We start from the raw sequence: 54,561 nt of genomic DNA on the forward strand, positions 1-54,561 counted from the left end.
GTGATGTAGACGAATGTCTTGCCGGTGCGGGCGTGCAGATCCTTCAATTCTTTCTCAAGGCTCTTGCGCAGGCGGTAATCCAGCGCCGAGAGCGGTTCGTCGAAGAAGAGGATCTCGGGATCGAAGGCCAGCGCGCGGGCCAGCGCCACGCGCTGCCGCTCACCGCCCGAGCATTCGGTGACGCGCTTGTCGTAATAGCTTGCCGGCAGGTGCAAGAGCTCCAGAAGCTCGATCGCGCGCGTCTTGCGCGCCGCCGGATCCACCTTGCGCAGTTTCAGCGGGAACTCGATATTCTGCCCCACAGTCATGTGCGGAAAGAGGGCCAGAGACTGAAAGACCATGCAGGTCGGGCGCAGATTGGCGGGAACCGCATCGATACGGTCATCGCGCAGCCAGATCTCGCCATCGGTGACTTCATCCATTCCGACAAGCAGGCGGATGATGGTCGACTTGCCGCTGCCCGACGGCCCGACGATGGTAAAGAACTCGCCTTCCTCGATCTCGAGGTCGATGCCATGCAAGGCCGTGAACCGTCCGAATTCCTTGCGGACGCCTCGGAGGCGCAGAATTGGATTGGGCGGCATCTAGGTCTCCGGATCGTTAGGGACAATCTTCGGGACGCCGGACGGACCGGCGCCCCGCCACGCGCACACTCAGCTGCGGCGCGCCTGCGTGTAGATGTCGATCAGCGCGTCGTAGGAGGTGATCACCTGGTAATCGAGCGATCGCGCCATCTCTTCCTCGAGGCTGTCCATCTGGATCGCGTCCAACTCGTCCTCGGAGAAGATTGCCATCACATCCTCACTGCCCATCTGGGCCACGGGGTTGTAAGTGCCTTCGGTGAAGGCGACCGAATGGGCAATTTCCGGAGTCTGCACGAATTCGAGGAAGTCCTGCGCGAGGTTTGAAGGATCGGGATTGTTGACCACCGATGTCAGCTCGACCCAAACGACACCGCCCTTCCCGTCCACTGGGCCGGAATTGGGCGTGATGGCCCTAACCTGCGTCTGCCCGTCATAGCGCGCGGGCGATGCGGTATAGGTGCCGCCGGTGAAATACGCGTCGATCTCGCCGTTGATAAGCGCGGTGTTCATCGCCACCAGATCGTCCGTCAGAAGACGCGCATTGCCAAAGATCTGCTGTGCCACGCCCCTGAACTTCTCGGCATCGTCGCCCTCGATCGGCTGGAACGGGTTCAGACCGGCGGTCAGGCACATATGCATGACGTTCCAGTTGTCATAGGTCAGAACGCCGTAGCGGCCCTTCATCTTCTCGTCGAGGAAGAGGTTCCAGCCCTGGTCCTCGGCCGTCTCACGACTGATCTTGTCGGTGTTGACGACAAAGGAGAACGGGCCGTAGCGCTGCGGCATGCCAATCAGCTCGCCGCTCTCGGCGAAGGCCAGCGGGTAAGGCTCGGCGAAGGCCGGCAGCATCTTGTCGAAATAGGGCATGAAGCGGTCCTTATCCATCGGCTTGATAAGGCCTTCGGGGAAAAGCTGCTCGCGCGCCCAGGGTTGGTTGACGTTAATCAGGTCCCAAACGCGCACCTCGCCCGCGCGCAGCTTGTTGATCATGTCGGGATCCGAGGTGCCGCTCTCGGCGCGCACTGTCGCGTCCGGGTGCATGTCGCGATAGGGTCCCAGCACCTGGTCCGAGTTGTAGCCCTCCCAGCACAGGATGTTCAGCTCGTTGTCGCGCGCGGCATGGGCCGCGCTTGCGCCCATCAGGCCACTGGCCCCCAGAAGCGCACCGGCACCGCCGGTAAACTGGCGTCGTGATAGTTTCATGATCAATGCTCCCTATTGTTGGATTTGGGTTCTACCGGCCCCGGTGTCGCGCTCTGGCGGCGCTTGTGCCCCGGTCCGGGCCTTGGTCGTTCTAGGATTTGCGCCCCTTTATGCCTTCGAGTTTCGCGGTGATCGTGTCGCGGGCGATCTTCATGTCGGCCACGCTACCGGACATGAAGATCCGGCCCGTCGCACCCATCATCTGCACGTCGTTGATCACGGCGTTCGGCGCGGCCTTTTCCGCCTCGTTCGCGGCAACGCAGGCGAAAAGCGCCGGCGCCATCTCGTAGATCAGCAGGGCCACGCCCGGCACCAGGATCGACCCGTCGCGCGAGCGGTTGAGGATAATGGCATGCTGGTCCGACAGATCCTCGATGATGTCATGGTAGAGAATCGTCGGTGCCAGCTGGTCAGTCGGTTTCGCGCCGATCCCTTTCAGGATCGCGCGGCCCGCCACCTCGACATCCTTCATGTCGTCTGCGTGCAGTTCCAGCAGGCCGAACTGGCGCTCGGTAAAGAGGATCCCCGGCTCCATGTCAGGCGCCTCCTTCAGCGCCAGATCGGTGATGCGGTGGATGCTCAGCGCCGGAGCCACTTCGATGATAAGCGAATTCTGCCCGGTAAAAGGCGGATATCCCCGCGCCCGCGTCGGCGACGAAAGATAGGCCGCAAACTGCGGTTGCAGATCCTCGATCGGCAGGTAGACGCGTAGTTCGGTCATCAAGATGCTCCGGTGCTGGTCGGGTTACTTGGCAGCGTCGAAATGCTTGCCCAGGTCCGCATGAGGGCGCGGAATGACATGCACGGCGGTCACTTCGCCCACCTGACTTGCGGCTTCCGCGCCGGCCTCGGTCGCGGCCTTGACCGCGCCCACATCGCCGCGCACGACAACCGAGACAAGGCCGCCGCCGACCTCATTGCGGGCCACGATTTCCACATTGGCCGCCTTGACCATCGCGTCGGCGGCGGACAGGGCGGGCACATAGCCCTTGGTTTCGATCATTCCGATAGCGAGATTAGCCATGAGTTCTCTCCTTTAGCTTTTCCGGGACTTGCCGGTTTTCTGGGATGTTTCTTCGTCGATGGAGCCGATGATCAGCGCATCGATGGGCGCCGTGTGCCCGGTAAAGTATGCAGCCGCGACAGAGCCTTGGGTGATCAGCACCGCTTCTCCGGGCGCGCAGCCCAGCGGGTCATACGCGATAAGGCGCGCGCCCGTCTCGGTCTCGACCTCCAGATAGGCGCCTATGGGCATCGTCTCTATCCGGCGCGAGGCCCAGATTTTTCCGCTGACGGTCGCGCGTATCATGATGCAAACCTTTCGATCCTGATGCCCCGGCGCCGCGCTTCATCATTGGCAAGCGGCGTGAGACGGCAATGTTTGGGCACGCGCAGAACGCGGGCATCCCGGTCCAGCGCTTCGATGTCGCGCTCGGTCACCAGCTTCTTTGACAGCTCGGTCGCCTTGGCGCGGGCCGGATTGGCCGGGCCGGTCACGATCCGGGGCGCGGGTATATTCGCGGGCGCGGGCATGGCGCCCAGCAGCTCGAACCGTTGTGCGCCGCTGGTTACGGCGGCGGCGAACGCCGGATCATTTTGCGCCCGCGTCACCAGATCGCGCGCGAAGCGGTCCAGATCGGAACTGCCATGCAACTGCACGCGCTCGGGCGCGCGGGCCTGGGGGATCTCGGCCCTGAGCGCCTCGATTTCCTCGCGCAATATGCTTCTGATCTCGTCGCGCAGGCTGGACATCATTCGGCCCCCGCTGCGCGCAGCGCAGCCTCGGCCGCGCTCCGCGCGTTGCGCACATCCGCCTCGGTCCCGGCAAGGTAAAGCCGCCCATTGGCGCCGATGGGGCGCATGTCTATCACCTTGATATCGGCCTCTTTCTCGGCCTCGTTGCAGGCGAGGACGGCATAGGCTGCGGATTGGCATTCCAGCAGGTAGATGCTCTCGCCGCCCAGCACCATCGAGCCCATCTTGTTACGGTTCATCAAAAACGCGTGCTGGTTCTCGATATTGGTCACGATTTTCGAGGCGAGGATTTTGGGCGGCGCGACATCCGCCGCCGTCTGGCCCAGCTGCTCCATCACTGCCGCCGCACCCGCCTGAACCTCGGCGGTCGAGCGCGAATGAAATTGCAATGTGCCGAACTGCCGCTCGACCACCAGAAGCCCGGCGCGCACATCGGCGGATTTCAGAACAGCGTCGGTCAGTGCCTCGACATCGAGGCCGGGTGCGATCTCGACGATCTGCGCGGCCATGCGCGCGCGCGGCAGCGATCCTCGCATCCAGGTGCTGAGGTATGCCAGCGTCTGCGGCTGCAACTGGTCGATGAAGATCGAAGCGCGCAGATCCGTCATTTGTCGCCTCCGGTCAGGCCGCGAAGCTCTTCGAGGATCAGCTGGCGCAGCATGTCGCGATCCGGCTCCGGCAGGGCCGAGGGCGCGCGCGGCGCGGCATGGGCCTTGGCCGCCGGGGGCGTCTTGTGGTCCAGCACCGACAGATCGAACTGGTCGAAGGGCACGGAGGCGTCACTGTTATAGGCGATGCGCGTCCAGTGAACCAAATGCTGCGGCCCCACATTCTCCCCCACCGAGGAGCGCCCGGCGAAACCGGTTCCAACCATGAAGGTCGGCGGCAGATGCGTGGCAAATCCCGACGCCCCCTGGCTGCAGGGCGCATTGACGACGACTCGGTAGACCGGCAGATGTTGCGAGAAGTGCAACAGGCGGTCCGGCGCCTCGCCGTGGAAGGCCGCCGAGTGGCCCCCGCCCCGCCGCGCGATCTGCGCGGCGATGGTCATGGCCTGCTGGAAATCCACCGCCGAGGCGAAGGTCAGCACCGGGCACAGCTTTTCACGGAAAAGCGCATCGTCCTGCCCCGGCGCGGTTATCACGGGGACCAGCACGCGCACCGAGGGGCTGACACGGATGCCCGCCTGATCGGCGATCCAGACCGCCGATTTTCCGATAGCGGCAATGTTGAAGCCCTTTTCGGTAAAAAGATAATCGCGCAGCCTGTCGGTGTCGGCCTCATTGCACAGATGCGCGCCGGCGCTGCGCAGGGCGCGCTCCATGTTGCCGCGATTGCTATCCAGCGTCAGGACAACACTCTCGTTCGTGCAAAGCACAGAGTTGTCGAAGCTTTTGCTGTCGACCAGCCGCCGGGCCGCCGCGTCCACCTTGGCCGACGGATCGACATAGGCCACCGCATTGCCCGGCCCCACACCCAGCGCCGGGTTGCCCGAGGAATAGGCCGCGCGCACCATCGGCCCGCCGCCCGTGGCCATAATGACAGCGACCTTGTCGGAGGCCATGACCTCCTGCACCAGCGGCACCGACGGATGCTCGACGCACTGGATGAGACCCGAGGGCGCGCCTGCCGCCTCGGCAGCTTCGGCCAGCGTTCTGGCGGCATCGACGCTGCATTCACGCGCGGCGGGATGCGGGCTGAAGACGATCGCATTGCGGCTGAGAACGGCCATCAAGGTCTTGTAATACAGCGTCGCCACCGGGTTGGTCGCGGGGGTCAGGGCAAAGATGACACCTGCGGGCTTGGGAAGCTCGACCATCTTTTCGTCGGGCAGTACGCGGGGGCTGCAGAGGTCCAGATCGCGGTAATGATCCAGAAGCGCGATGCTGCTCAACTCGTTCTTGATCTTCTTGTGCTCGACCACGCCAAAGCCGGTCTCGCGCACGGCCCAGTCTGCGTAATATCCGGCCTTGGCATGGGCCGCACGGGCGACCGCCTCGGCTACGTTCAGCACCGTCTCGCGACTGGCGCGGCCAAACTGGCGCACGGCCCAATGGGCGCGGCTGACCTTCATATGCGCCGTGGCGATATGCGGGTCGGGAATGTCGAGACGCGAGGCGTTCGGATCGGCGCTCATGCGGCTGTCCTCATCGTTTTCAGCAATTGCCTGGCGCGCGGCATGGCGGCGTCAAAGCGGTCCATGATTTCCTGGCAGACATCGACGCCCAGCATCACGCCCGGCTTGAACTGCAATACCCGCTTGTCGAGCGATGAGAAGATCGCCCAGACGCCGTTCTCGTAAAGCGCGCGGCTGACCGCGACGGCGCCCTCGGGGTGATCGAACTCGAGGCCCAGAACGACGCCGCGCTGGCGCACGCCCACGAAGATATCGCTGTGCCGCTCCATCATCTCGGCCATGGCGGAGGCAAAGAACTCGGACACAAAATGCACGTTCGAGATGATCTCGGGGCGTTCCAGCATCTCGATGACCTTGTGACCGACAAGGCAGCCCAGCTCGGCTCCACCCGCGGTCGAGATATGCGCCGCGCCATCCTCGGTCAGCCAGCCGCCGCATTCCTTGGTCACGAGGCAGGCCGAGATGGGATAGATACCACCGCCAAGGCCCTTGCCGCAAACCATGATGTCAGGCTGGATGCCGTAGCCCTGCCAGCCCCACATGACGCCGGTGCGCATGAGGCCGGTCTGCACCTCGTCCGCGATCAAAAGCGTGCCGTATTTGCGGCAGATGCGGTGGCACTCGCGCAGATAATCGTCGTCCGGCATCGGAAAGCCGTAGGTCGCCGGGATCGTTTCGATAATGAAAGCCGCGACATCACCCTTTTTCAGCACCTCTTCCAGCGCATCGGTATCGTTAAAGGGCACGTTCAGGAATTCGTCGGGCCGGTCGGCGAGGAATATCTTGGAAAACCGCTCATCCCCCGTGGCGACCGACAGGCCGGAATGGCCGTGATAGCCCTTGATGATCGACACGATCTTCTTGCGCTTGGTGGTGTAGCGCGCTGTTTTCAAAGCGATCTCAACCGCCTCGGCCCCGCCTGCGCCGAAGATGGCATACTGCATATGCGGCGCGGTCTTGATCAGCCGCTCGGCGAAAGCGGCGCGCGCGACGGACGGGAACCAGTGGTTGCCCATGTCGAAATAGTCGAGGCCGGATTTCAGTGTCTGCACCAGTTCGGGATTGCGATGGCCGAAATTGTATGTGCCGCCATTCAGGTGCAGGTCGATCAGGCGTTTGCCCGACATGTCATACAGGAAATACTCCTCGCGCCGGTCGATCACCATCGGCGTTCCGGCATCGCTCCAGAACTGCACCTTACCCGGATTCCAATATTCGGCGGCCTTTTTCAAAAGGTCGTCTTTGGAGTCGAAGCTGAAAAATCCGTAGTTGAACACGCGCGATTCCCCCTCAGTCATCCATCACTTTAGCGATTGAGTTGGGTCTGGCAATTATTTTTGTGGCAAGTCGGTCATTTTTGGGCGGTGACACGGTCAAACGCTCGGCTATAAAGAGACGCGCACAAGTAGAAGAGGCGGTGAATGGCACCTTCCAAAAAAAATCGGCGTCAGGGGCGAATCCTGGAAGCGCTTGATCGCAATCCGGCAATGCGTGTCAGCGAGTTGGCCGAGGTTCTTGACGTGTCTTCGGAAACCATCCGCCGGGATCTGAGCCATCTGGACGAGACCGGACGCATAAGCCGCACTTATGGCGGTGCCGTGCGCGGCCAGGTGTCCGAGCCGCATCTGGCCGAGCGTCTCACCCAGCATATCGAGGCACGTCAGGCCATCGCGCGGCTGGCGCTTGATCTGGTCGGTGACGCTGAGACAATCTTTATCGGCGGCGGGGCCACGACACTGCATTTCGCCCGCGCCCTGCGTAGCACGGGCCGGCGCCTGACGGTGCTGACGCCCGCGCACCGGGTCGCAGCCGAGCTGTCGGAGAATTCGAACATCGAGATCATGTGCCTTCCCGGCGTTTATGATGGCAAGGAAGGTCTGGTGACCGGCCCGGAAACGGTGGCCGCCATCCGTCACTACTATACCCCCGTGGCTTTCATGGGGGCATCAGGCGTGGATGTCGGCGGCGTGAGCGAGGCGATGCTGGGGCCGTCCGATGTGTACCGCACGATGATTGAATGCTCGCAAACGGCCTATATTCTGGCGGACCAGTCCAAGTTCGATCGCCGCTCGCTGCGATACATCACCGGCTGGACGGAGGGCATCCATCTGGTGGCCGATACCAGCCCCTCCGCCGATCTGCTGAAACGGATCGAGGACGGCGGTGCGGCGCTGCACCTCAGCGACCGGGCCTGACGCCCCCTGCGCAGCCTATTGGATGAACGCTTCGACCTCCGGCAGGCTGGCGACATGGCAATAGATCATGTTGATGATCCTCAGCTCGGCCTCGTGCAGCTCCATCGTGGCGGCGGCGCAGCAATCATGGGCGACGACGACGGCAAAGCTTTCATCCGCAAGGCTGCGCACGGTCGATGACACGCACTGATCGGTGAATATTCCCGCGACAATGACATCGGTGATGCCCATGTTGCGCAGGATCAGCCTCAGGTTTGTGCCCGTCAGGGCGCTGTCGGTGGTCTTCTCCACGGAGATCTCGTCGCCCTTGGGGGCCAGCGCATCGACAATCTGCGCGTCCCACTCGTTCTTGGGGAGCAGAAGGTAGTTGAAACCGGGTTTTTTCTGGCTGAGCGAACGGTCGCGCCCATCGTCCTTGTGACAGGAAATGCGGGCATGGATCACCTCGACGCCCCTGGCGCGGCATGTCTCGATCAGGCGCGCGCAATTGGGAATGACAGTGCCATTCATCCGCTCGTAAAACGGCTGCCAACGCGCGGTTTCCTCGGGCGTGTCCTTGTCTTCGAGATAGGTGTTCTGCACGTCGATCATCAAAAGCGCGGTGCGCGCGGGATCCAGCGTGATGTCCTCGGGCTCTTCCGCATTTGCGTAATAGAACGAGCGATATGCAGTCTTCCAAGACATTTCCAGACTCCTGTGGCGTGATTGCGGGACAGACTAGCTGCGCCATTCCCCGTTTATCAAGCCAGTTCATGTTTGGTTTTTTTTACGGGCAGATTCTAAAGGCATGGCGGCGGCCTTTTGAACAAAGGCCGCCGCCACAGTGCATCTATGAGAACTCCATCTGGGTCATGCTTGCCGCCTTGGGGCTATTGCATCACGTCGCCACACCTTGCTTAGCCACGGGACGCACCAATACCCCTGCCAACACCAGGACCCCCACCGCGATGGCGACCCAATAGGTCGAGATCAGCAACAGACCCGCGATGGTCAGCGCCACTTTTTCCCAAAGAGCCAGAGGGCGGCGGAACCATCCGATATAGGCCGCCGACAGCGCCAATATGCCCATCAGACCCGAGATGAGCGCCGTGATGAACTCGCCCCAGGTGAAGTCCACGAAGAGCAGGCTGGGTGCGTAGATGAACATGAACGGCACCAGCGCCTTGCCCATGGAAAGGCGGAAAGCCGTCGTGCCCGTCGTCATCGGCTCGGAGCGGGCCAGACCTGCCGCCGCATAGGCCGCAAGGGCCACGGGCGGCGTCACATCAGCCAGAACCCCGAAGTAGAAGACGAAAAAGTGGGTGGCGATCAATGGCACGTCGAATTCCATCAATGCCGGCGCCGCGATGGAGGCGAGGATGATGTAGGTCGGCGTGGTCGGGATGCCCGCACCCATTATGATGCAGGCAATCGCGACAAAGATCAGACCAAAAAACAGCGCCATCCCGTTTTCCGACAGCAGGCCCGTGAAATCGAGGCTGATGACGAAGCCCGCGACATCATGCGCCAGTTGCACCACGGCGGCCGAGAACTTGAAGCCGAGGCCGGTCAGCGTGGTCATCCCCAGAAGGAAGCCCACACAGGCACAGGCCGCGCCGATGGCCAGCGCGAATTTCGCGCCATCCTCGAAGCCCCGGACAAGGCGCGGCGGCGTGAGAACCGTCGAAGTATCCATGCTGGTATTGCCAAGGCCGCGCATCAGGAGAGGGATGTAACTGCAGACAATGGTGAGGATGATCCCCCAGAACGCCGCCAGAAACGGCGTGTATTGCATCAGCAGCATTGCCACCATGACGCTCAGCGGGATGAACAGATGCCAGGATTTCCTCAGCACCGCGCCAAACTGGGGAATCTTGTCCTTGGACAGGCCCTCCAGACCCAGCTTCTTGGCCTCGAGATGCACCATCAGCAGGATGGCGATATAGTGAAAACAGGCCGGCACGATGGCGATTAGGATCAGCTCGTTATAGGGCACGCCCAGCATCTCCGTCATCACAAAGGCCGAGGCCCCCATGATGGGCGGCGTCACCTGCCCCCCGCACGACGCCGACGCCTCGACCGCGCCAGCGAACCGCCCTGAAAAGCCTGACTTCTTCATCAGCGGAATGGTAAAGGCGCCCGTCGTGACCGTGTTGGCGATGGGCGATCCCGAGATCATCCCGAAGAAGCCGGAGGAGACCACCGACACCTTTGCCGACCCGCCCGAGGCGCGGCCCGCGATGATGGTCGCAAGGTCGATGAAGAGCTGGCCCAGCCCGCTCATTTGCGCAAGGATCCCGAAGAGCACAAAGTGGAAGACATAAGTGGCCACGACGCCGACGGCGACGCCGTAGATGCCTTCGGTTCCGACAAAAAGATGGTTGACGATGCGCGTGATCGAATAGCCGCGATGCGCAAGAATGCCCGGCAGATAGGGCCCCAGCAGCGCATAAAGCAGGCAGCCCACTCCGATCCACGCCAGCGTCGGCCCCATCGTGCGGCGCGTCGCCTCCAGCGTCATCACGATGGCAACAATGCCCATCATGTAGGCCGGGTCCGGCGGGCTGCCGACATTGTCGATGAAGATATGCTGGAAAAAGACCGTCAGATAGGCTGAGAACCCGGCGCCAAAGGCCGCAAAGACCCAATCGCGCAGCGCCACCTTGCCGGGTGCCGCGCCCGGTCGGTTGATGGGCAGGGTCAGCCCGATGAGAACCAGCATCACAGCAACAAAGACAACCTTCAGCGTGCTGGCCGGCAGCGACGCGGCGATATCGTAGAGAATGTAGAGGTAGAAGCCCGCAAAAAGCAGCGACTCGATCCATAATCTGCGGGTCGGCTCGGCGCGTTTGCGCGGGAAGACCAGAAAGATCAGGCCCATGACAAAGCTGAGGTGGATGGTGCGGTGCATCACCTCGTTCAGCAGGCCAAAGCCCGCCGTGTAGACGTGAAACAGCGACAGGGCGACCGATGCGATCGTCACCAGCATCGCGGTCGGGCCTAGCAGATTGCGGAAGTTCGATTCCGAATCGTATTCGCGAACCAGCGCCTCGACCTCATCGGGGGTGAAGTCGTGATCGCCATCGGCTGCGGTGTGGCCGTGATTGTCCTTGGACGCGTTTCCGGGGGTCAATGCGGTATCTCCTCATCGCATGGGGCAAGGGTGAGAGCCGAGTGCCCCAGATCTGCCAGTGGCAGCGCGCTGCCGCCGATGTGAAGGGTATTCTGAAACTCGGCTTGAATGCGGAGCGGTATGGGGCCTGTCTTGCGGCGCATGTCCAGGATGAACTGGCCGTTCTCATGGCGCCATCCGGTGGCATCCACATCATCCGCGATCGAGGGCAGCCCGGCCCCGTGCGCGACAAAGATTTCGGCAGTCTGCAAGATCTCGCCATTCTCGACGCGGTAGACATCGGTGACCGGCGTGCGCGAGACGGAATGAATGAAGCTCAGCTTGAAGACGCCCGCGTCCCCCATCGGCAGCCGGGCTACGATGCCCCCGCCGCCACGGGTTTCGGACAGGCACAACCAATCTTGCCCCGCCCCGGCGGATGCCGGATGCGAGGCCCATGATGCAAAAGGGATGGCAACCAAGGCCGCCATCCCCGCACAGCGCAGATACCTGCGCAGATGCATTACTCCGAGACGCCCTTCTCGGCGTAATACTTCTCGGCGCCGGGATGCACCGGGATCGAAATGCTTTCCAGCGCCTTGTCGATGGCGATCTGCTTGCCCATCGGGTGCACCTGGCCCAGCGTTTCGGTATTCTCGTAGAGCGCCTTGGTCACCGCGTAGATCAGATCCTGGGGAACGTCCGCATGAGTGGCCCAGATGGCACGCACAGCCAGCGTTTCGACATCCGCGTCTATGCCTTTGTAGCTGCCTGCGGCGATCACGGAATTGGCATAATAAGGCTGCGTTTCCTGCAACTTGGCAATCGCCGGGCCAGTCAGCGGCACGATGCGGATATCGTGGCCATTGGCCAGATCGGTGACCGACGATGTCGGCAGGCCCGCAGTGATCAGAGAAGCGTCGAGGTTGCCATCCTTGATCTTGTCGACCGACTGGGCGAAGGACGAATAATCTTCGGACACGTCCTCGCGCGCGATGCCATGCGCCTCGAGCAGATCACCCAGAAGCTGCCACTGGCCCGATCCCGGCGAGCCGGACGAGATGGACTTGCCCTTGAGATCCTCGAATGTCTCGATGCCGCTATCCGCGCGCACGACCAGCTGCACGGTTTCGGGATAAAGCGCGCCGATGGCCCGCAGATTTTCAAGTGCGCCATCCTCGAACTGGCCCACACCGCGATAGGCGGCGTCCAGGATATCGGCGGCGACAAAGGCCGACTCGATCTCACCGCGGCCCAGAAGCTGCGCATTGGCCACCGAGGCGTTGCCGGTCTCGGCGGTGGCCGAAATCTTGGTGTCAGGCATCTCGGCGGTGTTGGAGATCAGCTGCGCCAGCATGCCACCAAGCGGGTAATAGGTGCCGCCCGTGCCGCCGGTCGCTATGCCAAAGAACGTGCGGCTTGCCGCGAATGAGGGCGCCGCGATCGTGGCCAGCGTGGCCGCTGCAGTGGTGCCAAGGAAATGGCGACGGGAAATGGTCATGGGTGGATCCTCTATGTGCTGTTGCAAAGCCCCAATCCAAGCGGGCCAACAGAGGCTGCGCGGGTGATTGGGTGAGTGCGGCAAGTCTTGACGTCCACATTTTGTATGTCAATGTTCATTTTCAGATACAAAAGGAAATTCCATGAGCAGCGAGACTGATTCCGCCATCTATACCCAAATTCGCGGCTCCGGGCCGCTATTGCTGAGCGTGCCGCATGCAGGCACGCATCTGCCGGACGCGCTTCGCTCGGAGCTGCGGCCGGACGCGCTGGACTTGCGCGATACCGACTGGCACATGGACCGGATCGCTCGCGACATCATGCCGAAGGACGCCAGTCTGGTTGCCGCGCGCGTCTCGCGCTACGCGGCGGATTTGAACAGATCGGACGCGGACACGCCGCTTTATTCAGGGGCGACGACGGGGCTGATCTCGACCATCGATTTCGACGGCACGCCGCTCTACCGCGAGGGATGCGAGCCCAATGACGCCGCGCGTGCTGAGCGTATCGCGCAGTATTGGCAGCCCTATCACGACGCGCTCAGCGCCGAGATCGCACGGATTCGCGTCCAGCACGGCTACTGCCTGCTGCTGGACATGCATTCGATCCGCAGCCGGGTGCCGCGCCTGTTCGAGGGCAAGCTGCCGGATCTGAACCTCGGCACCGATTCCGGCGCGGCCTGCGCCCCTGCCCTGGCAGACGCCGCCTTCGACGCATTGCAGCGCAGCGGGTTCAGCGCGGTTCGCGATGCGCGGTTCAAGGGCGGGTACATCACCCGCCACTACGGGGATCCTGCCAACGATGTGCACGCGCTCCAGATCGAAATCGCGCAGGATTGCTACATGGTCGAGCAAAGCCCCTGGACCTACCTGCCGGACAAGGCGGACCGCCTCAAGGATGCGCTTGGCCAGCTTATTGACACCATGACAAAGTTCAGCCCGGAGCCTTCGCAGCCATGACCCAGACACAGATGACCGGCGCACATTTCCGCCTCGCCCTCACCGCAAATGGATGGCGACGCAACCTGTCGGCGCATTTCGCGCCCGATGGCACGATTGCCAAGCTGGGCGAGGACGACAATCTTGATGGTCTGCCCGTCTATGACGCGCCAGTGGTGCCCGGCATCACCGATCTTCACAGCCACGCCTTCCAATATGCGATGGCGGGCCTGTCGGAGGTGCGCCGCAGCCCGGTGGACAGCTTCTGGTCGTGGCGCGACATCATGTATTTCTTCGCGCTTACCCTCTCGCCCGAAGACACGCAGGCGATCGCCGCACGGCTCTATCTGGATCTGTTGAAGGGCGGCTATACCGGCATCGTGGAATTCCACTATCTGCACAATGATCTGGACGGCACGCCCTATGCCCGGCCCGAGGAGCTGTCGCTGGCGATTTTCGAGGCCGCGAAGACGACCGGCCTCGACTTGACGCATTTGCCGGTGTTTTACGCCCATTCCAATTTCGGCGGCCTGCCCCCCACCGATGGGCAGCGGCGGTTCATCAACGATTTGGACAGCTATGCGGTGATGATCGACGCACTGAAACGCCCGGCAGCCGAGGCGGGCCACACGCTGGGCATTGCGCCGCATTCCCTGCGCGCCGCCACCCTGGAGGAGATCGACAGGCTTCTGGCGCTGCGGGAGGATCTGCTGCCGGGCTGCCCCGTGCATATTCACGTCGCCGAACAGGTCAAGGAGGTGGAGGATGCGCTGGCGCATACAGGCCGCCGCCCGGTCGAGCAGTTGTTCGAGATCGCGCCGGTTGATCAGAGCTGGTGCCTGATCCATGCCACCCATCTGAATGACGAGGAAGTGCGCATGATCGCCCGCTCGGGCGCCACTGTCGGGCTCTGCCCGATGACCGAGGCCAATCTGGGCGATGGCATTTTCCGCGCGACGGACTTCCTGGACCAGGGCGGCGTTTTCGGCATCGGATCGGATTCGAACATCGCCACCTCTGCCGCGACCGAATTGCAGCAACTGGAATATAGCCAACGCCTGAGCAAAAGGCAGCGCAACGTGCTGGCCAGCAGCAATCAGCCGCATGTCGCCGCCAATCTCTGGTCGTGCGCCGCCCAAGGCGGGGCCCGCGCAGCCGGCCGCCCCGAGCAGGGCATCGCCGTGGGTGGCATGGCAAGCTTTGTCGAGCTGACCAGTCCCGAGCCCGCCGCGATGGCCCCAGTGGACGATACCGCCGCGCTGGATTTCCACGTCTTTGCCGGACGCGGATTTCACGTTGGCGATGTTGTCGTGCGCGGGCGCCGCGTTATCTGCGACGGACACCACCCGCAGGAAGATGCCATTCGCGCTCACTATGCGGCGGCCATGCAAAGGGTGTCGCAGCGGCTTGCTGCGCGGCAGGACACGGACCCTATGAAAGGCTGAAGATAAAGGCGCATGACGAAAGATCCCGACTATCGCTCGAACTCTCTGATGCGCGGCCTCAGCATTCTGGAATGCTTTGACCATCGCCACCCCGAGACGACCCTGACCGAGATCGCCGAGGCGATTTCGGTCACCAGTTCGGCCGCGTACCGTTTTGTCATCACGCTCGAGCGGGAGGGATACCTGACCCGCGAGGACAACCGCTACCGGCTGGCGCCGCGCGTGATGGATCTGGGCTATCGATTTCTGGCGTCGCTCGATGTGTATGACCTGGCCCGCCTGCCCGCGGACGAGTTGCGCAACGAGACCGGGTTTACCGTGCATGTCTCGGTGCTGGACGGCTGCGACATCGTCTATGTCTACCGCGCCCTGTCGAACCGCGCGATGGTGTCGAACGTACCGGTTGGCTCGCGCCTGCCCGCCTTCTCGACCACGATGGGGCGTGTTCTGCTCAGCGATCTGCCGGAGGCCGAGCTTGACCGCCGCTTTGACGGCTACGACTTCGCGCCGATCAGCCCCGAGGCGCCAAGCTCGCTCGCCGCGCTCAAGGCGCTTTTGCCCGAGGACCGCGCACGCGGCTATGTGGCGCAAAACTCGCATCTGGCCACCGGGACCGTGTCCATCGCCGCGCCCTTGATTTCGCACCATGGCCAATACCTGGCGGCGCTGAACCTTTCGGGGCATGAATCGCAAATGCAGCCGGACGCGGCATTGATCCAGCGTGTTCTGACGACGGCGCGGCGGATTTCGGAAATGCTCTGACGGGTAAGGCGCGCCGCCTGCCAAAAGCGCTGCGGCGGCCCCGCCAAGGGCCGTCGCATGAAAAAACCGGCATGCGCGTTCGCGCATTCCTTGTGGCTGTCCTCAGACGCAGGCCTTGAGCCGGTCCACCAGGTCCGTGCGCTCCCAGCTGAAGCCGCCATCGCTTTCGGGGGCGCGGCCGAAATGGCCGTAGGCGGCGGTGCGTTGGTAGATCGGCTGGTTCAGCGACAGGTGCTGGCGGATACCGCGGGGCGTCAGGTCCATGCAGTCGCGGATCGCCTTTTCTATCGCGGCAGGATCGACCTCGCCGGTGCCGTGCGTTTCGGCATAGATCGACAGCGGCTGGCTGACGCCGATCGCATAGCTCAGCTGGATCGTGCATTTCTCGGCCATGCCGGCGGCAACGACGTTCTTGGCCAGATAGCGCGCGGCATAGGCGGCCGAGCGGTCGACCTTGGTCGGATCCTTACCCGAGAACGCGCCACCGCCATGGGGCGCCGCACCGCCATAGGTGTCGACGATGATCTTGCGGCCCGTCAGGCCCGCATCGCCATCGGGGCCGCCGATGACGAAGACGCCCGTGGGGTTCACATGCCAGACCGTGTCATCGCGCAGCCACCCATCGGGCAGCACGTCGCGGATATAGGGCTCGACGATATCGCGCACGTCGCCGGGGGTCAGTTCCTTGCCGTTTGCGTCATGCCGCTCGTGCTGCGTGCTGAGCACGACCGAGCTGATATGCGACGGCTTGCCGTTCTCATAGACAACCGACAGCTGGCTCTTGGCATCGGGCAGCAGCAGCGGCTCGCTACCATCTTTCCGCACTTCCGCGAGCCGGCGCAGGATTGCATGGCTGAACTGGATGGGGGCCGGCATGAGGTCTTCGGTCTCGGTCGTGGCATAGCCGAACATGATGCCCTGATCGCCCGCGCCCTCGTCCTTGTTGCCCGAGGCATCGACGCCCTGCGCAATATCCTTGGATTGCGCGTGCAGAAGGTTGGTGACCTCCAGCGTCTTCCAGTGAAACTTGTCCTGCTCGTAGCCGATATCGCGAACGCACTCACGCACGATGCCCGCCATGCAGTCGCGCAGCTGGATCAGCTTGTCCTCGTCCAGCAGCCGTACCTCGCCGCCGATGACGACGCGGTTGGTGGTGGCGAATGTTTCGGCGGCGACGCGCGCCTCCGGCTCTTCGGCCAGGAAGGCGTCAAGGATCGCGTCCGAAATCCGGTCGCACACCTTGTCGGGATGCCCCTCCGAGACGGACTCGGAAGTCAGTGTATAGTTCTGTCGTGCCATGAGATCGCTCCATTATGTAATCCCGCCGCGCCAGGAAGCCGTTGCGACGGGTATCAGCAGTGGGTAGACCGCCGGGCGCGGCAAGGTCAACCGCTATACGTGTACCGCATCCCGGAATTTGCGGCGGCGCAGCGCGGCAGGTGCCATAACCCCAAGGATCAGCAAAATCAGCGCAGGCCAATCTCCGCTGCGGGCATAAAATGTCGCAGGTGCAGGCGGCGGCAGGGGCACGTCCAGATACCCCGCCTGTCCCAACGGGATCTGCGCGGTGATCCGCCCGGCCGCGTCGATCATCGCCGAGACGCCGGTGTTCGCGGCACGGATCATCGGCAACCCCTGCTCGGCGCTGCGCAAGCGCGCTTGCGCCAGATGCTGATAGGGACCGGACACCTCGCCGAACCACGCGTCATTGGTGATCAGCAGCAGGAAATCCGCCCGCCCCGGCGCTCCAGCCACATCACGCGGGAAAACACCCTCATAGCAGATCAGCGGCACGGCGCGGCCCAACGCGCCCAGCTCCAGCGTCTGCGGCCCCGGCCCGGCGGAATAGCCATTGCCACCCTGCTGCGCGAGGCCGCGAATGCCGAACGTCTCCATCAGATCGCCAAAGGGCACATATTCGCCGAAGGGCACGAGGTGATGCTTGTCATAAAGCGCGGACTGCCGCCCTTCGCCGTCGAGATAGATCAGCGAGTTGAAATATCGCGCGCCCTCGGCCCGCTGCACGCCCAGCACCATCGGCGCGCCGCGCGCCGCCATGGCCACGTCGCGCAGCACGGCATCGGCGCGGTTCAGCAGCACGGGCAGCGCCGTTTCGGGCCAGACGATCAGGTCCGGCACGGCGCCTGCGACGGTAAACCCCATCTGCCGGTTGAAATGGAAATCCATGTAGGCCGGATCCCATTTCTGCTCTTGCGGCACGTTGGGTTGAACAAGGCGAACGACCGGCGCGTCCGGCCCCGGTCTTGGCGCTTCGCTCAGCATCGGGGCCAGCGCATAGAGCGCGGCGATGACGGCCAGCGTGCCGGCGCCAAGCCAGCGGCGATTCAGCGCCAGATGCCACAGTGCCGCTCCCGCGCCAAGCGCAAGGAAGGTCAGCGGCAAGGCACCCCCGACCGAGGCCCATTGCAGCATCGGCGTGGTGATCCAGCCATGTCCCGGCTGCGCCCACGGAAAGCCGGTAAAGAGCCTGCCCCGCAGCGCCTCGGACAGGGTCAACGACGCGGCCCAGGCGAGTGCCGCCCCGGCCACATGTCTGCTACGGCCTGCGGCAGGCACCAAAGCCTTGGACGCCGCCTGCGCACCCGCCCAAAAGAGCGCGAATCCCACAGCGCAAAAAATCAGCGCGAACGGCGCCATCCAGCCGTGGCGTGCGATGTCGATCATGAAGGGCTCGACAATCCAGCTGAGCGCCAGCGCGAAATACCCCGCGCCTCCGGCCAGCCCAAGCCACGCCGCCGCGCGCCAGTTGCCTGCGCGCGCATAGAGGCCATAGAGCCCGGCAAAAGCGACCAGCGACAGAGGCCAGAGCGACCAAGGCGCCTGCCCCAGCGCGGCAATCACGCCCATGAGGAAGGCTAGCGCCCCCCACAGCAGCCTGCCGCGCAAGCCGCGCGATGTCCTGTCAGGCATGGGCGCCGGCATAGGGCACACGCACCCGCAGCCGCTTGATCCGGCGCGGATCGGCATCGACCACCTCGAATACGATGCCGCCGGGATGCTCGACCACCTCGCCGCGAACCGGGACCCGGCCCAGCAGCATGAATACAAGACCGCCCAGCGTGTCGATCTCTTCCTCATCGACATCGTCGTGATCGGTCAGAGACTGACCGATCTCTTCCTCGAACTCCTCCAGAGGCGTCTTGGCGAGGGCGATGTAGCAACCTGGCTTTTCCTGGGTCCAGTAGTCATCCTCGCCCATGTCATGCTCGTCCTCGATCTCGCCCAAGACCTGCTCGATAAGGTCCTCGATGGTGACAAGACCGTCGACACCGCCATACTCGTCGATCACCAGCGCCATGTGCCGCCGGTCCGTCTGCATCTTTTGCAACAGAACCCCGATCCGCATCGAGGGCGGGACATAGAGCAGCGGGCGCAGCATGTCGGCCAGCACGAAGGCATCCTCGGAATCGCCGTTGAAGCCGTGACGCAGCGCGAAATCCTTGAGGTGGACAAATCCGATTGGAGAATCCAGCGTCCCCTCGTAAACCGGCAGGCGCGTCATGCCGCTATCGCGAAAGACGTGCACCAGCTCGCCTTGGGTGATCGTGGACGGGATCGAAACGATATCGGCCTTCGGGATGGCCACATCCTCGACCACCTTGTCGCGCAGATTGATCAGGCCCTGCGCATTGCGCACATGGCCGGCGGTCGCCTCATCCTCTTCGCGATCCTCATTTTCCGAGGCCGAGAAAGCACCGAATATGCGGCGAAAAAAACCGCTATTCTCGTCATCGTCACTTTGCCTGTCGGGCAGCGCGCCTTGCGCTGCGCTAGAAGAATCGTCGGTGCTGTCGCCCATGCGTCTGGTATCCAAATTCATTTCGGGGCCGCAGTGCCGTCCCCCTCACGGTCAATATGGGTCAGATATGCCCAGTTTGCAAAGGATGGCAACCTCGCAAGCCTCCATCAACATGGCATCTTCGTCACGGATATGGTCATAGCCCAGCAGATGCAGCACCGCATGCACGATCAGATGCGTCGCATGATCGGCCAGCGGTTTCCCGCCAGCCTCGGCCTCGCGCGCGCAGGTCTCATAGGCGATTGCGATGTCCCCCAGCTCGGCATCGGCGGCGGGATCCGGCAGACCCGGCACATCCCCGGCGCGGGCCGCGCCGCGCTCGCCGCTGGGCCAGCTCAGCACGTTGGTCGGCTGCGGCTTGCCGCGAAAATCCTCGTTAAGGGCCGCGATGCGCGCGTCATTGCAGGCCAGGAGGCTGATCTCGAACGCCGCCGGATCCAGCCGCAGATGCTTCAGCGCCGCGCGCCCTGCGCGCTCGGCCAATGGCTCCAGATCCAGCGCCCGCCAGCGGCGATCCTCGATCATCACGTCCATCAGCATGAGAGGCACCCGCGCCGGGAAGATATGACGAGATCAGACATCGGCCTCATAGGCCTCGATGATGGCCGCAACCAGCGGGTGCCGCACGACGTCCTTGGCGGTGAAATAGTTGAACCCGATCTTGGGAATCGACGACAGCAACCGCTCGGCATCGTGCAGGCCGGAGGCCACCCCGCGCGGCAGGTCGATCTGGGTGCGGTCGCCGGTGATCACCATGCGGCTACCCTCGCCGAGGCGCGTGAGGAACATCTTCATCTGCATCGACGTGGCGTTCTGCGCCTCGTCCAATACCACGAAGGCCCGGCTGAGCGTGCGGCCCCGCATGAAGGCCAGGGGCGCAATCTCGATCTTCTTGTCCTCGATCAGCTTGGCCAGTTGCTTGCCCGGCAAAAAATCATTCAGCGCGTCGTAGAGGGGCTGCATGTAGGGATCGACCTTTTCCTTCATGTCGCCCGGCAGATAGCCCAGCTTCTCGCCCGCCTCGACGGCAGGGCGCGCCAGGATGATCTTGTCCACATGGCCCTCGATGAACATCGACACCCCCACCGCGACGGCCAGATAGGTCTTGCCCGTGCCCGCGGGGCCGATACCGAAGGCCAGTTCCTTCTCGAAGAGCGAGCGCACATAAGCCTTTTGCGCCTCGGTGCGCGGTTCGACCATCTTCTTGCGGGTCTTGATCTCGACCCGCCCGCCCTTGAACATCTCAAGCTGGTCGCCATCCTCGGGCTGCGCTTCGCTCTCGCCGCTGCCCATCCGCAATTCGCGGTCCACATCGCCGTGCACAACCTCCTTGCCAGTCTCGAGCCGCTGGTAGAGAGATTGCAGCACCTGAACCGCCTCCGCCACCTGCGCCGCTTCGCCATGCACCGCAAGCTGATTGCCGCGCCGCAGGATCTGAACATCAAGCTTGCGCTCGATCTCGGCCAGGTTGCGGTCATGTTCGCCGCACAGGTCGATCAGAAGGAAGTTATCGGGAAATTCGACGATCTGATGATGCAGATCGCCCGCTTCGGGGGCGCCGGGCGCGTAGGTGCTGGCCAATCAGGTCTCCGCTTTGCGTGCGTTGCGTGGGGTCCTTGAAACAACCGTGCCAAGTTGGTGGCCGGCGTGCAAGGCGAGATGCGCAGGATGCAGCGCGAATTCGCACAGGCAATCCGAAAGCGCCACAGAAAAAAACCGCGCGCCTTTGGGCACGCGGTCATGTCGTGTCGCGCCGGTGCGATGATGGCGGCGCATATGAGGCCCGGTCCCGATCAGATCGGATCGGTCACGGTCGAGCCGGCCCTGTAAGCGCCCGTTGCCGTGTTCGGCGGCGCAGTACCCGAGCAGACAGGCTTGCCATATTTGTCCAGACGCTGTGAAAGATAGCCCTCGGCGCCGTCGTCGATGATCCAGTGATCGCACCCATTTGGGTCGATCCAGACACCGGCCTTCAACTGGCTGAGATGCTTGGCATCCACTCCACGGTCGACGGTCTTGTCTTTCTTGGGCGCGTCACAGGCCGCGAGGGACACTGCAGCGCAGATAAGAAGGGCGAGTTTAACAGTTTTCATGGATCGGTCCCCTCAGCGGATACAGATGATTTCGACGCGGCGGTTTTGCTGCATGCCGGCGGCGGTATTGTTGGTCGCTTTCGGCATCCGCTCGCCATAGCCGCGCACATCGGCGATGCGCACGCCCGATTGCTGGGCCAGACGCGCGACGGCGTTGGCGCGGCGCAAGGACAGGTTCATGTTGTACTCGTCAGAGGCGCGGCTGTCGGTGTGACCGGTAATGATATAGGACACGGCCCCGGCCTCGCGGAAGAACTTGACCAGGTGCTGGCGACCGGCGCTGCTGATATGCGCGCTGTCGGTGCGGAAGAGCTGATCGCTGTTCATCACGCCACAGACATTGCCCCGGCGGCAGACCGGAATGCCCTGACGGTTCGTGTGAGGTGACATGTAGCCTTCCCACCCATCGTCCATGACCCAATGCTCGCACCCGTCGGGGTCGACCCAGATCGTCGGGACATAGCTCTCGCCGACCACCCTGGTCTGCTGCGCCTGAACGGCACTGCCGCTCATCACGCCCGTTACTGCGATGGCCCCGCCCAAGGCGATAGCCGCACATGCGCCCACTGCCTTGCGGACCGTATCTGCAAGTCTTCCCGTCACACCCAAAATCCTTCTACTGTTCCCCCGCTTGGGACATGCCCGAAATAATGCATCCCCCAAACACTTTATTATCAAAGAACCTTACCACCATTGCCCGACTTGTGAAGTATAAATGCGCATGAAACCTGCCCCGCATGACCAAGTCTCGTGGCCATGCGGGGCCGGGCCACCAGATGCTGCGGCTAAAAAAAGGTGAGGACGCCACCGGACCGGTGCGGCCCGTCCGTTCAGACGAGCCTGCCTGCCAGCGAATTGGGGCCGGAGCTGTCGATACACACCTGGACCATGTCCCCCGGCGCGGCGCCGGGCGCGGTGACATGCACGGCGTGCAGATGCTGGGACTTGCCGACCATTTGGCCCGGCTGACGTCCGACCCGCTCGAAGAGAACCTGCGCCTCGCGGCCGACCATCGCCTCCTGGATCTCACGCTGCTGACGCGTCAGAAGGGCCTGCAGACGCTGCAGGCGTTCGCTGGCCTCGGCGTCATCCACCTGCGCGCGCTCGGCGGCGGGTGTGCCGGGCCGGGTCGAGTATTTGAACGAATAGGCCTGCCCGTAGCGGACCTCTTCAATAAGATCGAGCGTGGCCTGAAAATCGGCCTCCGTCTCTTCGGGAAAGCCGACGATGAAATCACCGGACAGCAGCAGGTCGGGCCGCGCTGCGCGGATACGCTCGATCAGGCGGATGTAGCTTTCTGCGGTATGGCTGCGGTTCATCCGCTTGAGGATGCGGTCACTGCCCGACTGCACTGGCAGATGCAGATAGGGCATCAGCTTGGCACAGCTGCCATGCGCCTCGATCAGGTCCTCGCCCATGTCGTTGGGGTGGCTGGTGGTAAAGCGGATACGCTCCAGCCCGTCCACGTCGTTCAGCGCCCAGATTAGCTGCGCCAGCGTCCAGTCCTCGCCCTTGGGGCCTGCCCCGTGATAGGCGTTGACGTTCTGGCCCAGAAGGGTGATCTCGCGCACGCCCCGCTCGACCAGATCCTTGGCCTCGTCGATGATGCGGACCGCAGGGCGGCTGACCTCGGCGCCGCGCGTATAGGGCACCACGCAAAAGGCGCAGAACTTGTCGCAACCTTCCTGAACGGTCAGAAAGGCAGTCGGACCGCGCTTCGCCTTGGGGCGCGCCTTGAGTTTCTCGAACTTGTCCTCTTCGGGAAAATCGGTGTCGAGCGCCGTGCCGCCCTGCCGAACCTTCGCCTCCATCTCGGGCAGGCGGTGATAGCTTTGCGGGCCAACGACCAGATCGACCAGCGGCTGGCGGCGCATGATTTCGGCACCCTCGGCTTGCGCAACGCAGCCCGCGACGCCGATCTTGAGGTCAGGCTTGGCGTCCTTGAGATCGCGAAAGCGCCCAAGCTCCGAATAGACCTTCTCGGCAGCCTTTTCGCGGATGTGGCAGGTGTTCAGCAGGATCATGTCCGCCTCTTCCGCGCTCGCCACCTCGCTATAACCTGCGCCGCCCATGGCCTCGGCCATGCGCTCGCTGTCATAGACGTTCATCTGACATCCATATGTCTTGATATATAGCTTCTTGGGCTCGGCCATGACGGGCCTCCGATCTGTGCGTCTCAGCGTGTCGTGCGTGATGGGCGGGCTATATCACAGCCGCGGCGTCTTGCAATGCGCGGCGAATTGACCGAACCTGCGCCAAAAACGAAATGAGCAGCATGAAATACACCTCGGTTCAGGATCTTTGCGGGCGCGGCAAAGCGCATCTGGCCAAAGGGCCGATTGCCCTCGTTCTGGCCGAGGACGAGGTGGAGCTGAACACGACGCTGCGCCACCACGACTCGCTCGGCTTCAAATCCATCATCGCGTTGATGCCTGACAGCTTCACCATTGCCCCCGACGTTGCAGAAAAGGTGGTGCGCGTCGACCATGACAGCAGCCGCGACGGGCATCATATCGCAGCGGTCAACGCGGTCATCGCCGCAGCGCCCGCGGGCACCTGGATCTACTACTGTTTCAACGCCGAGTACCTGTTCTACCCGTTCTGCGAAACGCGCAGCGTGGGCGAGATGCTGGCCTTCCACGCGGAAGAGCGACGCAGCGCCATGCTGACCTACGTCATCGACATCTACGCGGGCGATCTTGACGCCTGCCCGGGCGCGGTGTCGCTGGACGATGCGTGGCTGGACAGATCCGGCTACTACGCCCTCGCCTGCACCGATCCAGCCAACCACGACCACCCGAAAGAGCGTCAACTCGATTTCTTCGGAGGCCTGCGTTGGCGTTACGAGGAACACATCCCGGCCCCGCGCCGCACGATAGACCGCATATCGCTTTTCCGGGCGGCCAAGGGGCTGACCTTGTTGGAGGGGCATGTCTTCTCGGACGAGGAATACAATACCTATGCCTGCCCGTGGCACAACAACCTGACCGCGGCAATCGCCTCGTTCAGAACGGCCAAGGCGCTCAAGCGCAATCCCGGCTCGACCTTCGACATTGAAACCTTCAAATGGCACAATTCCACCCGTTTCGAATGGCACTCGCGCCAGCTGCTCGATCTGGGCCTGATGGAGCCGGGCCAGTGGTTCTAGGCCCGGCGCGCCGTCCTCAACTCCAGTCGTCGGCCACAAGGTCCTTGGGATCGACCCCCAGCGCGTCCAGCTCGGACTGCACCGCATCCATCATCGGCGGCGGGCCACACAGATAGCAAAGGCTGCCCGGCTCAATGAACTGGCGCAGGTAGTCGCGGTTCAGCTTTCGGTTCGGCACCGTCTCGCCCTTTTCCTCGGTCACTGTATAGGCCACCGTCAGCCCTGGCATCGCCGACAGCTCGTCACGCCAGATGATGTCCTTTTCAGACTTGTTCGAAAATACCAGGGTCGAGCCCGCCAGATTTCCCTCGTCGCGCAGCCTTTTGCGCAAGAGCGCGATCATCGGCGTGATGCCCGCTCCGCCCGCGATAAAGACGCCCGGCCCCCTGTCGCGGATATCCCCGAAGGGCCCGTCGATTGTCACCTCGTCACCCGGCTGTAGCTTGGCGACCTGCTCGGTGACGCCATCATGTGAGGGATAGCTCTTGATGACGAAGTCCAGCGTCTCCTCACCCGGCAGGCTCACTGGCGTGAACGGGCGGCCTTCATCCTGCCAGCCCTCCTTCTGGAGCTTCATCTCGATTGCCTGGCCGGGCTCGAAATCGAACCCCTCCGGGCGCTCGAACACCAGATGGTGGGTGTCGTGGGTGACGGGTGCAATACTGCGCAGGGTCAGCGTATGGGTCATGGGAAAATCTCCTTTGATTTCCCAACGCCCCTCGCCACGCCCGCGTTCCCTCGCCGCAGCCCCGCTTCATCTTGGCAAAAATACTCAGATCCGCCGGGCCGGACAGCGCGGCCCGGCCCGGATCAGAGGTTGTCGGCCTGCGGCATGCCCAGCACATGAAAACCGCCATCGACGCGGATGATCTCGCCCGTGGTACAGGCGCCCGCATCCGAGGCGAGGTAAACCGCCGTTCCGCCCACCGCCTCCAGCGTCGCATTGGCACGCAGGGGCGCATTCATGTCCGTGTGTTTGAAGGTCCGCCGTGCACCGCCAATGGCAGCCCCCGCCAAGGTCCGCATGGGGCCGGGGCTGATCGCGTTCACGCGGATACCGTCCGGTCCAAGATCGTTGGCCAGATAGCGCGTCGCGCTTTCCAGCGCGGCCTTGGCGACGCCCATCACGTTGTAGCTGGGCACTACGCGGTTGCTGCCCTGATAGGTCAGGGTCAGCAGAGTGCCGCCATTTTCGACCATCATAGGATGCGCCCGGCGCGCCACGTCAATGAAGCTGTAGCAGGAGATATCCAGCGAATGCTTAAAATTGGCGCGGCTGGTGTTCAGAATCCGCCCTGTCAGCTCGGATTTATCCGAAAAAGCAATGGCATGCACGACGAAGTCAATCGTCGGCCACTGCTTGGCCAGCGCTTCGAATCCCGCATCCATGGATGCATCATCCGTCACGTCCATATCCACCATCAGCTCGGACCCGACGCTCTCCGCCAGCGGTTTCAGCCGCGCGCCGAACGCCTCGCCCTGGTAACTGAAGGCCAGCTCGGCGCCGGCCGCGTGCATCGCCTTGGCGATGCCCCAAGCGATCGAGCGGTCATTGGCCACGCCCATGATCAGCCCACGTTTGCCCTGCATCGGAAGGGGTGCGGTCGGCAATTCGGGGGGTGTCTGTGTCATGCGCGTTTATCCGTGAAATTTGCTGAGCAGCATCGAGCCGTTGGTGCCGCCGAAGCCGAAGGAATTGGTCATCACCGTATCGATCCCGGCATTGTCGACTCGGGCCGTCGCCACCTCGGCCGGGTTCAGCGCCGGATCGAGATTTTCGACGTTGATAGAGGGGATTATGAAGTCATGTTCAAGTGCCAGAAGACAATAGATCGCCTCCTGCGCGCCGGTCGCGCCCTGGCTGTGGCCGGTCATCGACTTGGTCGAGCTGATCGGCGGTGTAGAGCCTTGGCCGAAAACCCGACGCACCGCCTCGACCTCGCCCACATCGCCCACGGGGGTCGAAGTGCCATGCGCGTTGATATAGCTGACCTTGCGATCCTCGCTCAGCGTGCGCAGCGCGCCGCGCATCGCCCGCTCGCCGCCCTCGCCAGAGGGGGCGACCATATCGGCGCCGTCGGAAGTTGCGGCGAAACCAGTGACTTCCGCGTAGATCTTTGCGCCCCGCGCCTGCGCGTGCTCCAGGCTTTCCAGCACCAGCATCGCACCGCCACCCGAGATGACGAACCCGTCACGGCCCGCATCGAAGGCGCGCGAGGCTTTCTCGGGCGTGTCGTTATATTTGGACGACATCGCGCCCATCGCGTCGAAGAGGCAGCTGAGCGTCCAGTCCAGCTCTTCGCCGCCGCCGCCGAACATCACGTCCTGCTGGCCGAGGGCAATCTGCTGCGCCGCCATGCCGATGCAGTGCAGCGAGGTCGAGCAGGCCGAGGTGATCGAGAAATTCATGCCCTTGATCTGATGCGCGGTCGCAAGGTTCGCACTCACGGTCGAGGACATGCATTTCGGGACGGCAAAGGGCCCGATCCGCTTGGTCCCGCCGGTTTTCAGGACGGTCTGATGCGCGCTCAGCATGGCGCTGGTCGACGGCCCGCCCGATCCGGCGATAAGGCCGGTCATCGGGTTGATGACATCCTTTTCCTCAAGGCCGGCATCCTTGATCGCCTGCTCCATCGCGATATGCGCGTAGGCGGCGCCCGGCCCCATGAAGCGCAGCGTGCGCTTGTCGACATGGTCAGCGACATTCAGATCGATCGCCCCGGCGATGCGGCTGCGAAAGCCGTGCTCGGCCATCTCCTCGTTGGCGGTGATGCCGGATCGCCCTGCTTTCAGCGATGCCAGCACCTCATCCGCACTGTTGCCAATGGACGAGACGATTCCCAGCCCTGTAACGACGACGCGGCGCATGGCGCACTCCTTTGGGATAGTGACGGTTCTGTTTAGGCCAGTGGGCGCGCCCTGCGCAACCCAAACGCGCGGTGAGGGCGCTTGACAGGATCAGCTCTCGCTTAGCGCGACCTTCATGTCCTTGACCTGGTAGATCACCTCGCCATCCGCCTCGACGATGCCGTCCGCGACGCCCATTGTCAGGCGGCGCGTCTGAACGGCCTTGGTGAAGTCGATCTTGTAGGTCAGCATCTTGCGGTCGGGGCGCACCATGCCGGTCAGCTTGACCTCGCCCACGCCCAGCGCATAGCCGCGCCCCTGCCAGCCGCGCCACCCGAGGTTGAAGCCGGTCAGTTGCCACAGACCGTCAAGGCCAAGGCAGCCGGGCATGATCGGGTTGCCCGGGAAATGACATTCGAAGAACCACAGGTCCGGCGTGATGTCGAACTCGGCGGTGATATGCCCCTTGCCATGCGCGCCGCCATCCGCCGAGACATCGGTGATGCGGTCCATCATCAGCATGGGCGGCAACGGCAACTGGGCGTTGCCGGGGCCGAAGAGCTCGCCGCGGGCGCATTTCAGCAGGTCTTCTTTTGCGAATTGCGTCGGATAGTCGGCCATTCAGGCAGTCCCTTCGTACTGATGATCGCGGCGCGCTCTGGTTTACGCCGCCAATTGCGCCATATCCTCTAGCACCCGTGCCTGCGCAGGTGCAAGCCCGCTGGCCCGCCCTGGCCCAAGCGCGCTGCCCAGCCAATGCGCCGGCGCGCGAGGCAGGCCCGGTTTTTGTTTGAATTCCGGGCGTAACCGCGCATATAACACAGGAATGAGAGTAAGTCGCAGGTAGCACATGACACGCCCAGCATCCCTCCCCCCCGAAGAGCGTGGCAGCGAGTGGCTGGCCAGCGCAGGTTTGCGCCCGACGCGCCAGCGCGTGGCCCTTGCCAGCCTTCTGATCGGGGACGGCCAGCACCGTCACGTCACCGCCGAGAGCCTCTTTGCCGATGTGCAAAAGCGCGGCGAGCGCGTATCGTTGGCCACGGTCTATAACACGCTGCGCGCCTTTTGCGATGCCGGCCTGATGCAGGAGGTGCTGGTCGACGGCACCAAATCCTATTTCGACACCAATACCCATGATCATCCCCATTTTTACTGGGAGGATGAAAGCCGCCTTAGCGACGCCCCCGCCGAAGAACTGGAGATCACCCGCCTTCCCGGTGCCCCCGAGGGTGCCGAGATCGCCTCGGTCGATGTCGTCATCCGCCTGCGCCGCCGCAGCTGAGCCGCGGCGCTCTGCCAAAACTCAACTCTCCAAAGCTATTCCAAGACAAAACCGGAGGATTTTCCATGCGCGCCGCCTGGTACACCCGTTTCGGCCTTGCCGCCGATGTTATCGAACTCGGCGAGATGGACATGCCCGAGCCGGCCGCGGGCGAGGTGCGTGTGCGCATCCAGTATTCCGGTGTGAACCCCTCGGATGCCAAGGCGCGCGGCGGCACCCGCCCCGGCGTGACCAAGCCGCCATATGATCGCGTGATCCCGCATTCCGACGGCTCCGGTGTGATCGACGCCGTCGGGGATGGCATCAATGAGGCGCGCGTGGGCCAGCCTGTGTGGATCTGGAATGGCGCCTGGCAGCGCCCTTTCGGCACCGCGGCCGAGTACATCTGCCTGCCCGAAGCGCAGGCCGTGGCCATGCCCGACGGGCTGGACCCGCAGGTGGGCGCGGTGCTGGGCATTCCTGGCCTCACGGCGGCGCAGACCGTGTTTGGCGGCAGCGATGTCAGCGGCCAGACCCTGCTGGTCAGCGGCGGTGCGGGCGCGGTGGGCCATAACGCGGTGCAACTGGCCAAATGGGGCGGCGCGCGGGTCATCGCTACCTGCAGCGAGGACGCCATGGACCGGGTGCGCGCGGCTGGCGCGGATGCGGTGTTCGACTATCGCGATCCCGAGCTGGCCGCAAAGGTAACCGATGCGTCAGATGGCGGCATCGACCGCGCCATCGAAGTCGAATTCGGCGTCAACGCGCCCCTTTTGGGCGAAGTGATGAAGCCGCTGACCACCATTGCCGCCTATGGCTCGGGCAAGGACATGACGCCCACACTGCCCTTCGGCACCTTCCTCTTCAAAGCGCTCAAGCTGGATATCACGCTGATCTACCTGCTGCCCCAGCCCGAGCGCGAGGCGATCATCACCCGCCTGCACGCCGCACTGACTGCAGGCGCGCTCAGCCCCGCCATCGACAAGGTCTATCCGCTGGAGGATTGCGCCAAGGCGCATGACGCGGTGATGACGCCGGGCCGCGCCGGGGCCGTACTGCTTGAGTTGACCTGAGCTGAGGGCGCGGCGCCGGTGAAGCGCCCACAGAGACGCCACTGACGAAGCAAAACCATAGCGCCCGGAAGCGCGCTATCCGGACGGGTCGGTCATTCGATTTTCCTGGCGGTACAACCGGTCGCAGCAAGACCCAACCGAACGTGGGCGGCGCGTTATGACGACTGCTCGCGATGTCTGCCAGGCGGAAAAATCTTCCGGTCCACAACTGTCCAGTTTTGTGACGCCTTAGGTATTGAAAGAAGACACGCGCTGCACACACGTATGACGTTATCAATTGATATTTTTGCCTAAGCTGTCGGCAAACAGGATCAACAGTTCGAGTTGACGGAACAGAAGGACCAGCGCCACATTCGCGGCCCACGCAATCACCAGAAACCTGGCAAATACGCCCCAAACGGTTCCCGTGGCAAGCGAACAGCGCCAGATCGACACCAAAATCCAGACGGTATAGACCACAACAAAGACCAGCAGCAGCTGTTCTGCGACGAGCTGGTGCAGATAGATGGTCGTCGCGTAGAGCAAAATCAGAATGAAACTGGTCAGAACGCCATCGCGCCAGAATAGGGTGGAAAGCCGGGCGTTTCCGTACCAGATTTGGATTTCTCTTTCGAAAAAGCGTGCGAACAGAACTTGGACTGCGTTGGGTTGTTTTTGCTGATGCCCCATCTGCATATATCCTCTATCCGGAGGTATCCTCTCGGCCGCCGCCGCTCAACGACCACTGATGTCGATATGATTGCCGGCCCCTTCGAAATCAACGATGCTCAATTCTTTGTAATTCTGATAACAGGCGGCGGAGCTATGCCCAGAGCACGTGGCTAAAGCGTTTCGCGAAAAACCTGGATCACTGATTTTCGCGAAGCGCGTGCCACGCTTCAATGTTGCGCGCGTTTCGTCTTTATCTGATGTCTCAGGTTAAAGGCGAAACGCTTTAGGCAGCGTCTCTTGGACAGAACAGAGCCTTGAGGTATGCGATGAGTGTCAGGGTCCAGGCCAGCAACGCAATCCATGAAAAAGTTCTTGGAAGAAGGCCGAGGAAGTCGAAGCTCATCGCGCGGCTCATGTGAAATGTGCTGACCGCATACATTCCAAGCGGAAAGACCGCGCCCCAGTAGAGCGGATCATACTTCAACGGAAACCGCTTGTAGACATGCCGCCAGATACCAAGAATGACCAGCATCGGAATCCACCAAGTCCCCGTCGCCCAATAAAAGATCGTGAAGCCTTTCATGAAGGGTAAGATGGAGTGCAAGAACGGCGCATCCTGAGAGTTGATGATCAGTAAAGAGCCCGCAAGTGTCGAGATTGCCATCGCTCCCATGTTGATCCAATAGGGCGGCGAAAGATCGCCGGGCGAGAACGGGAAGAACGTATAGCGGAAGAAAATCAGCGACATCATCCAGATGTAAAGCATACCCCCCCAGAGCCACATCGACAGCGCCAGAAAATTCAAGTCAAGTCGGTAGGGTTGGTTGACCTGAACCGCCAAAAGCGACGACAGCACGGCTATGGACTGGCTCGCCACGACCGCGAGCAACCAAGCACCGCTGATGCCCTGATCCAGCGACGGCTTGTCTTCCTTGATCGTGAATGCGGTGAAGATCGTGTAAGTCAGGGCGAGCCAGAGAACTACAGCTATGATCCAGAGCGCGAAGCCGAAAAATAGGTTATGCGCAAGGATGAGGAACTGGCTGCCAAGCACGCTTGATGCGGCGACCATGGTGAAAAATCCGGGGCCGCGCAGATGGTCAATCATATCTAGGAAGAACCTGCGGCGGTGGCGCGATATGCGTAGGATCGTAAGCCACCACAGGACCAAATAGCTGATGATCGCAATTACAAAGAGGCTCCAGGCCACCATCGGCAGACCGGTCTGATGCGCCGCAAGCGAGACTATGCCGGTTGCCATCACCATCCCGAAATACGCCGGTGACAGCATCTTCAGTTCCGGATGCAGTATTCTGTCCAGAAAGGACAATAGGTAGCGTTTTTTGGAACTGATGGGCACGGGCTTGATCATCGTGCAGCCTCTCCCGTTTCTCTTAAGACTACATGATTTTCAAATCATGCAAACCCCGCAAGTGACGGTGCGACCATTAGGTTTCAGAGGAGATCACCGCAATGCAACCAGGGTCCGCAAAATGGGTCTTCAGATCCTGTCCCGACCTGCCTTGAGCAAGCATTGATCGGAGACAAACCAACTGCAGTGCGGCCCGTCATACCAGTCATGGGTACGAGGCGCAGAATCCGGCAATTCGGGCTCGAGCCCGCCGCCCCACGAAAAAGCCCCGGACATCCATCCGGGGCTTTTTCATTTCCTCGCTGTAGCCTCGCCTTACGCGATGGCGACCAGCTCGATATCGAACTTGAGGTCCTTGCCGGCCAGCGCGTGGTTGGCGTCCAGCGTAACCGACTCTTCGGTAACTTCCAGCACGGTCACGGGCAGGACCTGACCATTCTCGGTCTGCACCTGCAACTGCGTGCCGGGGTCCAGCGGGATGTCGGCGGGGATGCCTTCGCGCGGCACCTGCTGACGCGCGTTCGGGTCGACCTGACCATAGGCCTGATCGGCGGGCACTTCGACGACCTTCTTCTCGCCGACTTCCATGCCGGGCATGGCGGTGTCGAGACCGGGGATGATCTGGCCCGAGCCGACTTCGAACTTCAGCGGATCGCGGCCCTCGCTGCTGTCAAAGACGGTGCCGTCGGTCAGCGTGCCGGTGTAGTGAATGTGAACGGTATCGCCCGATTTTACTTCGGCCATGGATAAACTCCAATTCTGGTCAGTTGGGGGTGAATGAATTGCAAGGCCGCGCGGCGCGCGGGTGCTTGTGCGAATTGGCAAAGGATGTAGCGATGCCGGGACCGAATTGCAAACCGGTCATGCAGATTCGCCCTACAAGTATTTGAAATTAAATGCAGGTTTTCATCCAAGGCGCTCCAATCAGGGTCGCGATCGGCAACTGGCGCTTGCAAACATATCTCCAAAGCAATATCGGCCTTTCCCGCCCCTGCCTCCTGTGCCAGTCTGACCGCGCAACATGACAGCGGAGCGCAAATGCCGATCACCACATGCATCTTCGACGCTTATGGCACCTTGCTGGACGTAGCAGCCGCCGCGCGCACTGCCGCCGCCGAGCCGGGACAGGAACGGCTGGCCGAGTGCTGGCCCAGCATCGCGCAGAACTGGCGGCTGAGACAACTTCACTACACTTGGTTGCGCACGATCATGGAGGATCACGCCGATTTCTGGACTTTGACAGGCGATGCGCTGGACTGGGCATTGGAGGCCGAAGGCATTGTGGACACCGCCCTGCGCGAGCGCCTGATGGGCCTCTATCGCGAACTTGACGCCTTTCCGGAGGCGGCCGACATGCTGAGCCGTCTCAAGGCTGCGGGTCTCAACACCGCCATCCTGTCGAATGGCACACCCGACATGCTGGAGGCGGCAACAAGCTCGGCCGGGGTCCGCGGCGATCTGGACGATATCCTGTCGGTCGAGATGTGCGGCATCTACAAGCCCAGCCGCGCGGTCTATGACATGGTCGGTCGCCGCTTTGCCTGTGCGCCGGACGAGGTGCTGTTCGTGTCCTCGAATGGCTGGGACGCGGCGGCGGCGGCCGCCTACGGCTTTAACGTGGCATGGGTCAACCGCGCGGGCGAGCCGGTCGAGCGATTGCCGGGCAAGCCATCCCATGTGCTGCGCGATCTCACCGGCATCCCTGCGCTGGCGGGGGTCTGAGTGGCCCGTTTTAGAGCCGCAGACGGGCTGAGCCTGCATTACACCGACAGCAAGGATGCGCCCGAGGGTCATGACGGTCCCGCCATCCTCTGCCTTGCAGGCCTGACGCGCAATTCGGGCGATTTCCGCTTTGTTGCGCCCTTTCTGACCGGATACCGGGTGATTGGCATGGATTACCGCGGACGCGGCCAATCGGACTATGCCCAGGATATCAGCACCTATTCGGTCGCGCAGGAGGCCGCGGATGCCATCGCGCTGATGGATCATCTGCAGTTGGAGCGGGCCACCATCCTTGGCACCTCGCGCGGCGGGCTGATTGCCATGCTGCTGGCGGCGACGCACTCTCAACGACTAGCGGGCGCGATCCTTAACGATATCGGCCCCGAGATCGCCCCCGCCGGGCTGGACCGCATCCTCGAATATGTGGGCCAGCGTCCCGCCTATGCCGATTACGAGTCGGCCGCGGACGGGCTCAAGGCCGCGATGGAGCCGCGCTTTCCGGATGTCACCCGCGACCGCTGGCGCATCCATGCCGAACTGATCTGGAAGGAGGCGGCGGATGGCCTCGATCTGCGCTACGATGCGCGCCTGCGCGATGCGCTGATCGGCCAGGCGGGCGCAGGGCCGGCGCCGGATCTCTGGGCGCTCTGGGATGAATTGGCCAAGCTGCCCGTCACGGTGCTGCGTGGTGCGAATTCCGACCTCTTGAACACCGAAATCCTTGGCCGGATGCAGGCCCGCGCGCCCGGCATGCGCGCCGTCACGGTGCCTGATCGCGGGCATGTGCCCTTCCTTGACGAGGCCGCGTCGCTGCGCGGCATCCTCGACCATCTGAAAGATCATTCATGAGCGATATCGAGATGATCCGCGCCGCCGCCGCGCGGCTGCACGGGCACGCGCGGCGCACGCCGCTTCTGTCCTCACCGTTCCTGGACCGGATCGCCGGGCGCAGGGTGCTGGTCAAGCCGGAATGCCTGCAACATACCGGCAGCTTCAAGTTTCGCGGCGGGTATTCCGCCGTCTCGGCGCTGGACGATGCAACCCGCGCGCGCGGCGTGCTCGCCTTTTCCTCAGGCAATCACGCGCAGGGCGTTGCGCTGGCCGCCGCGCAGCACGGCGTGCCCGCCGTCATCATCATGCCCAGCGATGCGCCCGCGCTCAAGATCGCCAATACCCGCGCGCTGGGGGCCGAAGTGGTGCTTTATGACCGCGCAGGCGGCGAGAGCCGCGAGGCGATTGGCGAGGCGCTGGAATCCGAGCGGGGCCTCACCCTCATCCGCCCCTATGACGAGCCTCTGGTGATCGCGGGCCAGGGCACGACAGGCCTCGAGATTGCCGAGGACGCCGAGCAGCTGGGCATCCGGCGCGCCGATGTGCTGGTCTGCTGCGGCGGCGGCGGTCTGACCTCGGGCATCGCGCTGGCGCTGGAGGCGGATGCCCCCGGCCTGCGTGCGCGCCCTTGCGAGCCAGAAGAGTTCGACGATACCGCACGCTCGCTGGCCTCGGGCCGGATTGAACGCAATCAGCGCAGCTCGGGCGGACTCTGCGATGCCATCATCACCCCCCAGCCGGGCGAGATCACCTTTCCCATCATGCAGCGCCTCTGCGGACCTGGCCTGGTCGTCAGCGAGGATGAGGCGCTGCACGCCATGGCTCTGGCATGGGGGCGCCTGAAACTGGTGGCCGAGCCGGGTGGCGCCGTGGCGCTGGCCGCCGCGCTCTTTCGCAAAGACCAGATCGAGGGGGATGACGTGATCGTCACGATCTCGGGCGGCAATGTGGATGCGGATGTGTTCCAGCGCGCGCTGACCCTTTATGGGACCCTTGAATAATCCTCTGACAGGAGCCTGAAACATGCGCCTTTCAACTCTCGATATCATCGTCACCTCGCCCCCCGCCCCCGGCTGGGGCGGGCGCTACTGGATCCTCGTGAAGGTGACGACCGATACCGGCATCACCGGCTGGGGCGAATGCTATGCTGCATCCGTCGGCCCCGAGGCGATGCGCGGGGTGATCGAGGACGTGTTCGAGCGACACATGGCCGGCGAGAACCCCGAGAATATCGAGCTGATGTTTCGCCGCGTCTACTCCTCGGGCTTTACCCAGCGGCCTGACCTCACGGTCATCGGCGCGTTCTCGGGGCTTGAGATCGCCTGCTGGGACATCCTGGGCAAGGCGCGGAACCGTCCCGTCCACGCCCTGCTGGGCGGGCGCGTCAATGACTGCATTCGCGCCTACAGCTATCTCTATCCCCTGCCCCATCACGATGAGGAAGCCTTTTGGTCCTCAGCAGACATGGCCGCCGAAAGCGCGGCCGAGCTGGTGGATGAGGGCTATACCGCCGTCAAGTTCGATCCGGCCGGGCCTTACACGCTGCGCGGCGGCCATATGCCCAGCTTGATGGATATCGAGCAATCAGTAGCGTTCTGCGCCGCCATCCGCGAGGCAGTGGGCAATCGCGCCGATCTGCTTTTCGGCACGCATGGGCAGTTCACCACCGCAGGCGCGATCCGGCTGGGCCGCGCCATCGCGCCCTATGATCCGCTTTGGTACGAGGAGCCTTGTCCACCCGACAATGTCGGCGCGATGGCCAGGGTGGCGCAGGCCACCGGCCTGCCCATCGCCACGGGCGAGCGGCTTTGCACCAAGGCGGAATTCGCCCCAGTCCTGCGCGAGGGCGCGGCGTCAATTCTGCAGCCGGCCCTCGGGCGCGCGGGCGGCATCTGGGAGTGCAAGAAGATCGCCGCCATGGCGGAAGTCTATAACGCGCAAGTCGCGCCGCATCTCTATGCCGGCCCCATCGAATGGGCCGCCAATGTGCAACTGGCCGCCTCCATTCCCAACCTACTGATGGCCGAGACGATCGACACCGAATTCCACCGCGCCCTGATCCGCCACACGATCCGGATCGAGAACGGCTATATCACCGTGCCCGAGACGCCTGGCCTTGGCATCGAGGTGGACGAGGATCTGGCCCGCGCGCATCCGTGGCGCGGCGAGGGCCTGCATCTGGAGATGACCGAGGAGCCGGTGAATTACCACGGTCCGAACGCCTTTCGCGGCGGCGCCCCGAGGGATTAATTGGGGCGCGGCTCGCCGGGCACCGGAAAGACGATGTCGTAGACCCAGTTATAAACGAAGGCATAGACGAGGTAGAAGAGCGCGAAGGCGATATCCATCCAGAAAGCGGCAATCAGGCTGATACCCAGATACCACGCGATGAAGGGCATCAGCACGATCAGCAGTCCCAGCTCGAACAGCACCGAATGCCAGATCCGCAGCCACAGTCCCTTGCGCGTGTGGCCCACGCGGGCCATCATGATGCGGTCGAAGATCAGGTTGTAGAGATAGGTCCATAGCGTCGCCAGAGTGGCGCTGACCACCGCCACGATTCCCATGTCATGCACCGGCAAGTTGAAAACCCAGCCGCCGGCAGGCACCACGATGGCAAGGCCCAGCCCTTCGAAGAGAAGCGCGTGGCGGATACGGTCGGATGTGCTGCGCATGGGTGCGCTCCTCGGTCAGGGCTAGGGCCAGCCCTAGCGCCGCGCGCGCGGTGCTGCAACAGTCGCGCTACGGCAAGAGGCCCAGCCAGACCCAGGTCGACAGGATCGAAAGCCCCGTGCCGATCAGCACCGCCGAGGCCGCAACGCGCCGCGCAGCGCCATACATGTTGGCAAAGATGTAGGCGTTTATGCCCGGCGCCATCGCGCCCGTCACCACCGCGCTGCGGATCGCGTTCTCCGGCAAGCTGAACGCTGTGCCGAGGGCAAATGTGATCGCCGGATGCACGCAAAGCGCGATGAGGCAGACCATGGCGATGACCCGCAGATCACCCTCGGGTTTGTATTGCACCAGCACACCGCCAAGGCCGAAAAGCGCCGCAGGCAGTGCCGCGCGCGCGATCAGGTCCAGCCCGCTTTGAAGCGGCGCAGGGACCGTAAGGCCGCTAAGGTTGGCGATGACGCCCAGACCGATGCCAAGGATCAGCGCGTTCGAGAACATCGCCTTCAGCACCTTGCGCACCACCGCAATCCCGGCATCGCCGCGCGCGCGGGTGATCTCCATCGCCGTAATGCCCACGCCATAGCAAAAGGGCGAATGCAGCGCGATGATGGCAAAATTTGCCTCAAGCGAATCTGCGCCATACGCCCGCTCGGTGATGGGCAGGCCCAAAAGGACGGAGTTCGAGAAGAGACAGCAAAAGCCGATGACGATCGCTTCTTCCCAGGTGCGATTGAAGATCAGCAGCGCCCCTGCCGTGCCAAGGGCAAAGCCCGCCAGAGCGCCAGAGTAGAAGCTGAAGAGCAGCGGGAAGTTGAAATTGTCGCCCAGATCCAGCTGCGAGATGGCCGTGAAGAGCAGGCAGGGAATGGCGAAGTTCTGGGTGAAGCGGATCAGCCCCTCGACACCCGATTGCGCGAACCAACCCAGCCAGACGACAAGGTAACCTGCCCCGATCACCACAAAGACCGGCAAGACGACATCAAGCAGTACACTCAATGGATTATCCTGCGTTCTTGATGTCGAAGCTGAGTGTCATGCCGTCATGGGCCGGCGTGATCCCCTCGGGCAATTCGGCCAGCAGGGTGCGATAATCCAGATCGTTATGCATATTGGTGATGACGCCTCGGCGCGGCGCGGCGCGGGCCAGCCACTCAAGCGTCCGCTCCAGATGTAGATGCGTCGGATGCGGCTTGCGGCGCAGCGCATCGAGGATCCAGATATCGAGACCCTGCACCTTCTCCCAGCTCTCGGGGCCCATCTCGGCCACGTCGGGCAGATAGGCCACATCCCCGATGCGAAACCCCAGCGCGTCGATGGCGCCATGCTCGACTTCGAAAGGCGTCAGCGTCACGTCGCCTCCCGCCCCGCTGATCGTCACATCGCCGTCAATCGTGTTCATGTCCAGAATGGGCGGATAGGTTGAGCCGTGAGGCTTGCGGAACGCGTAGCCGAACCGCTCCATCAGCGCGGCCTGCGTCGGGATATCGGCCCAGACCGGCAGGCGACCCGGCATGTTGAAGACGACGATGCGCAGATCATCAAGGCCGTGGCAGTGATCGGCATGGCTGTGGGTAAAGACCACCGCATCCAGCGTGCCGATCCCGTGACGCAAAAGCTGTTGGCGCAGGTCCGGCGACGCGTCGATCAGAACGCGGGTCAGCCCGCCATCCGCGCCCTCCTGTTCGATCAGGACCGAACAGCGCGTGCGCCGGTTGCGCGGCTCTTCGGGGTCGCACGCGCCCCAGTCCCCTCCGGGCCGGTCGGCAAGGCGCGGCACCCCCCCCGACGAGCCGCAGCCAAGGATGATGAACCGCCGCGTTACCATCAGCCCCGCCCCTCATAGGCCGCCACCTTGGTAAACAAGCGATCGAAATTGGCTTGGGTCTGCGCCGCGAACTCGAGCCAGTCCATGCCCATCGTCTCGGCCCCCTTGCGGGCGGTATGCGCGGTATAGGCGGGCTCGTTCCGCCTGCCGCGATGGGGTGGCGGGGCCAGATAGGGCGCGTCGGTCTCGACCAGGATGCGCTCGGGCGGTGCGGCAGCAAAGATGTCGCGCAAATCGCCGGACTTGGGAAAGGCAGTGATGCCCGACATGCTGAGGTAGAACCCGAGATCCAACGCCTTTTCAGCCAGTTCCGCACCGGAGCTAAAGCAATGCATCACGCAGGAATAAGCACCCTTCGCATGTTCCTCGGACAGAATGCACGCCGTATCATCATCGGCGTCGCGCGCATGGATAATCAGGGGCAATCCCGTCTGCCGCGCTGCGGCGATATGGATGCGCAGGCTCTCTTGCTGCACCTTCGCGCTTTCGGCGGTGTAGTGATAATCCAGCCCGGTCTCTCCGATCCCGACAAATTTCGGATGCTGCGCCAGCGCGACCAGCTCGTCGACACTGGCCATGGGCTCTTCCGCCGCGCTCATCGGATGGGTGCCTGCGGCGTAGAAGACAGGCGCATGCGCCTCGGCGATGGCGCGCACTTGCGGCTCGTGGCGCAGGCGCGTGCAGATGGTGACCATCCGCGTGACGCCCGCTGCGACGGCGCGGTCGATCACTTGGGGCAATTCATCTGCGAAATCGGGAAAATCGAGGTGGCAATGGCTGTCGGTGACGGTGATGTCTGTGGGGGTGGTCTCGGTCATGCGCGCCTCTCAGGCGGGCTGGCCCGCCGCCGTCTTTTGTATTCTGAACACGGTATCTAGGACGAGCGCGGCAGGGTCAAGGTTGACCGCCCGCCCCTGGCGCATGCGGGCGCCGACATCCTGCGCGCAATCGGCCCAGGCTCGCGCCGCCGCCAGATCGGGCGCGGCGCGCATCAGCATCGCGCCCTCGCCCGGCGCGCCCTCGGGCTGGGGTGCGGCACCGGTTGCGCCGGTCTGGGCCATACGGCCAAGGATCAGCTCGATCAGCCAGATCAGCAGGGTCAGCCGCTCTTCCGCGCCGCGCTGCGCGGCGGCATTGGCCAGCGCGAGCGCGCTGGGGCGGTCGACATTGGGCAGGTCCGCGAAAAGCTTGACCAGCTGCGCATATAGGCCGAGCCCATCCAGATTGATCAGCCGCACCGCCTCGCCCACCGAGCCGCCGGAGAGCGCGGCCAGCGCGCCGGTATCGCTGCCTTGGGCGATGCCGGCCTGCTGCAGTGCCGCCGCCATATCGGGCGCGCTCAGCGGCGGCAGCCGCAGCTCGCGGCAGCGCGAGCGGATGGTCGGCAACAGCCCCGAAGGCTGGTGGCTGATCAGGAAGAAGGTGGTGCGCGCCGGTGGCTCCTCAAGCATCTTGAGCAAGCTGTTAGCTGCGGTCACGTTCATGTCGTCGGCGGCGTCGATGATGACGGCGCGGCGCCCGCCATCGGCGCTGGAGAGCGTCAGGAAATTGTGCAGGCTGCGCACATCCTCGGCCCGGATCACATCGCGCAGACGCTTGGTGTCCTCGTTGATCTGGCGGGTGATGTGGAACAGCTGCGGCTCGGACCGCGCAAGGATTCGGCGCGCGACCGGGTGCTGCGGGTCGATATCGAGGCTGCCCGGCGCCTCGGGCGCAAACATGCCGCCACCGTCATCCTGCGCCAGAAGGAACCGCGCCGCGCGCCAGGCAAAAGTCGCCTTGCCCACACCCTGCGCGCCGGTCAGCAGCCAGGCATGGTGCAGACGATCATCGTTATAGGCGGTCAGAAACGCGGCCTCGGCGGCGCCCTGCCCGATCAGGCGCGGCGTCTCGCGAGGGTGCGGCGCACCCTCGATGCGGTCAGGCTGGGGGGCATCCTCGCTCATGCGCTGCGCTCCGTCAGCCTTGTGGTAACGGCGGCGTACACATCGGCTGCCACGGCGTCGGCACCCCGCGCCCCGTCGATCACGACAAAGCGCGCGGCATGCTCCTTGGCCAGCGCAAGAAATCCCTCGCGCATCCGCGCCTGCATCTCGCCGCCGAAGGCCTCAAAGCGGCCCTCGCCGCCCCTCTCGATGGCGCGGGCCAGCCCGGTTTCAGCGTCGATATCGATCAGGATCGTCACATCAGGCTCCTGCGCGATCATCAGATCGTGCAGCGCATCCACCTGCGCGCGCAAGCCCGGGCCGCGAAGCCCCTGATACATGCGTGTAGAATCGGCGAAGCGATCGCAGATCACGGTGCGCCCGGCCTCCAGCGCCGGCCATACAGTCCGCTCCATATGATCCCGCCGCGCGGCAGTGAAAAGCAGCAACTCGGTCTCGGGCGACCAGCGATCCACCGCGCCGTTCAGCACCAACGCGCGGATTTCCTCGGCACCGGAACTGCCACCCGGCTCGCGGGTGAGCAGGCAATCATGACCCTCGGCCCTCAGTGCTTCGTGCAGCATCCGCGCCTGCGTGGATTTGCCCGACCCGTCGATGCCCTCGAAGCTGACGAAAAGGCCAGCGCTCACAGCGCGCCCTCGGGCCCCTGCTGCAGCCGCTTGATCAGGATGCCCGACACCGTCTTCAGCCGGGTGGCAAAGCCACCCCGCGCCACGTCGGTCGCCGCCAGAAGGGGCACGCGTGTCTCGGGCATGCCGTCGGGAGTGACCACCAGTTCAGCCACGCGGGTCCCTGCCGCGATGGGCGCCTGAAGCGGCCCGTCATAGATGACCTGGGCCTTGATCTGATCATCACCCAGCACGGGCAAGAGCATCGTAAGATCGGCCTCGGTCACAAGGCCCACCTGCGGCACATCGCCCATCCAGACATCCGCCTTGGCCACATCGCTACCTGCCGTGATCAGCGTATTCTCGGCAAACTGGCGAAAGGCCCAGTTGACGATCGCCTCGGCCTCTTCGGCGCGACCTTGGGCTGTTTCCAGACCCGAAACCACGAAGATCACCCGCCGGTCACCCTGTTTGGCCGACCCGACAAGGCCATAGCCCGCCGCCTGAGTATGGCCAGTTTTCAGTCCGTCCGCGCCGATGCCAAGGTTCAGCAGTGGATTGCGGTTCTGGGTATTCTGCGGCGCGCGCCCGTCGAAGGCAAATTCCATTTCGGCGAACATCGGATAGAATTCCGGAAAATCGGTGATGATATGCCGCGCGAGCAGCGCCAGATCGCGCATGCTCATCTTGTGGTTCGGCGCGGGCCAGCCGTTGGAATTGGCAAAGGTTGAGTTGGTCATGCCCATCTGCTGCGCGCGCTGCGTCATGAACCGAGCAAAGCCTGCCTCTGTGCCATCGGGGCTGAGCGCCTCGGCGATAACGGCGCAGGCATCGTTGCCCGACAGCACGATGATACCGCGCAGAAGGTCTTCTACCGAGACCCGGTCGGTCGTGTCGAGGAACATGGTCGAGCCACCATAGCTCATCGCGTGACTGGAGACGGGCAGCTTTTCGTCCAGCGACAGGCGGCCATCCCGGATCGCCTCGAAGGCGACATAGAGCGTCATCAGCTTCGACATCGACGCCGGTGGCAGCGGCTCATCGGCGTTCTTGTTCAACAGCACCGTGCCGGTGCCCACATCGACCACATAAGCCGCCTCGGCAGCGGTGTCGAAGGCAGCGGCCGGCAAGCCAAGGCAGGCGATGACCAGTGCCGTGGCGGCAGATTTCAGCGGGGATAGGATCCGGGCGTATTGCATGGTGGGTGCGTCTTGCTCCGTTCTGTCATGTCAACTCGCGGCGGCAGGGCGCCCACCGCCGCGATATCCTTGGGTCGCATCAGTTGGCGACGGCATAGGCATCATCAAATCCGACACCCTTGATCTTGGTCAGCAGCGCGGCGCGCTCGGCCTCGGTCTGGGCCGGTCCGACGATGACACGCCAGAAGGTCTTGCCTTGGCTGCCTTCCTTGCGCACGGTCGGCACCATGCCCGCCTGCCGCATCGCCGTGGCGGTGTTCTCGGCATTCTGCTCGACCGAAAATATCCCGATCTGGATATAGGGCCGGCTCAGCGCGGAGGCGGTCGGCGCGGCCACACGCTCGGGCTGCGGCGCTGGCGTCGCATCGGGGGCGGCCACATCATCGGCGGCCTCAATGGCCGCAGCAGCCCCTGCAACCGGGTCAAGCGAGCTTGTTTCGACGGTTCCGGGCGTCAGGCTGTCCGGGGCAGCGGCGGGCGCCTCGCCCTCTTCCGCGCCAGGCGCGGCAGGGGCTTCCTCGCGGCGCAGGGCAGTCACGTTCAGCTGCGCAGGCGCCCCGGCCAGCATCCCCAGCGCTGCAGCCGCATCCGAAGACACCTGGAACGCGGGCCCTGGATTGGCCCGCTCGCGCCGGAAGAGTGCCCCTATGACGAATTTCGAATTAGCCGTATTTCGGATGATCACGCGCTCTGGCTCTTTCACGTCGGGATGCGCAACCCACACACCGCCCAGCGAGGGACGACCGTCCCAGAGGCCCTCGTCGGTCACCTGAAAGACACCGGGCGCTTCGACGTCGCGCTCCACAAGCCGAACCGAGGACGCATCCCCGCTGATCGAATTGATCTCGTCCACCGGCTTCGGCGTGAAAGGGTTGCCCCCCTCACATGCGGCCAGAAAAACCAGCGCCGTCCCGCCCAACGCCAGCCTGCGCCAATCGGTCGTTCTACCTGCCCAAACCTTGATCATTCACCGCCCCTTGCCTGTCACACCCACCTGCCCCCCGGCGCGATTGCCCGCCGCGGAAACATCGGCGGGCCAAATTACCTGCCACCGCAGTCTTTGCCGCGTGCGCGCACTCTATCCACTCGCATCCGTCAAGAAAAGCAGACTGTGCGCATTCGGCGGAATTCCCCAAGACAGACGCCCATTCATTGCCCCGCGCGCGACGCGTCGCTGGAAGTGTGAAAAGAGGCACTTTCAGAATCGCCGCGACCATCCTAAACCGTTCCTCGTCGGAGGAGTGGCAGAGTGGTCGAATGCACCGGTCTTGAAAACCGACGAGGGTGTAAGTCCTCCGTGGGTTCGAATCCCACCTCCTCCGCCAATTTGGCAAAACCTCATATTATGGCGTAATATCCATCGCTTATGATGGGTATAAAGTGTCTAACCACACACGTCGGCCACACTTCCCCACCATCACTATGCGTCATCTGCGCTTGCCTGAGCTTCGCTGCCTTCCCGCTTCGCCCGCCTCATCGCTTCGGTGATCGCCATCGTCTCGACCGCGACACGGGTGACGCGGGTGATCAGGTCGATGACGTGATCTTTGTAATCGGCAAAGCGGTAGGTATTGAACTTGGCGGCGACGGTCGGGTCGCGGGGTTTCTTTTCCTTGTACTGGTCCAACATCCATTCAAGTCCTGAGCGGTTGCCCAGCTTGTAAACCCAGACCTCGGGCGGGATGCCGGATAGGGTGGTTTCACTGTCCAGCTCAATCTGGCCCACGTCTTTGCTGGCCTTGAGCTTGGGCTTAGGCGTCAGCCCGGCAGAGGCGGCATCGGTGTCCTCGGTATCGGTGCGGGTCAGCGGCCGAGGCTCGACGCCTTCATAACCCATATGCAGGTCCAGAAAGGTCTGCCCCCAATCGCGCCACTTGGCAAAATCGGGGTAGAAGGGGATGCGGGCGAAGAGGTGCTTGAGACCTATACGAGGTTCACCACCACGGCGAACGACCTGGTGAGGCCAGTGAAGCCTGACGGTATGTCAGCCATTCTGCATCCCGATGACTATGAGCAATGGCTGGAAGGTGGTGCTCGTGAGGCGCATGATCTCTTGCGGCCCTATCCGGCTGAGGCGATGAGATTGATCACAAGCGGTGAGGACGACCGGCAGGATGAAGTTGTCGCCCAGTGAGAGTGACGCTACGTCAGACGTCCATTTCAAGGTTGGTAAAACGGTTAAAAATATACTCGTAAGCTACTATTTTACCTTGCGTAATACCGTCCTCCAGCCTCTCATCTTTGATATACCCATCAAGAAACGCCCCCGCATCGCGAGGGGCGTTTTCGTGTGTCGGTGGACCAGCGATCCTGACATAGCGTTTCGCAAACATCCAAGGCGCGGGTCTTTCGCGAAACGCCTTATTTTTCCGGGATCAATCCGCGCGGGCTGAACCTCAGCACGAGCAGGAGCACGACACCCATCGTCAGCAGGCGCATATGTGCGGCCGATTCAAGCAGATGCGTCTTCAGCCAATAGCCATCCGCCATGCCCGACGTGATAAGGTCCATCAACAGCCTGCCCATCGGCTCGACCTGGACCCACAGGAACCAGATCAGGAAACCGCCCAGCACGGCGCCGAAATTGTTGCCCGATCCGCCGACGATCACCATCACCCAGATCAGGAAGGTAAAGCGCAGCGGCTGATAGCTGCTAGGCGTCAACTGCCCGTCCAGGGTGGTCATCATCGCGCCCGCGATGCCGCATATCGCGCTACCAAGGATAAAGACCTGCAAGTGACGTTTTTTCACATCCTTGCCCATCGCCTCGGCCGCAACCTCGTTGTCGCGGATCGCGCGCAGCATTCGGCCCCAGGGGCTGTCCAGCGCCTTTTGCGCGAGCCACAGAAGGACCAGCAGAACGACCAGAAAGAGACAGGCATAGAGCAGCTTGACATAGATCGTCGACGCCTCGACCGGATCGAACCCGATTGCGGCGACGCGCTCCACAAAGCCAGGATCGTTCTGCAGATCGATCTCGAACGGAACGGGGCGCGGCACGCCGATCACGTTCTTGACGCCGCGCGACAGCCAATCCTCGTTCTTCATCACGGCAATGATGATCTCGGCAATGCCCAGCGTCGCAATCGCCAGATAGTCCGACCGCAGACCCAGCGCCGTCTTGCCGATCAGCCATGCGGCGCCTGCGGCGAAAAGCCCGCCAACGGGCCAAGCCAGCAGCACCGGAAGGCCGAGACCGCCCAGATACCCTGTCGCCGCCGGATCAATCGCCTCGATCGCACCCACCCCCGGATCCAGAACGGCGCGGTAGATGAAAAATCCCGCGACCAGCAACGCGATCATCGCAACACTGCGCAGCCAGCCCGCACGCATCGCGCGATACAGCAGCACCGCAGCCACGATCGTCGCCGCCCCCAGCACCAGCGCCAGCAACACGCGCAGGCCGCCCGCGGCCCATGCCTCGGTCGTCGGCGGCATCGAGATCAGAACCGTCGCCAGCCCGCCGAGCGCCACGAAGCCCATGACGCCGATATTGAACAGCCCGGCAAAGCCCCATTGCAGGTTCACCCCCAATGCCATGATCGCCGAAATCAGCCCCATGTTGAGGATCAACATCGCCGCGTTCCAGCTTTGCAGGACACCGGTCAGCAGGATCAGCACGCCGACGATGGCGAAGAGGCCGGTGTTTTTAACCATGTCGCTCATACTGACTGCCCCTTGAACAATCCCGTTGGCTTGAACAGCAGCACGATCAGCAGGATGACGAAACTGACCGCGAACTTGTAATCAGTGCTCAGGAGTTGCACCAACCCGTCCGGCGCAAGGCTTTCGGGCATCATGTAGCCCAGCACCTTTTTCCACGCATAGGTGATCGTCACCTCCGAGAAAGCGATTACGAAACCGCCCGCGATAGCGCCCAGCGGGCTGCCAAGGCCACCCACGATTGCGCTGGCGAAGATCGGCAAAAGCAACTGGAAATATGTGAACGGCTTGAAGGATTTATCCAGCCCGTAAAGCACTCCCGCGATGGTCGCCAACGCCGCCACGATGATCCAGGTCAACATCACGACACGCTCGGGGTTGACCCCAGACAATAGCGCCAGATCCTCGTTGTCGGAATAGGCGCGCATGGATTTGCCCGCCCGCGTGCGGTTCAGGAACCAGAACAGCAGCGCGACGACGACAACCGCAGTGATCACGGTTATGATTTGGGTGGACTTGATCGCCAGGCCCTCATCGAGGCCCGTCATTTCCTTGAACGTGCGGGCGGAAACCAAAAACCGCTCGCCATCAAGAAACCGCTGGTCGTCGGGGCCGATGATAAAGCGGACGATGCCGTTCATGATGAACATCACGCCCATCGACACGATGACGAGGATCACCGGCTTGGCCTTCTTCTCGCGGTAGAACTGGTAAACGGCGCGATCCGTGACCAGCAGCAAGACAATCGTGCCCAGGATCCCGACAGGTAGCGCCAACAGCGCGGTCGGCAGCGGCCCCAGGCTGACGCCCAGTGACTGCAGCCACCACGTGACCAGCACCGTGACCATCGCGCCGAAAGCCATCGTGTCGCCATGGGCAAAGTTCGAAAACCGCAAGATGCCGTAAACCAGCGTCACGCCCAGCGCGCCGAGCGCCAACTGGCTGCCATAGGCGACGCCGGGAACCAGCACGTAGTTGGAAAGCGCGATGAACGCGTTGAGAAAATCCATCAGATTGAGCCCACTTCGATACGGCAAGTTCCATAGCCGGAATAAGAGCTTACCTCGCCAGAAAAAATTGCCGGTAAGACGCTGATTTGTGCATGCGCCACGGTGGGATCCTCCCTGTCCGCGACGGTGAAGAGCATACAACTGCCGTGGATAACACCACTTGTGAAAAAGACGCGCGCGTTGCTTGGAAACCCATGCTTCGCGATTATGGCCGGCCATGGTTCGGCGTTCGGCAAAGAATTGGTCCAGAACTCCGCAATCGAGACCTCATCGGCAAAACGAACCCGGACATCTGCCGTGAGTTCAGGGCGAGCATCGCAGGCACCATCGGGACTGCACAAAAGCGGTATGACGCATGTGATAACGGTCAGCATCCGCTTACCCTCCGAGAAAACTCTTGCGCACATCCTCGTCCGCCAGCAGATCCTTGCCGGTGCCGGTATAGGCATTGGCCCCCTGCACCAGCACATATCCCTTGTCGGCAATCTCCAGCGCCTGGCGCGCGTTCTGCTCGACCATCAGGATCGGGATGCCGGTGCGCGCCACCTCGATGATGCGGTCGAACAGCTCGTCCATGACGATGGGACTGACGCCCGCCGTCGGCTCGTCCAGCATCAGGACCTTGGGCTGCGTCATCAGCGCCCGGCCGACGGCAACCTGCTGGCGCTGCCCGCCAGACAGCTCGCCCGCGGCCTGATTGCGCTTGTCGCGCAGGATCGGAAACAGATCATAGATCTGCTCCATCGTGCCGCGGAAATCGTCGGTGCGGATGAATGCGCCCATCTCCAGATTCTCCTCCACGGTCATGGAAGCGAAGATGTTGTTCGTCTGCGGTACGAATCCCATGCCCTTGCGCACCCGGTCCTGCGGCGACAGCGCGGTGATATCCTCGCCGTCCAGCCGCACATGCCCGGCGCGCAGATCCAGCATGCCGAATACCGCTTTCATCGCCGTCGACTTGCCCGCGCCGTTCGGGCCGACGATCACGGCGATCTCGCCCTTTTCAGCAGCAATGGTGCAGTCGTGCAGGATGTCCGGGCCGCTGCCATAGCCCCCCGTCATGCCCTCGCCGATCAGGAACGGGCCACCCGGGGCCGCCAAGGCATGGCCGCCCCGCTTGACCGGATGCGACGTGCTGCCGCCGCGCGGATTGGCAATGGAGGCATCCTTGTTGCCCCGATCACCATAGGGATCGCTGCTCATGCTTCTTCTTGCTCCAAATATCCCGGGCAAGCGCCCCCATGCCAACGGCCGACAAGAAGCCTCATGCGCTCACCGCATCGCGGTTCTTCAGGCCCGTCCCCAGATACGCCTCGACCACCTGTTCGTTGGCCTTGATCTGCTCCAGCGTTCCGGTCGCCAGAACGCGGCCCTCGGCCATGCAAATCACCGGATCGCACAGGCGCGCTATGAAATCCATGTCATGCTCGATCACCACAAAGGTATAGCCGCGTTCCTTGTTCAGGCGCAGGATCGCGTCGCCGATGACGTTCAGAAGGGTCCGGTTCACGCCCGCGCCCACCTCGTCCAGAAAGACGATGCGCGCATCCACCATCATGGTGCGTCCCAGCTCCAGCAGCTTTTTCTGCCCGCCCGAGATTTGCCCGGCCTTCTGCTCGGCCAGATGCTCGATGGTCAGGAATTCCAGCACCTCGTCGGCGCGGGCCGCAAGCGCGCGCTCTTCATCCGCGATCCGCTTGCGCCCGAACCACGTGTTCCACAGCCGCTCGCCCGACTGGCCTCCCGGAACCATCATCAGGTTCTCGCGGCAGCTCATCGAATGAAATTCATGGGCAATCTGAAAGGTACGCAAGACGCCCTTGTGGAACAGATCATGCGGCGGCAGCCCGGTGATGTCCTCCCCCCCCATCGTGACACGGCCCGATGTTGGTTTGTGCACACCCGCGATCACGTTGAACAGCGTCGTCTTGCCCGCGCCGTTCGGCCCGATCAGCCCGGTGATGGAGCCCTCGTCAAACGACAGGCTGGCGCCATCGACCGCGTGAAAGCCCCCAAAATGCTTGTGGAGATCCTCGACAACGATCATCCATCTTCTCCCTGTGGTCCCCCTGTCCGTGCAAATGCATCGCGGGCGGTTTTATGGTTTGCGCTGCCGGGCGACCGGCATATCGTCCGAGCGCACGCGCAGATCCTGTCTTTATAGAATCTCACAAGGACGGCGCAACAGTCCGATAGTCCGGACCCGGCACAGCCAATGTGACGCTGCCGGCCCGAAATGCATCGCGGGCCGGCAAACCTCGCTTTCCCGATGGATCAGCGGTAGCCGACCCCCACCATCTTGCCGTCCTTCATCTCGATCTCTCGATAGTTGCCCGCGCTTTCGCCGCCGCCGATGAACTCAACCGCTGACGCGCCGGTATAATCCACGTCGCCGCCATCCTTCAGGATCTGCAACGCGCGGCCCAGATCGCCGGGCATGATCTCTTCGCCCGGTGCGTTGGCCACATCCATCACCTTGTCCTTATAGACGTTGGGATCTGTCGAGCCTGCGGCCTGCATCGCCAGCAGGATCAGCGCCGCCGCGTCATAGCTTTCCGGAGCGAACGCGCCGGTCGCATCAAAGCCTGCTTCCTTGCCCATTTCCTGGAACTTGACCGGGCCATCGCCCTCCGCGCTTGGATGCTGGCCAAAGGAGCCTTCGGTTTGCTCGGCGAAATTCTTCTCCAGCGCCTCGGACACCATGCCATCGGGATACATGAACGTATCGAACGCGCCCGAATCAAGCGCGCCGTTGATGATGCCCGCGCCGCCCTGATCAATATATCCCGCCACGACCAGCACTTCGCCGCCCGCAGATGCCAGCGCACCCACCTCCGCGGAATAGTCGGCCTTGCCGTCCTCGTGCGAGGCGTTCATCGTGACGGTGCCGCCGGACTCGGTGAACGCGGCCTCAAAGCTGTCGGCAAGCCCCTTGCCGTAATCGTTGTTGGTGTAGCTGACGGCGACTTCCGTGATGCCGCGATCGTTCAGGATATCGGCCATCACCTGACCCTGGCGCGCGTCCGATGGCGACGTGCGGAAGAACAGGCCGTTATCCTCGACGGTGCTCAGCGCCGGCGATGTCGCGGAGGGCGAAATCATGACGACGCCGTTGGGAATGGCCGCGTTCTGCAGGACCGCGCCCGTCTCGCCCGAGCACATGCCGCCGATGATCCCCTTGACCCCGTCAGAGGTGATCAGGCGTTCGGCCGAGGCCACGGCGAGGCTGGCATCGATGCAGCCGGTGTCACCTTCGACCGAGCTGACGGTCTGACCATCTAGGAAATTGCCGGACTCGTTAACCTGCGCGATGGCAAGGTTCGCCCCGGCGGCCATGTCACCCGAAATGGATTCCAGCGGGCCCGTAAACCCCAGCAGAATCCCCAGCTTGACGTCCTCGGAATGGGCCATTCCCGCCGTTAGTGCGGCGGCTGCGCTGGCCATAAGAAGTTTTTTCATTTTTCTTCTCCCTTTGAGTGAACTTGACTTCACCCCGGAGCCTAAGGCCCCATTTTGAAAAAGAAAAGATTCTTTTCCTCGCTAGGCAAAGCCGCATCGCAGGCAATCATGCGGCCACATAGGCGCTGCTGCCTGCCACGGCCTGCCCCCTGAGCGGCCAGCGCATCTGAGCGGATGTCTCTACCGCGCAGGGGCGCCGGGCGCGGAGCCGCTCCTGAGCGGCATCCGGCGCCTCTGCGGCCGCGATCATCAGGCGCAGCGCGGCCATGCCGGACCGGCCGCACCCGCCCGGGCAATGGAACAGAACGCGCCCGCCACCGCGCAGCGCCGACAATGCCACAGGCTCGGCCGGGTTCCGGTTGGGCGCGGCCTCGATGTCGGGCACCGCGTGATCAAGGGGGGCGGCACATGCACCCAACGTATGTCCAGCAGCATGACGTCGTGGCCCAGATTGGCGGCTCCGCCGGCTGCCAGTTCGGCAGACGTCGCCATGCTGATCACCATTGCCGGGCGCCAATCATCGAAATGTGCCGGATCGGCGCCATAGTCGCCCCCCGATCCCGGCAAGGGCGCGATCGCCAGGATGCCGCGCAGGACCAGCAGCGCGTGAATGACGAACCCGGTCATCCCCCGCCATCCTACAGACTGCCTGCGGCGAATGTGTCGCACGCGCATGTCTGCCCGCCGTCAGTCCTTCGCAATCCTTTGGCGCCGTAGCTCGTAGACGTCATGCTGCCAATCGCGGCTTGCCTTTGCCCTTCGTGCCCGGCTCGACCTGCTCGCCTGCGTTGTCCCTCTCTATCAGGGCGTCGTGCAGCGCCCGGACGGCGGCGTCCGCATCCTCGCGGGTGATGGCGAACTGAATGTCGACGTTGCGCGGCCCCTGCTGCACGGCGACCGGCGTGATATCGGCACGCTCCAGCGCGGCAAGTCCGCGCGCGAGGGCGTTCAGCCCGCTCAGATTGCGCCCGATGGCAGCCACGACCGAAAGCCCGCGGGTCGTGACGGATGCCGTGGGATACTCGGTGATCAGATCGTTTTCGACCCGCTTGAGCAGTTTTGGCGATGCATCGACATAGTGCGTGATCGAGTTGGCGTTCGACGTCTTGGCGACGATATCGACCTTGTGCCGGGTCAGCACCTGAAGGATCGTCGCGTCATACCCTTTGACACCGACCATGTCCTGCTCGAACACCTCAAGTGCAAAGACATCGAGCGCCGCCAGGATTTCCACCTGCGGGGACTGCGCCGGGGCGTCGTCGATGAGGGTGCCGGGATCGGTTGGTTCAAACGCGTTAGTGATGCGCAGCGGGATGCCCGCCTGACGCAATGTCTTGGCCGCCGAAGGGTGGATCGCTTCCATGCCCATGTTCGACAGCTGGTCCGCGACGTCGTAGTTCGTGCGGCCCAGCTTTTTGACGTTTTCCAGCCCGACCTTTTTCGGGTCGGCGGAGGAGAGATGGAATTCCTTGTGGATGATCGCCTCGGCAGCGCCGCTTTGGGCGGCGAGGCGGCTGAACGTGACCTCGGAATAGCCGCGATCGTAGAGCGTCATCAGGTTTTCGGAACATTGCGCATAGCCGGTCACGATCGGCAATTCGCGGGTGCAATCGACATCGCGGAACGCCTGGCTGATCCGCTGATCCAGTGTGACCTCGCGGTCGTCGCGCCAGCCGCTCAGATCAATGAGGCGCGCGTTCACCCCTGCGCTTCGCAACAGCAACGTCGTCACATGGGCCGAATGGCTCTCTCCGAGGCCCGACAGCAGCTCGCGGATAATGCCCATGTGCTGGCTCAGACGGAAATGCCCATAGGAACACAGGCGTTGCAGGTCGATCAGGCAAGACCGGGCGCCCTCGATCCGCTCGCGCACGAAATCATCCGCCGCCCGAATATCGCCCGGCGCCTCCAGAACCTGGCGGTGCGCGTCATTCATCGCCTGTGCCACGCGGCTCAGAGCGTCGGACCAGCCATGAGCGTTTTCGGCATTGGCGAAATGGGCGTAGACGCCCGGCTCGCCGGTTTTCTTGTGCTCCAGCAGCATGTCGGTGATGCCGCCATAGGCCGACACGACGAAGATGCGGCCATAAGGATCGCCGCCGTCGTTCAGCAGCAAGGGCTGCAACAGGTCTGCCGAACGGCTCATGGACGTGCCGCCGATCTTTTCAACGGTATGGGTATCTTTGCTCATATATGTCCGCCCCCGCAAAAACCGGGGCGCCTCATTTCTTTTGAATGCGCGACATGCCGATGGCAGAGCGCGCGGTTGCGCGCCCCCTGCCATCGGCGATTTGGGATCGACGGGGTTGAGTTCCCGTTCAGTCGGCAGCGGCGTAAGAGCCGTCCGCCTGATGGACCTCGTTGCCGGTCACAGGGGGGTTGAAACAGCAGGCCATCACCAATTCCTCCTCGGCGCGCAGGATATGCTTGTCGTGCTGATCCAGCGCATACATGACGCCGGGGCGGATCTCATGCGTCTCACCAGTGGCAAGATCGGTGATCGAGCCGGTGCCCGACATGCAATAGACGCTCTCGAAGTGGTTCTTGTAGTGAAACGTATGTTCCGAACCGGCCTCCAGAGTGGTGATGTGGAACGAAAACCCCATTCCGTCACTAGCCAGCAACATCCGCACGGATGTCCACTGTGCATCATGCACGTCCTTGTCAGTATTTTTCAGGTCTTTGATATCACGAACGATCATGATTTCACTCCGCTGCGATTTTGGTTTCGACGCAGGCACGCGCCGCGTCGGCGAGCGTATCCAGCCCTGCCGTGAACTGCTTCATCGGCGTGGTCAGCGGCGCCAGCACCTTGACGACCTCGTCCTCGGCGCCGGACGTCTCGATGACCAGCCCGCGCACAAACGCCTCGGCGCAGATTGCGCCCGCCAGATCGCCGCTGCCGACATCGACGCCCTGCATCATGCCGCGCCCCTTCAGCCGCGCACCGGGAATCATGTCGGCGATGCGCTGCAAGCCGTCGGTCAGGACAGCGGCTTTTTCCGCGATCTCGTCCTTGAACCCATCATCAGACCAGAATTTTTCCAAGGCGACCCTTGCGGTCACGAACGCATGGGTGTTGCCCCGGAACGTGCCGTTATGTTCGGCGGGCGTCCAGACATCCAGTTCGGGCTTCACCAGCGTCAGCGCGAAGGGCAAGCCAAACCCGGACAGCGATTTCGCCATCGGGATCATGTCCGGTTCGACATCCATACCGTCGAAACTGAAGAAGCTCCCGGCGCGGCCGATCCCTGCCTGAATGTCGTCGACGATCAGCTTGGCGCCGTGCTTCTTGGCCAGCCTTGCGATCCCCACGACCCATTCGCGCGACGCGGCAGTCAGACCGCCCTCGCCCTGAACCAGTTCCAGCACGAAGGCCGCAGGCGCGTCGATCCCGCTGGAGCCGTTGTCGAGCATGGCCTCGGCCATTGCCAGCGTATCCACATCCTCGCCCAGCGATCCTTCGTAAGGCAGATGAGTCACGCCGTTGAGCGGCAGGCCCGCGCCGCCGCGCTTGCCCGAATTGCCGGTCAGCGACAGCGCGCCGAGGGTCATTCCGTGAAAGCCGTTGGTAAAGGAAATCACGTTGGTGCGGCCCGTCACCTTGCGCGCCAGCTTGATCGCGGCCTCGACCGCATTGGCGCCCGTGGGGCCGGTCATCATCACCTTGTGGTCCATGCCGCGCGGGGCCAACACCAGCCGCTCGAACGTCTCAAGGAAGGCGGCCTTGGGGCCGGTATACATGTC

At 63.2% G+C, this 54,561-nt stretch carries 60 protein-coding genes, 1 tRNA gene and 1 riboswitch (2 of these 62 running past the window's edge); of the genes, 13 read left to right on the forward strand and 48 right to left on the reverse strand.

Translation table 11 applies throughout. The features are described from left to right. From ACEWPM_RS05610 to ACEWPM_RS05650, 9 genes are all read right to left on the reverse strand, one after another. Positions 1-584, reverse strand: the 5' portion of a protein-coding gene (locus tag ACEWPM_RS05610; RefSeq protein WP_393963602.1) for an ABC transporter ATP-binding protein. 505 nt of this gene lie to the left of the window's left edge; the window shows 584 of its 1,089 coding nt (coding positions 1-584); its start codon is at positions 582-584; its stop codon lies beyond the left edge, outside the window. Positions 585-653: 69 nt separating this feature from the next. Next, positions 654-1,787, reverse strand: coding sequence for an ABC transporter substrate-binding protein (locus tag ACEWPM_RS05615; protein ID WP_393963603.1), 1,134 nt, complete (start codon positions 1,785-1,787; stop codon positions 654-656). A 91-nt stretch (positions 1,788-1,878) separates the two neighbouring features. Next, positions 1,879-2,508 carry a microcompartment protein gene (locus ACEWPM_RS05620; protein ID WP_393934961.1) on the reverse strand — a complete coding sequence of 210 codons (630 nt, stop codon included), beginning with the start codon at positions 2,506-2,508 and terminating at the stop codon, positions 1,879-1,881. A 24-nt stretch (positions 2,509-2,532) separates the two neighbouring features. Next, positions 2,533-2,811, reverse strand: coding sequence for a BMC domain-containing protein (locus ACEWPM_RS05625; protein ID WP_336425359.1), 279 nt, complete (start codon positions 2,809-2,811; stop codon positions 2,533-2,535). Positions 2,812-2,823: 12 nt separating this feature from the next. Further along, complete coding sequence (locus ACEWPM_RS05630; RefSeq protein WP_393934962.1) at positions 2,824-3,096, reverse strand: EutN/CcmL family microcompartment protein; 273 nt, start codon at positions 3,094-3,096, stop codon at positions 2,824-2,826. Beyond that, positions 3,093-3,539 (reverse strand): hypothetical protein, encoded by a 447-nt coding sequence (locus ACEWPM_RS05635; RefSeq protein ID WP_420768008.1) that lies wholly within the window; start codon positions 3,537-3,539, stop codon positions 3,093-3,095. The genes ACEWPM_RS05630 and ACEWPM_RS05635 overlap by 4 nt, the downstream gene beginning before the upstream one ends. Next, entirely contained in the window at positions 3,539-4,150 is a 612-nt protein-coding gene (locus ACEWPM_RS05640; protein ID WP_393963605.1) for a BMC domain-containing protein, read from the reverse strand. The genes ACEWPM_RS05635 and ACEWPM_RS05640 overlap by 1 nt, the downstream gene beginning before the upstream one ends. Beyond that, positions 4,147-5,679, reverse strand: a complete 1,533-nt coding sequence (locus ACEWPM_RS05645) for an aldehyde dehydrogenase family protein (protein ID WP_393963606.1) — start codon at positions 5,677-5,679, stop codon at positions 4,147-4,149. The genes ACEWPM_RS05640 and ACEWPM_RS05645 overlap by 4 nt, the downstream gene beginning before the upstream one ends. Then, on the reverse strand, positions 5,676-6,977 hold the full coding sequence (locus ACEWPM_RS05650; RefSeq protein ID WP_393963607.1) for a class-III pyridoxal-phosphate-dependent aminotransferase: 1,302 nt from the start codon (positions 6,975-6,977) through the stop codon (positions 5,676-5,678). Before ACEWPM_RS05650 ends, ACEWPM_RS05645 begins: the two co-directional genes overlap by 4 nt. 123 nt (positions 6,978-7,100) lie before the next feature. Between ACEWPM_RS05650 and ACEWPM_RS05655 the strand changes: the two genes are divergently transcribed. Next, positions 7,101-7,874, forward strand: a complete 774-nt coding sequence (locus ACEWPM_RS05655) for a DeoR/GlpR family DNA-binding transcription regulator (RefSeq protein ID WP_393963608.1) — start codon at positions 7,101-7,103, stop codon at positions 7,872-7,874. Between the two features lie 15 nt (positions 7,875-7,889). Here the strand turns inward: ACEWPM_RS05655 and ACEWPM_RS05660 are convergent, their stop codons facing one another. The 4 genes from ACEWPM_RS05660 to ACEWPM_RS05675 all read right to left on the reverse strand — a co-directional run bounded on the left by ACEWPM_RS05660 (position 7,890) and on the right by ACEWPM_RS05675 (position 12,466). Next, on the reverse strand, positions 7,890-8,558 hold the full coding sequence (locus ACEWPM_RS05660) for a cysteine hydrolase family protein (RefSeq protein WP_393963609.1): 669 nt from the start codon (positions 8,556-8,558) through the stop codon (positions 7,890-7,892). Positions 8,559-8,751: 193 nt separating this feature from the next. Beyond that, positions 8,752-10,986 carry a TRAP transporter permease gene (locus ACEWPM_RS05665; protein WP_393961462.1) on the reverse strand — a complete coding sequence of 745 codons (2,235 nt, stop codon included), beginning with the start codon at positions 10,984-10,986 and terminating at the stop codon, positions 8,752-8,754. Beyond that, positions 10,983-11,381: a DUF1850 domain-containing protein gene (locus ACEWPM_RS05670; RefSeq protein WP_393961463.1), complete on the reverse strand. Its 399-nt coding sequence runs from the start codon at positions 11,379-11,381 to the stop codon at positions 10,983-10,985. Before ACEWPM_RS05670 ends, ACEWPM_RS05665 begins: the two co-directional genes overlap by 4 nt. A 107-nt stretch (positions 11,382-11,488) precedes the next feature. Further along, complete coding sequence (locus ACEWPM_RS05675) at positions 11,489-12,466, reverse strand: TAXI family TRAP transporter solute-binding subunit (protein ID WP_393961464.1); 978 nt, start codon at positions 12,464-12,466, stop codon at positions 11,489-11,491. A gap of 142 nt (positions 12,467-12,608) precedes the next feature. Between ACEWPM_RS05675 and hutG the strand changes: the two genes are divergently transcribed. From hutG to ACEWPM_RS05690, 3 genes are read left to right on the forward strand one after another with little or no spacing between them, the layout of a single operon-like run. Continuing rightward, positions 12,609-13,424, forward strand: a complete 816-nt coding sequence (gene hutG / locus ACEWPM_RS05680) for an N-formylglutamate deformylase (protein WP_393961465.1) — start codon at positions 12,609-12,611, stop codon at positions 13,422-13,424. Further along, positions 13,421-14,848, forward strand: coding sequence for a formimidoylglutamate deiminase (locus ACEWPM_RS05685; RefSeq protein WP_393961466.1), 1,428 nt, complete (start codon positions 13,421-13,423; stop codon positions 14,846-14,848). The genes hutG and ACEWPM_RS05685 overlap by 4 nt, the downstream gene beginning before the upstream one ends. Positions 14,849-14,860: 12 nt before the next feature. After that, positions 14,861-15,610 carry an IclR family transcriptional regulator gene (locus ACEWPM_RS05690; RefSeq protein ID WP_393961467.1) on the forward strand — a complete coding sequence of 250 codons (750 nt, stop codon included), beginning with the start codon at positions 14,861-14,863 and terminating at the stop codon, positions 15,608-15,610. A gap of 102 nt (positions 15,611-15,712) precedes the next feature. Here the strand turns inward: ACEWPM_RS05690 and metK are convergent, their stop codons facing one another. From metK to miaB, 8 genes are all read right to left on the reverse strand, one after another. Then, the gene (gene metK, locus ACEWPM_RS05695; RefSeq protein ID WP_393961468.1) at positions 15,713-16,909 is read right to left on the reverse strand and encodes a methionine adenosyltransferase; all 1,197 of its coding nucleotides are present in this window, start codon (positions 16,907-16,909) and stop codon (positions 15,713-15,715) included. A gap of 5 nt (positions 16,910-16,914) precedes the next feature. After that, positions 16,915-16,962: riboswitch (SAM-SAH riboswitch) on the reverse strand. Between the two features lie 40 nt (positions 16,963-17,002). After that, a complete protein-coding gene (gene lnt / locus ACEWPM_RS05700) occupies positions 17,003-18,541 on the reverse strand; it encodes an apolipoprotein N-acyltransferase (RefSeq protein ID WP_393961469.1) in 1,539 nt (512 codons plus the stop codon). Continuing rightward, entirely contained in the window at positions 18,534-19,430 is an 897-nt protein-coding gene (locus tag ACEWPM_RS05705) for a hemolysin family protein (protein ID WP_393961470.1), read from the reverse strand. The genes lnt and ACEWPM_RS05705 overlap by 8 nt, the downstream gene beginning before the upstream one ends. A 51-nt stretch (positions 19,431-19,481) precedes the next feature. Beyond that, positions 19,482-19,970 carry an rRNA maturation RNase YbeY gene (ybeY, locus tag ACEWPM_RS05710; RefSeq protein WP_393961471.1) on the reverse strand — a complete coding sequence of 163 codons (489 nt, stop codon included), beginning with the start codon at positions 19,968-19,970 and terminating at the stop codon, positions 19,482-19,484. A 33-nt stretch (positions 19,971-20,003) separates the two neighbouring features. Then, positions 20,004-21,011: a PhoH family protein gene (locus ACEWPM_RS05715; protein ID WP_393961472.1), complete on the reverse strand. Its 1,008-nt coding sequence runs from the start codon at positions 21,009-21,011 to the stop codon at positions 20,004-20,006. A 212-nt stretch (positions 21,012-21,223) separates the two neighbouring features. Continuing rightward, positions 21,224-21,523, reverse strand: a complete 300-nt coding sequence (locus tag ACEWPM_RS05720; protein WP_393961473.1) for a hypothetical protein — start codon at positions 21,521-21,523, stop codon at positions 21,224-21,226. A 12-nt stretch (positions 21,524-21,535) separates the two neighbouring features. Then, on the reverse strand, positions 21,536-22,036 hold the full coding sequence (locus ACEWPM_RS05725; protein ID WP_393961687.1) for an OmpA family protein: 501 nt from the start codon (positions 22,034-22,036) through the stop codon (positions 21,536-21,538). A 317-nt stretch (positions 22,037-22,353) separates the two neighbouring features. Beyond that, positions 22,354-23,676, reverse strand: coding sequence for a tRNA (N6-isopentenyl adenosine(37)-C2)-methylthiotransferase MiaB (gene miaB, locus ACEWPM_RS05730; protein ID WP_393961474.1), 1,323 nt, complete (start codon positions 23,674-23,676; stop codon positions 22,354-22,356). A 122-nt stretch (positions 23,677-23,798) separates the two neighbouring features. Between miaB and ACEWPM_RS05735 the strand changes: the two genes are divergently transcribed. Continuing rightward, on the forward strand, positions 23,799-24,671 hold the full coding sequence (locus ACEWPM_RS05735; RefSeq protein WP_393961475.1) for a glycosyltransferase family 2 protein: 873 nt from the start codon (positions 23,799-23,801) through the stop codon (positions 24,669-24,671). A 16-nt stretch (positions 24,672-24,687) separates the two neighbouring features. Here ACEWPM_RS05735 and ACEWPM_RS05740 read toward each other — a convergent pair whose 3' ends face one another. From ACEWPM_RS05740 to fabA, 4 genes are all read right to left on the reverse strand, one after another. Beyond that, complete coding sequence (locus tag ACEWPM_RS05740) at positions 24,688-25,359, reverse strand: FAD-binding oxidoreductase (RefSeq protein ID WP_393961476.1); 672 nt, start codon at positions 25,357-25,359, stop codon at positions 24,688-24,690. Positions 25,360-25,481: 122 nt separating this feature from the next. Next, the gene (locus ACEWPM_RS05745) at positions 25,482-26,303 is read right to left on the reverse strand and encodes an enoyl-ACP reductase FabI (protein ID WP_393961477.1); all 822 of its coding nucleotides are present in this window, start codon (positions 26,301-26,303) and stop codon (positions 25,482-25,484) included. Positions 26,304-26,309: 6 nt separating this feature from the next. Then, positions 26,310-27,539, reverse strand: a complete 1,230-nt coding sequence (locus ACEWPM_RS05750) for a beta-ketoacyl synthase N-terminal-like domain-containing protein (protein ID WP_393961478.1) — start codon at positions 27,537-27,539, stop codon at positions 26,310-26,312. 90 nt (positions 27,540-27,629) lie between these two features. After that, positions 27,630-28,139 carry a bifunctional 3-hydroxydecanoyl-ACP dehydratase/trans-2-decenoyl-ACP isomerase gene (gene fabA, locus ACEWPM_RS05755; protein WP_281967451.1) on the reverse strand — a complete coding sequence of 170 codons (510 nt, stop codon included), beginning with the start codon at positions 28,137-28,139 and terminating at the stop codon, positions 27,630-27,632. A gap of 229 nt (positions 28,140-28,368) precedes the next feature. Between fabA and irrA the strand changes: the two genes are divergently transcribed. Both irrA and ACEWPM_RS05765 read left to right on the forward strand, forming a co-directional pair. Then, positions 28,369-28,800, forward strand: a complete 432-nt coding sequence (gene irrA / locus ACEWPM_RS05760; RefSeq protein ID WP_393961479.1) for an iron response transcriptional regulator IrrA — start codon at positions 28,369-28,371, stop codon at positions 28,798-28,800. Between the two features lie 65 nt (positions 28,801-28,865). Next, the gene (locus ACEWPM_RS05765; protein ID WP_393961480.1) at positions 28,866-29,852 is read left to right on the forward strand and encodes an NADPH:quinone reductase; all 987 of its coding nucleotides are present in this window, start codon (positions 28,866-28,868) and stop codon (positions 29,850-29,852) included. Between the two features lie 273 nt (positions 29,853-30,125). On the opposite strand, the gene ACEWPM_RS05770 is transcribed toward ACEWPM_RS05765, so the two are convergent. The 3 genes from ACEWPM_RS05770 to ACEWPM_RS05780 form a co-directional block, all read right to left on the reverse strand. Then, positions 30,126-30,521, reverse strand: coding sequence for a hypothetical protein (locus ACEWPM_RS05770; protein WP_393961481.1), 396 nt, complete (start codon positions 30,519-30,521; stop codon positions 30,126-30,128). A 265-nt stretch (positions 30,522-30,786) separates the two neighbouring features. Next, positions 30,787-31,875, reverse strand: coding sequence for a tellurite resistance/C4-dicarboxylate transporter family protein (locus tag ACEWPM_RS05775; RefSeq protein WP_393961482.1), 1,089 nt, complete (start codon positions 31,873-31,875; stop codon positions 30,787-30,789). A gap of 315 nt (positions 31,876-32,190) precedes the next feature. Beyond that, positions 32,191-32,619 carry an FKBP-type peptidyl-prolyl cis-trans isomerase gene (locus ACEWPM_RS05780; RefSeq protein ID WP_393935002.1) on the reverse strand — a complete coding sequence of 143 codons (429 nt, stop codon included), beginning with the start codon at positions 32,617-32,619 and terminating at the stop codon, positions 32,191-32,193. 294 nt (positions 32,620-32,913) lie between these two features. On the opposite strand from ACEWPM_RS05780, the gene ACEWPM_RS05785 reads away from it, so the two are divergent. The 4 genes from ACEWPM_RS05785 to ACEWPM_RS05800 are packed head-to-tail and all read left to right on the forward strand — an operon-like array spanning position 32,914 to position 36,678. Next, on the forward strand, positions 32,914-33,597 hold the full coding sequence (locus ACEWPM_RS05785; protein WP_393961483.1) for a haloacid dehalogenase type II: 684 nt from the start codon (positions 32,914-32,916) through the stop codon (positions 33,595-33,597). Next, positions 33,598-34,446, forward strand: coding sequence for an alpha/beta fold hydrolase (locus tag ACEWPM_RS05790; RefSeq protein WP_393961484.1), 849 nt, complete (start codon positions 33,598-33,600; stop codon positions 34,444-34,446). It begins immediately after the preceding gene. After that, positions 34,443-35,429 (forward strand): threonine ammonia-lyase, encoded by a 987-nt coding sequence (locus ACEWPM_RS05795; protein ID WP_393961485.1) that lies wholly within the window; start codon positions 34,443-34,445, stop codon positions 35,427-35,429. Before ACEWPM_RS05790 ends, ACEWPM_RS05795 begins: the two co-directional genes overlap by 4 nt. A gap of 22 nt (positions 35,430-35,451) precedes the next feature. Continuing rightward, complete coding sequence (locus tag ACEWPM_RS05800; RefSeq protein WP_393961486.1) at positions 35,452-36,678, forward strand: mandelate racemase/muconate lactonizing enzyme family protein; 1,227 nt, start codon at positions 35,452-35,454, stop codon at positions 36,676-36,678. On the opposite strand, the gene ACEWPM_RS05805 is transcribed toward ACEWPM_RS05800, so the two are convergent. The 8 genes from ACEWPM_RS05805 to ACEWPM_RS05840 all read right to left on the reverse strand — a co-directional run bounded on the left by ACEWPM_RS05805 (position 36,675) and on the right by ACEWPM_RS05840 (position 43,649). Then, positions 36,675-37,103 (reverse strand): PACE efflux transporter, encoded by a 429-nt coding sequence (locus ACEWPM_RS05805; protein ID WP_393961487.1) that lies wholly within the window; start codon positions 37,101-37,103, stop codon positions 36,675-36,677. The genes ACEWPM_RS05800 and ACEWPM_RS05805 overlap by 4 nt on opposite strands. Positions 37,104-37,170: 67 nt before the next feature. Then, positions 37,171-38,100, reverse strand: coding sequence for an AEC family transporter (locus ACEWPM_RS05810; protein WP_393961488.1), 930 nt, complete (start codon positions 38,098-38,100; stop codon positions 37,171-37,173). A gap of 4 nt (positions 38,101-38,104) precedes the next feature. After that, the gene (locus ACEWPM_RS05815; protein WP_393961489.1) at positions 38,105-38,929 is read right to left on the reverse strand and encodes an MBL fold metallo-hydrolase; all 825 of its coding nucleotides are present in this window, start codon (positions 38,927-38,929) and stop codon (positions 38,105-38,107) included. Next, the gene (locus ACEWPM_RS05820) at positions 38,929-39,747 is read right to left on the reverse strand and encodes a TatD family hydrolase (RefSeq protein ID WP_393961490.1); all 819 of its coding nucleotides are present in this window, start codon (positions 39,745-39,747) and stop codon (positions 38,929-38,931) included. The genes ACEWPM_RS05815 and ACEWPM_RS05820 overlap by 1 nt, the downstream gene beginning before the upstream one ends. A gap of 9 nt (positions 39,748-39,756) precedes the next feature. Then, positions 39,757-40,875, reverse strand: a complete 1,119-nt coding sequence (locus tag ACEWPM_RS05825; protein WP_393961491.1) for a DNA polymerase III subunit delta' — start codon at positions 40,873-40,875, stop codon at positions 39,757-39,759. Further along, entirely contained in the window at positions 40,872-41,504 is a 633-nt protein-coding gene (gene tmk, locus ACEWPM_RS05830) for a dTMP kinase (protein WP_393961492.1), read from the reverse strand. The genes ACEWPM_RS05825 and tmk overlap by 4 nt, the downstream gene beginning before the upstream one ends. Next, entirely contained in the window at positions 41,501-42,682 is a 1,182-nt protein-coding gene (locus ACEWPM_RS05835; RefSeq protein ID WP_393961493.1) for a D-alanyl-D-alanine carboxypeptidase family protein, read from the reverse strand. Before ACEWPM_RS05835 ends, tmk begins: the two co-directional genes overlap by 4 nt. 79 nt (positions 42,683-42,761) lie before the next feature. Continuing rightward, complete coding sequence (locus ACEWPM_RS05840) at positions 42,762-43,649, reverse strand: SPOR domain-containing protein (RefSeq protein WP_393961494.1); 888 nt, start codon at positions 43,647-43,649, stop codon at positions 42,762-42,764. A gap of 268 nt (positions 43,650-43,917) precedes the next feature. Between ACEWPM_RS05840 and ACEWPM_RS05845 the strand changes: the two genes are divergently transcribed. After that, positions 43,918-44,007 (forward strand) — tRNA-Ser (locus tag ACEWPM_RS05845). A 95-nt stretch (positions 44,008-44,102) separates the two neighbouring features. On the opposite strand, the gene ACEWPM_RS05850 is transcribed toward ACEWPM_RS05845, so the two are convergent. Then, positions 44,103-44,609: a type ISP restriction/modification enzyme gene (locus tag ACEWPM_RS05850; protein WP_393961688.1), complete on the reverse strand. Its 507-nt coding sequence runs from the start codon at positions 44,607-44,609 to the stop codon at positions 44,103-44,105. Here ACEWPM_RS05850 and ACEWPM_RS05855 point away from each other — a divergent pair. Next, positions 44,520-44,816, forward strand: a complete 297-nt coding sequence (locus ACEWPM_RS05855; RefSeq protein ID WP_393961495.1) for an SOS response-associated peptidase family protein — start codon at positions 44,520-44,522, stop codon at positions 44,814-44,816. The genes ACEWPM_RS05850 and ACEWPM_RS05855 overlap by 90 nt on opposite strands. A 13-nt stretch (positions 44,817-44,829) precedes the next feature. Here the strand turns inward: ACEWPM_RS05855 and ACEWPM_RS05860 are convergent, their stop codons facing one another. The 11 genes from ACEWPM_RS05860 to ectB all read right to left on the reverse strand — a co-directional run. Further along, entirely contained in the window at positions 44,830-45,015 is a 186-nt protein-coding gene (locus ACEWPM_RS05860) for a hypothetical protein (RefSeq protein ID WP_393961496.1), read from the reverse strand. Between the two features lie 28 nt (positions 45,016-45,043). Beyond that, positions 45,044-46,348, reverse strand: coding sequence for an ABC transporter permease subunit (locus ACEWPM_RS05865; protein WP_393961497.1), 1,305 nt, complete (start codon positions 46,346-46,348; stop codon positions 45,044-45,046). Next, positions 46,345-47,355 (reverse strand): branched-chain amino acid ABC transporter permease, encoded by a 1,011-nt coding sequence (locus tag ACEWPM_RS05870; protein WP_393961498.1) that lies wholly within the window; start codon positions 47,353-47,355, stop codon positions 46,345-46,347. Before ACEWPM_RS05870 ends, ACEWPM_RS05865 begins: the two co-directional genes overlap by 4 nt. Next, a complete protein-coding gene (locus ACEWPM_RS05875) occupies positions 47,355-47,729 on the reverse strand; it encodes a hypothetical protein (RefSeq protein WP_393961499.1) in 375 nt (124 codons plus the stop codon). The genes ACEWPM_RS05870 and ACEWPM_RS05875 overlap by 1 nt, the downstream gene beginning before the upstream one ends. 4 nt (positions 47,730-47,733) lie before the next feature. Continuing rightward, positions 47,734-48,558: an ABC transporter ATP-binding protein gene (locus tag ACEWPM_RS05880; protein ID WP_393961500.1), complete on the reverse strand. Its 825-nt coding sequence runs from the start codon at positions 48,556-48,558 to the stop codon at positions 47,734-47,736. Between the two features lie 61 nt (positions 48,559-48,619). Then, entirely contained in the window at positions 48,620-49,402 is a 783-nt protein-coding gene (locus ACEWPM_RS05885; protein ID WP_393961501.1) for an ABC transporter ATP-binding protein, read from the reverse strand. A gap of 227 nt (positions 49,403-49,629) precedes the next feature. Further along, on the reverse strand, positions 49,630-50,814 hold the full coding sequence (locus ACEWPM_RS05890) for an ABC transporter substrate-binding protein (protein ID WP_393961502.1): 1,185 nt from the start codon (positions 50,812-50,814) through the stop codon (positions 49,630-49,632). A gap of 106 nt (positions 50,815-50,920) precedes the next feature. Next, a complete protein-coding gene (locus ACEWPM_RS05895) occupies positions 50,921-51,199 on the reverse strand; it encodes a protein-tyrosine phosphatase family protein (RefSeq protein WP_420768009.1) in 279 nt (92 codons plus the stop codon). Positions 51,200-51,541: 342 nt separating this feature from the next. After that, the gene (locus ACEWPM_RS05900) at positions 51,542-53,005 is read right to left on the reverse strand and encodes an aspartate kinase (protein ID WP_393961506.1); all 1,464 of its coding nucleotides are present in this window, start codon (positions 53,003-53,005) and stop codon (positions 51,542-51,544) included. A 127-nt stretch (positions 53,006-53,132) separates the two neighbouring features. After that, complete coding sequence (locus ACEWPM_RS05905; protein WP_393961507.1) at positions 53,133-53,516, reverse strand: ectoine synthase; 384 nt, start codon at positions 53,514-53,516, stop codon at positions 53,133-53,135. A 4-nt stretch (positions 53,517-53,520) separates the two neighbouring features. Continuing rightward, a protein-coding gene (gene ectB, locus ACEWPM_RS05910) for a diaminobutyrate--2-oxoglutarate transaminase (RefSeq protein ID WP_393961508.1) crosses the window boundary here: on the reverse strand, positions 53,521-54,561 show its 3' portion. Its footprint extends 246 nt past the window's final position; 1,041 of the gene's 1,287 nt are visible here — the last part of the coding sequence; its start codon lies off the right edge, out of view; the stop codon is at positions 53,521-53,523.

It is taken from the genome of Roseovarius maritimus, assembly GCF_043355895.2.
GTDB classification, from domain to species: Bacteria; Pseudomonadota; Alphaproteobacteria; order Rhodobacterales; family Rhodobacteraceae; genus Roseovarius; species Roseovarius maritimus.

Excerpts from the sequence above, each read along its gene's own strand:
- ACEWPM_RS05615 (WP_393963603.1), bottom strand. The coding sequence starts at position 1,787 with ATGAAACTATCACGACGCCAGTTTACCGGCGGTGCCGGTGCGCTTCTG.
- ACEWPM_RS05620 (WP_393934961.1), bottom strand. The coding sequence starts at position 2,508 with ATGACCGAACTACGCGTCTACCTGCCGATCGAGGATCTGCAACCGCAG.
- ACEWPM_RS05625 (WP_336425359.1), bottom strand. The coding sequence starts at position 2,811 with ATGGCTAATCTCGCTATCGGAATGATCGAAACCAAGGGCTATGTGCCC.
- ACEWPM_RS05630 (WP_393934962.1), bottom strand. The coding sequence starts at position 3,096 with ATGATACGCGCGACCGTCAGCGGAAAAATCTGGGCCTCGCGCCGGATA.
- ACEWPM_RS05635 (WP_420768008.1), bottom strand. The coding sequence starts at position 3,539 with ATGTCCAGCCTGCGCGACGAGATCAGAAGCATATTGCGCGAGGAAATC.
- ACEWPM_RS05640 (WP_393963605.1), bottom strand. The coding sequence starts at position 4,150 with ATGACGGATCTGCGCGCTTCGATCTTCATCGACCAGTTGCAGCCGCAG.
- ACEWPM_RS05645 (WP_393963606.1), bottom strand. The coding sequence starts at position 5,679 with ATGAGCGCCGATCCGAACGCCTCGCGTCTCGACATTCCCGACCCGCAT.
- ACEWPM_RS05650 (WP_393963607.1), bottom strand. The coding sequence starts at position 6,977 with ATGACTGAGGGGGAATCGCGCGTGTTCAACTACGGATTTTTCAGCTTC.
- ACEWPM_RS05655 (WP_393963608.1), top strand. The coding sequence starts at position 7,101 with ATGGCACCTTCCAAAAAAAATCGGCGTCAGGGGCGAATCCTGGAAGCG.
- ACEWPM_RS05660 (WP_393963609.1), bottom strand. The coding sequence starts at position 8,558 with ATGTCTTGGAAGACTGCATATCGCTCGTTCTATTACGCAAATGCGGAA.
- ACEWPM_RS05675 (WP_393961464.1), bottom strand. The coding sequence starts at position 12,466 with ATGACCATTTCCCGTCGCCATTTCCTTGGCACCACTGCAGCGGCCACG.
- hutG (WP_393961465.1), top strand. The coding sequence starts at position 12,609 with ATGAGCAGCGAGACTGATTCCGCCATCTATACCCAAATTCGCGGCTCC.
- ACEWPM_RS05685 (WP_393961466.1), top strand. The coding sequence starts at position 13,421 with ATGACCCAGACACAGATGACCGGCGCACATTTCCGCCTCGCCCTCACC.
- ACEWPM_RS05690 (WP_393961467.1), top strand. The coding sequence starts at position 14,861 with ATGACGAAAGATCCCGACTATCGCTCGAACTCTCTGATGCGCGGCCTC.
- metK (WP_393961468.1), bottom strand. The coding sequence starts at position 16,909 with ATGGCACGACAGAACTATACACTGACTTCCGAGTCCGTCTCGGAGGGG.
- lnt (WP_393961469.1), bottom strand. The coding sequence starts at position 18,541 with ATGCCTGACAGGACATCGCGCGGCTTGCGCGGCAGGCTGCTGTGGGGG.
- ACEWPM_RS05705 (WP_393961470.1), bottom strand. The coding sequence starts at position 19,430 with ATGGGCGACAGCACCGACGATTCTTCTAGCGCAGCGCAAGGCGCGCTG.
- ybeY (WP_393961471.1), bottom strand. The coding sequence starts at position 19,970 with ATGCTGATGGACGTGATGATCGAGGATCGCCGCTGGCGGGCGCTGGAT.
- ACEWPM_RS05720 (WP_393961473.1), bottom strand. The coding sequence starts at position 21,523 with ATGAAAACTGTTAAACTCGCCCTTCTTATCTGCGCTGCAGTGTCCCTC.
- ACEWPM_RS05725 (WP_393961687.1), bottom strand. The coding sequence starts at position 22,036 with ATGAGCGGCAGTGCCGTTCAGGCGCAGCAGACCAGGGTGGTCGGCGAG.
- miaB (WP_393961474.1), bottom strand. The coding sequence starts at position 23,676 with ATGGCCGAGCCCAAGAAGCTATATATCAAGACATATGGATGTCAGATG.
- ACEWPM_RS05735 (WP_393961475.1), top strand. The coding sequence starts at position 23,799 with ATGAAATACACCTCGGTTCAGGATCTTTGCGGGCGCGGCAAAGCGCAT.
- ACEWPM_RS05740 (WP_393961476.1), bottom strand. The coding sequence starts at position 25,359 with ATGACCCATACGCTGACCCTGCGCAGTATTGCACCCGTCACCCACGAC.
- ACEWPM_RS05745 (WP_393961477.1), bottom strand. The coding sequence starts at position 26,303 with ATGACACAGACACCCCCCGAATTGCCGACCGCACCCCTTCCGATGCAG.
- ACEWPM_RS05750 (WP_393961478.1), bottom strand. The coding sequence starts at position 27,539 with ATGCGCCGCGTCGTCGTTACAGGGCTGGGAATCGTCTCGTCCATTGGC.
- fabA (WP_281967451.1), bottom strand. The coding sequence starts at position 28,139 with ATGGCCGACTATCCGACGCAATTCGCAAAAGAAGACCTGCTGAAATGC.
- irrA (WP_393961479.1), top strand. The coding sequence starts at position 28,369 with ATGACACGCCCAGCATCCCTCCCCCCCGAAGAGCGTGGCAGCGAGTGG.
- ACEWPM_RS05765 (WP_393961480.1), top strand. The coding sequence starts at position 28,866 with ATGCGCGCCGCCTGGTACACCCGTTTCGGCCTTGCCGCCGATGTTATC.
- ACEWPM_RS05770 (WP_393961481.1), bottom strand. The coding sequence starts at position 30,521 with ATGGGGCATCAGCAAAAACAACCCAACGCAGTCCAAGTTCTGTTCGCA.
- ACEWPM_RS05775 (WP_393961482.1), bottom strand. The coding sequence starts at position 31,875 with ATGATCAAGCCCGTGCCCATCAGTTCCAAAAAACGCTACCTATTGTCC.
- ACEWPM_RS05780 (WP_393935002.1), bottom strand. The coding sequence starts at position 32,619 with ATGGCCGAAGTAAAATCGGGCGATACCGTTCACATTCACTACACCGGC.
- ACEWPM_RS05785 (WP_393961483.1), top strand. The coding sequence starts at position 32,914 with ATGCCGATCACCACATGCATCTTCGACGCTTATGGCACCTTGCTGGAC.
- ACEWPM_RS05795 (WP_393961485.1), top strand. The coding sequence starts at position 34,443 with ATGAGCGATATCGAGATGATCCGCGCCGCCGCCGCGCGGCTGCACGGG.
- ACEWPM_RS05800 (WP_393961486.1), top strand. The coding sequence starts at position 35,452 with ATGCGCCTTTCAACTCTCGATATCATCGTCACCTCGCCCCCCGCCCCC.
- ACEWPM_RS05805 (WP_393961487.1), bottom strand. The coding sequence starts at position 37,103 with ATGCGCAGCACATCCGACCGTATCCGCCACGCGCTTCTCTTCGAAGGG.
- ACEWPM_RS05815 (WP_393961489.1), bottom strand. The coding sequence starts at position 38,929 with ATGGTAACGCGGCGGTTCATCATCCTTGGCTGCGGCTCGTCGGGGGGG.
- ACEWPM_RS05820 (WP_393961490.1), bottom strand. The coding sequence starts at position 39,747 with ATGACCGAGACCACCCCCACAGACATCACCGTCACCGACAGCCATTGC.
- ACEWPM_RS05825 (WP_393961491.1), bottom strand. The coding sequence starts at position 40,875 with ATGAGCGAGGATGCCCCCCAGCCTGACCGCATCGAGGGTGCGCCGCAC.
- ACEWPM_RS05835 (WP_393961493.1), bottom strand. The coding sequence starts at position 42,682 with ATGCAATACGCCCGGATCCTATCCCCGCTGAAATCTGCCGCCACGGCA.
- ACEWPM_RS05840 (WP_393961494.1), bottom strand. The coding sequence starts at position 43,649 with ATGATCAAGGTTTGGGCAGGTAGAACGACCGATTGGCGCAGGCTGGCG.
- ACEWPM_RS05855 (WP_393961495.1), top strand. The coding sequence starts at position 44,520 with ATGCAGGTCCAGAAAGGTCTGCCCCCAATCGCGCCACTTGGCAAAATC.
- ACEWPM_RS05860 (WP_393961496.1), bottom strand. The coding sequence starts at position 45,015 with ATGTTTGCGAAACGCTATGTCAGGATCGCTGGTCCACCGACACACGAA.
- ACEWPM_RS05865 (WP_393961497.1), bottom strand. The coding sequence starts at position 46,348 with ATGAGCGACATGGTTAAAAACACCGGCCTCTTCGCCATCGTCGGCGTG.
- ACEWPM_RS05870 (WP_393961498.1), bottom strand. The coding sequence starts at position 47,355 with ATGGATTTTCTCAACGCGTTCATCGCGCTTTCCAACTACGTGCTGGTT.
- ACEWPM_RS05875 (WP_393961499.1), bottom strand. The coding sequence starts at position 47,729 with ATGCTGACCGTTATCACATGCGTCATACCGCTTTTGTGCAGTCCCGAT.
- ACEWPM_RS05880 (WP_393961500.1), bottom strand. The coding sequence starts at position 48,558 with ATGAGCAGCGATCCCTATGGTGATCGGGGCAACAAGGATGCCTCCATT.
- ACEWPM_RS05885 (WP_393961501.1), bottom strand. The coding sequence starts at position 49,402 with ATGATCGTTGTCGAGGATCTCCACAAGCATTTTGGGGGCTTTCACGCG.
- ACEWPM_RS05890 (WP_393961502.1), bottom strand. The coding sequence starts at position 50,814 with ATGAAAAAACTTCTTATGGCCAGCGCAGCCGCCGCACTAACGGCGGGA.
- ACEWPM_RS05900 (WP_393961506.1), bottom strand. The coding sequence starts at position 53,005 with ATGAGCAAAGATACCCATACCGTTGAAAAGATCGGCGGCACGTCCATG.
- ACEWPM_RS05905 (WP_393961507.1), bottom strand. The coding sequence starts at position 53,516 with ATGATCGTTCGTGATATCAAAGACCTGAAAAATACTGACAAGGACGTG.